Origin of the sequence: Kitasatospora sp. NPDC096204 (genome assembly GCF_044763205.1) — a bacterium.
GTDB lineage: Bacteria > Actinomycetota > Actinomycetes > Streptomycetales > Streptomycetaceae > Kitasatospora.
The window spans coordinates 1-56,050 of sequence record NZ_JBIWFT010000024.1 but is presented as its reverse complement, the minus strand read 5'-3'; the positions used below and the strand labels follow the sequence as shown (position 1 = coordinate 56,050).

The 56,050-nt window shown below is 73.1% G+C and carries 51 protein-coding genes, 1 rRNA gene and 1 pseudogene; 33 read left to right on the top strand and 20 right to left on the bottom strand.

From position 1 onward, the window contains the following. Window positions 1-40: 40 nt before the first annotated feature. Together ACIQ87_RS24950 and ACIQ87_RS24945 are read right to left on the bottom strand one after the other, a co-directional pair. A pseudogene (locus tag ACIQ87_RS24950) lies at window positions 41-337 on the bottom strand (ester cyclase); the annotation flags it as partial. Between the two features lie 110 nt (window positions 338-447). Next, a complete protein-coding gene (locus ACIQ87_RS24945; RefSeq protein ID WP_402410234.1) occupies window positions 448-927 on the bottom strand; it encodes a GtrA family protein in 480 nt (159 codons plus the stop codon). Between the two features lie 325 nt (window positions 928-1,252). On the opposite strand from ACIQ87_RS24945, the gene ACIQ87_RS24940 reads away from it, so the two are divergent. From ACIQ87_RS24940 to ACIQ87_RS24925, 4 genes are all read left to right on the top strand, one after another. Continuing rightward, on the top strand, window positions 1,253-2,392 hold the full coding sequence (locus ACIQ87_RS24940; RefSeq protein WP_402410233.1) for a 5-(carboxyamino)imidazole ribonucleotide synthase: 1,140 nt from the start codon (window positions 1,253-1,255) through the stop codon (window positions 2,390-2,392). Beyond that, window positions 2,389-2,913: a 5-(carboxyamino)imidazole ribonucleotide mutase gene (gene purE / locus ACIQ87_RS24935; protein WP_402410232.1), complete on the top strand. Its 525-nt coding sequence runs from the start codon at window positions 2,389-2,391 to the stop codon at window positions 2,911-2,913. The genes ACIQ87_RS24940 and purE overlap by 4 nt, the downstream gene beginning before the upstream one ends. 33 nt (window positions 2,914-2,946) lie before the next feature. After that, a complete protein-coding gene (locus ACIQ87_RS24930) occupies window positions 2,947-4,164 on the top strand; it encodes a dipeptidase (RefSeq protein ID WP_402410230.1) in 1,218 nt (405 codons plus the stop codon). A 158-nt stretch (window positions 4,165-4,322) separates the two neighbouring features. Then, the gene (locus ACIQ87_RS24925) at window positions 4,323-4,748 is read left to right on the top strand and encodes a CoA-binding protein (RefSeq protein ID WP_402410228.1); all 426 of its coding nucleotides are present in this window, start codon (window positions 4,323-4,325) and stop codon (window positions 4,746-4,748) included. Window positions 4,749-4,810: 62 nt separating this feature from the next. On the opposite strand, the gene ACIQ87_RS24920 is transcribed toward ACIQ87_RS24925, so the two are convergent. From ACIQ87_RS24920 to ACIQ87_RS24910, 3 genes are read right to left on the bottom strand one after another with little or no spacing between them, the layout of a single operon-like run. Continuing rightward, entirely contained in the window at window positions 4,811-4,993 is a 183-nt protein-coding gene (locus tag ACIQ87_RS24920; RefSeq protein ID WP_402410343.1) for a hypothetical protein, read from the bottom strand. Window positions 4,994-5,039: 46 nt separating this feature from the next. Beyond that, window positions 5,040-5,363 (bottom strand): creatininase family protein, encoded by a 324-nt coding sequence (locus ACIQ87_RS24915; RefSeq protein WP_402410226.1) that lies wholly within the window; start codon window positions 5,361-5,363, stop codon window positions 5,040-5,042. Window positions 5,364-5,388: 25 nt separating this feature from the next. Beyond that, window positions 5,389-6,204, bottom strand: a complete 816-nt coding sequence (locus tag ACIQ87_RS24910) for a hypothetical protein (RefSeq protein WP_402410224.1) — start codon at window positions 6,202-6,204, stop codon at window positions 5,389-5,391. Window positions 6,205-6,378: 174 nt separating this feature from the next. Here ACIQ87_RS24910 and ACIQ87_RS24905 point away from each other — a divergent pair, with 174 nt between their 5' ends. The 4 genes from ACIQ87_RS24905 to ACIQ87_RS24890 all read left to right on the top strand — a co-directional run bounded on the left by ACIQ87_RS24905 (window position 6,379) and on the right by ACIQ87_RS24890 (window position 9,340). Then, window positions 6,379-6,957 carry a hypothetical protein gene (locus tag ACIQ87_RS24905; RefSeq protein ID WP_402410223.1) on the top strand — a complete coding sequence of 193 codons (579 nt, stop codon included), beginning with the start codon at window positions 6,379-6,381 and terminating at the stop codon, window positions 6,955-6,957. 16 nt (window positions 6,958-6,973) lie between these two features. Beyond that, complete coding sequence (locus ACIQ87_RS24900; RefSeq protein ID WP_402410222.1) at window positions 6,974-7,198, top strand: hypothetical protein; 225 nt, start codon at window positions 6,974-6,976, stop codon at window positions 7,196-7,198. Window positions 7,199-7,361: 163 nt separating this feature from the next. Next, on the top strand, window positions 7,362-8,843 hold the full coding sequence (locus tag ACIQ87_RS24895; protein WP_402410220.1) for a recombinase family protein: 1,482 nt from the start codon (window positions 7,362-7,364) through the stop codon (window positions 8,841-8,843). Then, window positions 8,840-9,340 (top strand): transposase, encoded by a 501-nt coding sequence (locus ACIQ87_RS24890; RefSeq protein WP_402410218.1) that lies wholly within the window; start codon window positions 8,840-8,842, stop codon window positions 9,338-9,340. Before ACIQ87_RS24895 ends, ACIQ87_RS24890 begins: the two co-directional genes overlap by 4 nt. 82 nt (window positions 9,341-9,422) lie before the next feature. Here ACIQ87_RS24890 and ACIQ87_RS24885 read toward each other — a convergent pair whose 3' ends face one another. Further along, window positions 9,423-9,860 carry a hypothetical protein gene (locus tag ACIQ87_RS24885; protein ID WP_402410216.1) on the bottom strand — a complete coding sequence of 146 codons (438 nt, stop codon included), beginning with the start codon at window positions 9,858-9,860 and terminating at the stop codon, window positions 9,423-9,425. A gap of 154 nt (window positions 9,861-10,014) precedes the next feature. Beyond that, window positions 10,015-11,352 (bottom strand): UDP-glucose dehydrogenase family protein, encoded by a 1,338-nt coding sequence (locus ACIQ87_RS24880; RefSeq protein ID WP_402410214.1) that lies wholly within the window; start codon window positions 11,350-11,352, stop codon window positions 10,015-10,017. 218 nt (window positions 11,353-11,570) lie between these two features. Between ACIQ87_RS24880 and ACIQ87_RS24875 the strand changes: the two genes are divergently transcribed. The 4 genes from ACIQ87_RS24875 to ACIQ87_RS24860 all read left to right on the top strand — a co-directional run bounded on the left by ACIQ87_RS24875 (window position 11,571) and on the right by ACIQ87_RS24860 (window position 15,176). After that, window positions 11,571-12,737, top strand: a complete 1,167-nt coding sequence (locus ACIQ87_RS24875; protein ID WP_402410212.1) for an acyl-CoA dehydrogenase family protein — start codon at window positions 11,571-11,573, stop codon at window positions 12,735-12,737. A 159-nt stretch (window positions 12,738-12,896) separates the two neighbouring features. Further along, window positions 12,897-13,763, top strand: coding sequence for an oxidoreductase (locus ACIQ87_RS24870; RefSeq protein WP_402410211.1), 867 nt, complete (start codon window positions 12,897-12,899; stop codon window positions 13,761-13,763). Window positions 13,764-13,829: 66 nt separating this feature from the next. Continuing rightward, window positions 13,830-14,318 carry a GNAT family N-acetyltransferase gene (locus ACIQ87_RS24865; protein WP_402410209.1) on the top strand — a complete coding sequence of 163 codons (489 nt, stop codon included), beginning with the start codon at window positions 13,830-13,832 and terminating at the stop codon, window positions 14,316-14,318. A gap of 204 nt (window positions 14,319-14,522) precedes the next feature. Then, window positions 14,523-15,176 (top strand): class I SAM-dependent DNA methyltransferase, encoded by a 654-nt coding sequence (locus ACIQ87_RS24860; protein ID WP_402410207.1) that lies wholly within the window; start codon window positions 14,523-14,525, stop codon window positions 15,174-15,176. Between the two features lie 4 nt (window positions 15,177-15,180). Here ACIQ87_RS24860 and ACIQ87_RS24855 read toward each other — a convergent pair whose 3' ends face one another. After that, window positions 15,181-15,585, bottom strand: a complete 405-nt coding sequence (locus tag ACIQ87_RS24855) for a MerR family transcriptional regulator (protein ID WP_402410341.1) — start codon at window positions 15,583-15,585, stop codon at window positions 15,181-15,183. 190 nt (window positions 15,586-15,775) lie between these two features. Here ACIQ87_RS24855 and ACIQ87_RS24850 point away from each other — a divergent pair, with 190 nt between their 5' ends. Beyond that, the gene (locus tag ACIQ87_RS24850) at window positions 15,776-16,279 is read left to right on the top strand and encodes a peptidylprolyl isomerase (RefSeq protein WP_402410206.1); all 504 of its coding nucleotides are present in this window, start codon (window positions 15,776-15,778) and stop codon (window positions 16,277-16,279) included. 295 nt (window positions 16,280-16,574) lie between these two features. Next, window positions 16,575-17,150 (top strand): hypothetical protein, encoded by a 576-nt coding sequence (locus ACIQ87_RS24845; RefSeq protein ID WP_402410204.1) that lies wholly within the window; start codon window positions 16,575-16,577, stop codon window positions 17,148-17,150. Between the two features lie 49 nt (window positions 17,151-17,199). On the opposite strand, the gene ACIQ87_RS24840 is transcribed toward ACIQ87_RS24845, so the two are convergent. Next, entirely contained in the window at window positions 17,200-17,685 is a 486-nt protein-coding gene (locus ACIQ87_RS24840; RefSeq protein ID WP_402410202.1) for a hypothetical protein, read from the bottom strand. A gap of 38 nt (window positions 17,686-17,723) precedes the next feature. Then, window positions 17,724-18,692: an LCP family protein gene (locus tag ACIQ87_RS24835; RefSeq protein WP_402410201.1), complete on the bottom strand. Its 969-nt coding sequence runs from the start codon at window positions 18,690-18,692 to the stop codon at window positions 17,724-17,726. Between the two features lie 864 nt (window positions 18,693-19,556). Between ACIQ87_RS24835 and ssuE the strand changes: the two genes are divergently transcribed. The 5 genes from ssuE (at window position 19,557) to ACIQ87_RS24810 (ending at window position 27,286) form a co-directional block, all read left to right on the top strand. Beyond that, on the top strand, window positions 19,557-20,111 hold the full coding sequence (ssuE, locus tag ACIQ87_RS24830; protein ID WP_402410199.1) for an NADPH-dependent FMN reductase: 555 nt from the start codon (window positions 19,557-19,559) through the stop codon (window positions 20,109-20,111). A gap of 322 nt (window positions 20,112-20,433) precedes the next feature. Continuing rightward, complete coding sequence (locus tag ACIQ87_RS24825) at window positions 20,434-21,222, top strand: ABC transporter ATP-binding protein (RefSeq protein WP_402410197.1); 789 nt, start codon at window positions 20,434-20,436, stop codon at window positions 21,220-21,222. Between the two features lie 19 nt (window positions 21,223-21,241). Further along, window positions 21,242-23,812, top strand: a complete 2,571-nt coding sequence (locus tag ACIQ87_RS24820) for an ABC transporter permease (protein WP_402410195.1) — start codon at window positions 21,242-21,244, stop codon at window positions 23,810-23,812. Window positions 23,813-24,092: 280 nt separating this feature from the next. Next, on the top strand, window positions 24,093-26,084 hold the full coding sequence (locus tag ACIQ87_RS24815; RefSeq protein ID WP_402410193.1) for a hypothetical protein: 1,992 nt from the start codon (window positions 24,093-24,095) through the stop codon (window positions 26,082-26,084). 161 nt (window positions 26,085-26,245) lie between these two features. Beyond that, window positions 26,246-27,286: a glycosyltransferase family 2 protein gene (locus ACIQ87_RS24810; RefSeq protein WP_402410191.1), complete on the top strand. Its 1,041-nt coding sequence runs from the start codon at window positions 26,246-26,248 to the stop codon at window positions 27,284-27,286. 291 nt (window positions 27,287-27,577) lie between these two features. Here the strand turns inward: ACIQ87_RS24810 and ACIQ87_RS24805 are convergent, their stop codons facing one another. From ACIQ87_RS24805 to ACIQ87_RS24795, 3 genes are all read right to left on the bottom strand, one after another. After that, window positions 27,578-29,215, bottom strand: coding sequence for an LCP family protein (locus ACIQ87_RS24805; protein ID WP_402410189.1), 1,638 nt, complete (start codon window positions 29,213-29,215; stop codon window positions 27,578-27,580). Between the two features lie 203 nt (window positions 29,216-29,418). Next, on the bottom strand, window positions 29,419-30,717 hold the full coding sequence (locus ACIQ87_RS24800) for an LCP family protein (protein ID WP_402410187.1): 1,299 nt from the start codon (window positions 30,715-30,717) through the stop codon (window positions 29,419-29,421). 36 nt (window positions 30,718-30,753) lie between these two features. Continuing rightward, window positions 30,754-31,545 carry a TIGR03089 family protein gene (locus ACIQ87_RS24795; RefSeq protein ID WP_402410185.1) on the bottom strand — a complete coding sequence of 264 codons (792 nt, stop codon included), beginning with the start codon at window positions 31,543-31,545 and terminating at the stop codon, window positions 30,754-30,756. 104 nt (window positions 31,546-31,649) lie between these two features. On the opposite strand from ACIQ87_RS24795, the gene ACIQ87_RS24790 reads away from it, so the two are divergent. Both ACIQ87_RS24790 and ACIQ87_RS24785 read left to right on the top strand, forming a co-directional pair. Next, entirely contained in the window at window positions 31,650-32,822 is a 1,173-nt protein-coding gene (locus ACIQ87_RS24790; RefSeq protein ID WP_402410183.1) for a peptidoglycan recognition protein, read from the top strand. Window positions 32,823-32,970: 148 nt separating this feature from the next. Then, window positions 32,971-33,882: a DNA-3-methyladenine glycosylase family protein gene (locus tag ACIQ87_RS24785; RefSeq protein ID WP_402410181.1), complete on the top strand. Its 912-nt coding sequence runs from the start codon at window positions 32,971-32,973 to the stop codon at window positions 33,880-33,882. Window positions 33,883-33,942: 60 nt separating this feature from the next. Here ACIQ87_RS24785 and ACIQ87_RS24780 read toward each other — a convergent pair whose 3' ends face one another. The 3 genes from ACIQ87_RS24780 to ACIQ87_RS24770 are packed head-to-tail and all read right to left on the bottom strand — an operon-like array spanning window position 33,943 to window position 36,874. Continuing rightward, window positions 33,943-35,235 carry a coenzyme F420-0:L-glutamate ligase gene (locus tag ACIQ87_RS24780; RefSeq protein ID WP_402410179.1) on the bottom strand — a complete coding sequence of 431 codons (1,293 nt, stop codon included), beginning with the start codon at window positions 35,233-35,235 and terminating at the stop codon, window positions 33,943-33,945. Further along, window positions 35,232-36,191, bottom strand: coding sequence for a 2-phospho-L-lactate transferase (cofD, locus tag ACIQ87_RS24775; protein ID WP_392884452.1), 960 nt, complete (start codon window positions 36,189-36,191; stop codon window positions 35,232-35,234). Before cofD ends, ACIQ87_RS24780 begins: the two co-directional genes overlap by 4 nt. A gap of 41 nt (window positions 36,192-36,232) precedes the next feature. Then, complete coding sequence (locus ACIQ87_RS24770; RefSeq protein WP_402410177.1) at window positions 36,233-36,874, bottom strand: cysteine dioxygenase; 642 nt, start codon at window positions 36,872-36,874, stop codon at window positions 36,233-36,235. Window positions 36,875-37,498: 624 nt separating this feature from the next. On the opposite strand from ACIQ87_RS24770, the gene ACIQ87_RS24765 reads away from it, so the two are divergent. From ACIQ87_RS24765 to ACIQ87_RS24755, 3 genes are all read left to right on the top strand, one after another. Next, a complete protein-coding gene (locus ACIQ87_RS24765) occupies window positions 37,499-37,771 on the top strand; it encodes a WhiB family transcriptional regulator (RefSeq protein ID WP_030062195.1) in 273 nt (90 codons plus the stop codon). Between the two features lie 224 nt (window positions 37,772-37,995). After that, on the top strand, window positions 37,996-41,838 hold the full coding sequence (locus tag ACIQ87_RS24760) for a glycosyltransferase family 2 protein (protein WP_402410175.1): 3,843 nt from the start codon (window positions 37,996-37,998) through the stop codon (window positions 41,836-41,838). Window positions 41,839-41,844: 6 nt separating this feature from the next. Continuing rightward, window positions 41,845-43,581: a DUF5719 family protein gene (locus ACIQ87_RS24755; RefSeq protein WP_402410173.1), complete on the top strand. Its 1,737-nt coding sequence runs from the start codon at window positions 41,845-41,847 to the stop codon at window positions 43,579-43,581. 60 nt (window positions 43,582-43,641) lie between these two features. On the opposite strand, the gene ACIQ87_RS24750 is transcribed toward ACIQ87_RS24755, so the two are convergent. Then, the gene (locus tag ACIQ87_RS24750) at window positions 43,642-44,094 is read right to left on the bottom strand and encodes a metallopeptidase family protein (protein ID WP_392884459.1); all 453 of its coding nucleotides are present in this window, start codon (window positions 44,092-44,094) and stop codon (window positions 43,642-43,644) included. A gap of 164 nt (window positions 44,095-44,258) precedes the next feature. Between ACIQ87_RS24750 and ACIQ87_RS24745 the strand changes: the two genes are divergently transcribed. The 6 genes from ACIQ87_RS24745 to ahcY all read left to right on the top strand — a co-directional run bounded on the left by ACIQ87_RS24745 (window position 44,259) and on the right by ahcY (window position 50,635). Beyond that, on the top strand, window positions 44,259-44,624 hold the full coding sequence (locus tag ACIQ87_RS24745) for a DUF3499 domain-containing protein (RefSeq protein ID WP_402410171.1): 366 nt from the start codon (window positions 44,259-44,261) through the stop codon (window positions 44,622-44,624). Window positions 44,625-44,753: 129 nt separating this feature from the next. Further along, window positions 44,754-46,139 (top strand): phosphomannomutase/phosphoglucomutase, encoded by a 1,386-nt coding sequence (locus ACIQ87_RS24740; RefSeq protein ID WP_402410169.1) that lies wholly within the window; start codon window positions 44,754-44,756, stop codon window positions 46,137-46,139. 123 nt (window positions 46,140-46,262) lie between these two features. Then, window positions 46,263-46,445 carry a Trm112 family protein gene (locus tag ACIQ87_RS24735; RefSeq protein ID WP_375895850.1) on the top strand — a complete coding sequence of 61 codons (183 nt, stop codon included), beginning with the start codon at window positions 46,263-46,265 and terminating at the stop codon, window positions 46,443-46,445. An 81-nt stretch (window positions 46,446-46,526) separates the two neighbouring features. Further along, window positions 46,527-47,777, top strand: a complete 1,251-nt coding sequence (locus ACIQ87_RS24730) for an SIS domain-containing protein (protein ID WP_402410167.1) — start codon at window positions 46,527-46,529, stop codon at window positions 47,775-47,777. 78 nt (window positions 47,778-47,855) lie between these two features. Further along, a complete protein-coding gene (locus ACIQ87_RS24725; protein ID WP_402410165.1) occupies window positions 47,856-48,833 on the top strand; it encodes a cation diffusion facilitator family transporter in 978 nt (325 codons plus the stop codon). A gap of 353 nt (window positions 48,834-49,186) precedes the next feature. Continuing rightward, window positions 49,187-50,635 carry an adenosylhomocysteinase gene (gene ahcY / locus ACIQ87_RS24720; protein ID WP_380459922.1) on the top strand — a complete coding sequence of 483 codons (1,449 nt, stop codon included), beginning with the start codon at window positions 49,187-49,189 and terminating at the stop codon, window positions 50,633-50,635. 68 nt (window positions 50,636-50,703) lie between these two features. Here the strand turns inward: ahcY and ACIQ87_RS24715 are convergent, their stop codons facing one another. Beyond that, the gene (locus ACIQ87_RS24715; RefSeq protein WP_402410164.1) at window positions 50,704-51,729 is read right to left on the bottom strand and encodes a hypothetical protein; all 1,026 of its coding nucleotides are present in this window, start codon (window positions 51,727-51,729) and stop codon (window positions 50,704-50,706) included. Beyond that, on the bottom strand, window positions 51,726-52,238 hold the full coding sequence (locus tag ACIQ87_RS24710; RefSeq protein WP_402410162.1) for a SigE family RNA polymerase sigma factor: 513 nt from the start codon (window positions 52,236-52,238) through the stop codon (window positions 51,726-51,728). Before ACIQ87_RS24710 ends, ACIQ87_RS24715 begins: the two co-directional genes overlap by 4 nt. A gap of 117 nt (window positions 52,239-52,355) precedes the next feature. Here ACIQ87_RS24710 and ACIQ87_RS24705 point away from each other — a divergent pair, with 117 nt between their 5' ends. Next, a complete protein-coding gene (locus tag ACIQ87_RS24705; RefSeq protein WP_392924524.1) occupies window positions 52,356-52,994 on the top strand; it encodes a hypothetical protein in 639 nt (212 codons plus the stop codon). 44 nt (window positions 52,995-53,038) lie between these two features. Here ACIQ87_RS24705 and ACIQ87_RS24700 read toward each other — a convergent pair whose 3' ends face one another. Next, window positions 53,039-54,046 (bottom strand): RDD family protein, encoded by a 1,008-nt coding sequence (locus tag ACIQ87_RS24700; RefSeq protein WP_402410160.1) that lies wholly within the window; start codon window positions 54,044-54,046, stop codon window positions 53,039-53,041. Window positions 54,047-54,383: 337 nt separating this feature from the next. Between ACIQ87_RS24700 and ACIQ87_RS24695 the strand changes: the two genes are divergently transcribed. After that, entirely contained in the window at window positions 54,384-55,388 is a 1,005-nt protein-coding gene (locus tag ACIQ87_RS24695; protein ID WP_402410159.1) for a stage II sporulation protein M, read from the top strand. Between the two features lie 569 nt (window positions 55,389-55,957). Then, a 16S ribosomal RNA gene (locus ACIQ87_RS24690) occupies window positions 55,958-56,050 on the top strand; the annotation flags it as partial.

Here is a 56,050-nt window from a genome sequence, read left to right as displayed (position 1 = left end):
GGCGAAACGGGCCGGTCACGGGGCTCGGCTACCGCGCCCCGTCGAGCCGGAGGTCACGGACCACGTCGAGGTCGGTGAAGGCGGGCGGCGTCTCGCACAGCGCCACCATCTCGCGGAAGATCCGGTCCGTCTCGGGGAGCCGGGAGTTGCGCATGGCCTCCTCGTAGGAGGGGAACTCCACGATCTCCACCACGTGCCTGCCGTCGGAGCGGTCGGTGCCGACCAGGGCGTGGGAGGCGGTCCGCTTCCCGCGGGTCTGCGCGACCCAGTCGTCCATGAGCCGGTTGAGCTCGTCGAGCCTGTCGGTCCTGAAGTCGATGATCTGGACGAACGCCATGGCGAGCCTCCTGGGACCCCCTCGGCCTCGATCGTCCGCGGGCCGTGCTCGCCCTCGGTCACCACTGTCCTCTCGCGGGGGCGGGCCCGGCAAGGGGAGGGGAGGGGCGGCTACTCGGCCTGGGCGTAGCGGATCCGCTCGGTGGCCAGCATCAGCTCGGCCTGGGCGGCCAGATCCCGGCCGTCGGCGGTGACCTCCTGCTCGGTCTCCGGCAGCGCCTTGAAGACCCACGTCCGGTAGGAGAAGAACCGGAAGGTGGTGCCGGCGATCAGACCGATCACGTTCTTGGCGATCAGCTGGCTGGTGGGCGAGTGGTAGCCGAGCACGTGCACGGAGAAGGCGTTGATGCCGTTCTCGATCAGCATGCCGATGCCGCTGAAGATCAGGAAGAGGGTGATCTCGCGCTTGCGCGAGGCCGCGTCCCGGTCACGGTAGAGCCAGTAGCGGTAGCCGAGGTAGTTGGTGCCGATCGCCACGCTGGTGGCGATGTAGCCCGAGAAGGAGTTGATCGGACCGGTCGTCTTGAGGCAGACCCAGAAGACCCCGGCGTTGACGATCACGCCGGTCACGCCGACTATGGCGAACTTCACCACCTCACCCCTGAGCCCACGCAGTTTCTGCATGAGCGAGGGGTTCGAAGCTGCGGTCGTCGCCATACCGGGTGGCCTCCATGTACCTGCGGGGAAAAGCGGTGTCCCACTGGGCCGGGGACACCCCTTGAGCCCTGCGTGCACGCACATGATCCGACCGCGCGGACGAGGACCTGGCCGTTCAGGCTACCCGCTTCCATCGAACGGCTCAGCCGTCCGGGGTGGGGGTTGACATCTACGCGCGTCCACTCCGGAGGTCCCACCGGCGGCTCCACCGCCCCCGACCGGCCCGGATATCCTGGGCCGCGTGACTTCCCCGGGCAATGTGAATTTTCCAGTGGTGGGCATGATCGGTGGCGGGCAGCTGGCCCGCATGGCACACCAGGCGGGCATCCCGCTCGGGGTCAGGTTCAAACTCCTCGCCGACACGCCCCAGGACTCCGCCGCGCAGGTGGTCTCCGACGTCGTCCTCGGTGACTACCGCGACCTCGACACCCTGCGCGCCTTCGCCGCCGGCTGCGACGTGATCACCTTCGACCACGAGCACGTCCCCACCGAGCACCTGCGGGCCCTGGAGGCCGACGGCATCGCCGTCCGCCCCGGCCCGGACGCGCTGGTCAACGCCCAGGACAAGGGCGTGATGCGGGCCAAGCTGGACTCCATCGACGTGCCCTGCCCCCGCCACCGGATCGTCGCCGACCCGGCCGACGTCACCGCGTTCGCGAACGAGGGCTCGGGCTACCCCGTCGTCCTGAAGACCGTCCGCGGCGGCTACGACGGCAAGGGCGTCTGGGTCGTCGACGACGAGGAGCAGGCGCACGCCCCGTTCCTGGCCGGCGTCACGGTGCTGGCCGAGGAGAAGGTCGACTTCGTCCGCGAGCTGGCCGCCAACGTGGTCCGCTCGCCCAGTGGCCAGGCCGTCGCCTACCCGGTGGTGGAGAGCGTCCAGGAGAACGGCGTCTGCGCCGAGGTCACCGCCCCCGCGCCGGACCTCGACCCGGCCCTGTCCGACGAGGCCCAGCAGCTCGCCCTGCGGATCGCCGGCGACCTCGGCATCGTCGGCCACCTCGCCGTCGAGCTGTTCCAGACCCGGGACGGCCGCATCCTGGTCAACGAGCTGGCCATGCGCCCGCACAACTCCGGGCACTGGACCCAGGACGGCGCCGTCACCTCGCAGTTCGAGAACCACCTGCGGGCCGTCCTCGACCTCCCGCTCGGCGACCCCCGCCCGCGCGCCAGGTGGACCGTCATGGTCAACGTCCTCGGCGGCGACTACCCCGACATGTACCACCCCTTCCTGCACTGCATGGCCCGCGACCCCGGGCTGCGGATCCACATGTACGGGAAGGACGTGAAGCCCGGCCGCAAGGTCGGCCACGTCAACGTCTTCGGGGACGACCTCGAAGACGTCCGCGAGCGCGCCCGCCACGCGGCCGCCTACCTGCGAGGAACGATCACCGAATGACCTCTCCGCTCATTGGCATCGTGATGGGCTCGGACTCCGACTGGCCGGTCATGGAGGCCGCCGCCCAGGCGCTCGACGAGTTCGAGGTCCCCTACGAGGTGGACGTCGTCTCCGCCCACCGGATGCCCCGCGAGATGGTCGCGTACGGCGAGCGGGCCCACGAGCGCGGACTGAAGGCGATCATCGCCGGCGCCGGCGGCGCGGCCCACCTGCCGGGCATGCTCGCCTCCGTCACCCCGCTGCCGGTCATCGGCGTGCCGGTGCCGCTGCGCTACCTGGACGGCATGGACAGCCTGCTGTCGATCGTCCAGATGCCGGCCGGCGTCCCGGTGGCGACCGTCTCGGTGGCCGGCGCGCGCAACGCCGGCCTGCTCGCGGTGCGGATGCTCGCCGCCTTCGACCCCGAGCTCACCGAGAAGATGACCGACTTCCAGGCCGAGCTGAACAACCAGGCCACCGAGAAGGGCGCCAAGCTCCGCGCCAAGGTGGCCGGTTCCTCCTCCTTCGGTTTCGGCAAGTAATCCCGCTGGTGGGGGTGGGGTAGAACAGCCCGTATGACTTCTCGGACGGACTCCTCCCCCACCCCGCTGGACCGCGCCCGCGCCCTGCTGCGCACCGCCCCCGTGGTGGACGGCCACAACGACCTCCCCTGGGCGATGCGCGAGCAGGCCGGGTACGACCTCGGCGCGCTCGACCTCGCCGCCGACCAGAGCGACCGCCTGCACACCGACCTCGCCCGCCTCGCGGAGGGCGGGGTCGGCGCGCAGTTCTGGTCCGTCTACGTCCCCTCCTCGCTGGCCGGCGACCACGCGGTGAGCGCCACCCTGGAGCAGGTCGACTTCGTCCACGCCCTGGTCGAGCGCTACCCGGACCGGCTGCGCCTGGCCCGTACCGCCGCCGACATGGAGGCCGCCCGCGCCGAGGGCCGGATCGCCTCCCTGATGGGCGCCGAGGGCGGCCACTCCATCGACTGCTCGCTGGCCACCCTGCGCGCCCTGTACGAACTGGGCGTGCGGTACCTGACGCTCACCCACAACGACAACGTGCCGTGGGCGGACTCCGCGACCGACAAGCCGGTGGCCGGCGGGCTGACCCGGTTCGGCGAGGAGGTCGTTCGGGAGATGAACCGGCTCGGCATGCTGGTCGACCTCTCGCACGTCTCCGCCGACACCATGCGCGACGCCCTGCGGGTCACCGAGGCGCCCGTCGTCTTCTCGCACTCCTCCTCGCGCGCGGTCTGCGACCACCCGCGCAACATCCCGGACGACGTGCTCGCCCAGCTGCCCGCCAACGGCGGCGTGGCGATGGCGACCTTCGTGCCGAAGTTCATCCTGCCCGCCGCCATCGAGTGGACCCGGGAGGCCGACGAGAACATGCGCGCCCACGGCTTCCACCCGCTGGACACCACCCCGCCGGCCATGGAGCGCCAGCGCGCCTTCGAGGCCGCCAACCCGCGCCCGATCGCCACCCCCGCCACCGTCGCCGACCACCTCGACCACATGCGCGAGGTGGCCGGCATCGACCACATCGGCATCGGCGGCGACTTCGACGGCACCGCCTTCCTGCCCGACGGCCTGGACTCGGTGGCCGGCTACCCCAACCTGGTCGCCGAGCTCCTCGACCGCCGCTGGTCGGAGGCCGACCTGGCGAAGCTCACCTGGCACAACGCCGTCCGGGTCCTGCGCGACGCCGAGTCGGTGGCCGCCGGGCTGCGCGCCGAGCGGCGCCCGTCCATCGCCACCATCGCGCGGCTGGACGGCTCGGACTCCTGAGGCCGCGCTAGCCGAGCCGCGGGATCTCGATGGCCGGGCACCGCCTGGTCGGCCACCTCGCCGGCCAGTGCGCTGTTCATCCCGGTCGGGAATGGCCAGGATCGCGGTGGCGCTGGGGTGAGGTGGGTTCTCGGCTCTCGGCTGCGAGGAGGCAGGGCATGTACGGCGACCCGGAGACGGTTCGGAAGATCCTTACCGAGGCAGGGGACACCTGGGCCGTCGTGGGCCTCTCGTCCAACCAGCGACGAGCGGCCTATGGCGTCGCCGAGGTGCTTCAGCGCTTCGGTAAGCGGATCGTGCCCGTGCACCCGAAAGCTGAGACGGTGCATGGCGAGAAGGGGTACGCGTCCATCGCGGACATCCCCTTCGAAGTTGATGTGGTGGACGTCTTCGTCCGGTCCGACCTCGCTGGTGAGGTCGCGGACCAGGCGGCCGCAATCGGCGCCAAAGCCGTCTGGTTCCAGCTCGGTGTGATCGACGAAGCCGCCTACGAACGGACCCAGGCCGCGGGGCTCTCGATGGTGATGGACAAGTGCCCCGCCATCGAGATCCCGCGCCTCGGCCTGGCCGGTCGCTCCAGTTAGATTCCGGAGTCTTTGAGGGCCGCCAGTTGGGTTCCAACTGGTGGCCCTAGGCGTGCCAAGGCTCAGCTGTCGTCCAGCAGAGCGAGGTGTGCGGCGGCAGATTTCGAGAGGCTGTCGAGGATCGCTGATCCCTTGGGGGCGCTGCCGAGGGAGGGCTGGCCGATGATCCCATTGCCGGTGTAGCCGGCCATGCCCAGGGTTAGGAGGTGGGGGCGCTCGGGAGCGGAGTGGTTGTCCTGATCGATGCCGTCACGGACGAGGTGTGGGGCACCGTGGAGGAGTACGGAGACCTCAAGCTCGCCGCAGGCCGGGGACGCCGGAGGCCTGGAGGGACTTCCAGATGTCGTTGATCACGGCGTAGAGCGTGGCGGCGCTGATGCTGACGGTGCCCGGCATGTGAGCGTGCTCGTGCGAGCAGGACAGCGTGAAGGGCGGCAGCAGGAACAGGTCGTAGTCGGTGGCGATCCGCTGGGCGATCAGGCTGCCGACGACGGTGTCGGTGGTCAGGGGCAGGTGATCGCCGTGTTGCTCGAAGCTGCCGACCGGCAGCACGGCGATCTTGGCGCCGCGCCGGCGTTCGTCTGCGGAGGTGGCGGCCGTGATCAGTGCGTCCATGGGCCCAGCCTCTCCCATCGGGTCCTCAGCGGTCGAGAGGGCTTCCGCTGCTCATCAGTGCCAAGCGGTGGGTGAACGTGGCCACTTGGGGTACGGCACTCCACCGCTGGAGGGCCTTGCCCGCGGCGGACAGTTCGGACATTGCGCGCGCCGACTCGGTGTCGACGGCGATGGACAAGGCGCGGTCCGCTGCGGCGGCCGCCTGCTCGGGTTCACCGGACACCGCGTAAGCCCGCGCCAGCCGGGAGAGGTAAACGCCCTGGTCGTTGCGGTAGACCGGCGGCAGTACCCGAAGCTCCGCCTCCAACATGCCCACGGCCGTGTGCGGGTCGCCGAGTTCGATCAGACAGTTCGCGCGCTGCATCTCGATATAGGTCGGTGTGCAGTACGCGAGATCAAGAGCGTCGTCGGCGTGCGAATCGTCCGGCGCGGCCGCGATCTCGTGAGCCTCGTCGAACTTCGCCTGCGCGAAGCGAGAGTTGCCCATCATCGCGTGGCCCTGCGCCTCCTGCTGCGCCGCCAGTGCCCGGATCCGGTGAGTGGCCCCGACCGATCGTTGGGCCGCGCGAGCAAGGCTGACGGCTTTCGGGGCGTTCCGCTGGGCGGTGGCCTGGTTGCTCTTCCGGAAGAGCACGTAGGCGGCCATCACGTCGTCGCCGGCCTCCTGCGCCCACTCCATGGCGCGGTCCGACCAGAACAGGGCCCGGTCGAAGTCCCCGAGATCCTGGTTCAGCCAGCCCAGGAACTCCGCGGTGCGCGCGCCGATCGTGAGCAGTTCGTCGCGGGCGCGGCCCTCGGCGTCCTGTTGGAGGCGGTCGAGAAGTCGAAAGTGCCGTGTCACGGCGTCGAGCGCGTGGCGGGAGCGGATCGCCGCTTCTTGATCAGGGGAGTTGAAGAACAGTTGGACGGGGACGACGACTTCGGTGCGGAGTTGGCGGCGAGCCTCGACCCGGACTTCTTATGCGGCTGGTCAAATCCTATTCGCATGGCTCAATATTTCTGCCAAGGTTCCGCCATGCGGAACTTCTTCAAGGGTGTCGGCGTCCTCGTGCTGTTCGCTGCGCTACTCGTGGGTGTGGTTGAAGTGGTTGGACTTGCCGCACGCCAGCTTGGACGTCAGATCTTTCAGGGGGTTGATTCAACGGTTGCGGCGGCATCTGTCGCGGCCATGTCCACTGTTGTCGTTGCAGTGGCAACGCTAGTCATCGGCCGGTACATCGAGAAGCGGAAGGCTATCGAGGCCGAGATCCGCACCAGTAAGATCCCTGTCTACTCAAGGCTCGTGTCAGGTCTCTTTGCCCTGCTGCAGGCGGAGCCCGGGCCGCAGCAGACGGCTGCTGCCGAGAGATTGTTCAAGGACCTTACGCCTGACCTCATAACTTGGTCGTCAGATGAGGTTTTGATTGCATGGTCGCGCTTCAAGAGGAGCGTTTCGACCCTCTCCCCAGGGGAAGCCGTGTTTGCCCTTGAGGAGATGCTGATGGCTGTCCGGCGGGACTACGGCCACAAGGGTGCGAAAGTGAAGGAAGGGGACCTCTTGGGGTTGTTTATAAATGACATCGATGCCTACGTTGCGAATCGGCGCCGCATCTAAGAGTGATTATCTGGCAGTGCTTCAGCTGGGCAATGGGGCGATTTTGGTCGGTGTCCTACCTGGTCTCGGTTCGAGGCGCGTGAGCTGGATGCCCAACTTGGGTCGGGCGCAAGACTGCATGTCCGGCGACGCGGATACGTCGTCGCTTGAAGCCAGTGGTGTGCTGGAATCTGAGAAGAAGGATCGATTGCTCGGACTCCTGTTCGATCCAGCTGAATTCCTCAAAGTCCTGACGGCTTGACGGAGGCGCCGATAGGCTGCCGACAGCAAAGTGCCCCGGCGGCGGCTGCAACCGTCCCGGGGCCGGCCGACTGGTTGGAGTCGACATGGGCAATAAAAGCACACTGACACACAGTGCGGCTGGCGTAGCCGCGGACAAGACTTCGGCCCGCACTCTGCGGGCGGTGGAATACCTGCGCGTGAGTACGGAAGAGCAGCGCAAGGGCTACGGGATTGCCAGCCAGGGCAAGAAGACCTCCGGCCTGATCGCCCGTAAGACCTGGGACCATGTGGGCACCTACAAGGACGAGGGCATCAGCGGCAGCCTGGAAGCGTCGGAGCGGCCGGACCTCAAGCGTCTCATGGTGGATGCGGCCGCGACACCCCGTCCCTTCGACGTTGTGGTGGTGCCCGAAGGACGGGCCATCGGGCGAACCGGCCGGGCGTTCTGGCGCTGGGTCTGGGCCCTGGAGGACATCGGGATCTTCGTCGCCATCGTGGATAGCGACATCGACAACACCACGGACGCCGGCCGCAGGGAGATGCGCCGCCAGGCGGACTACGCGGAGGCCGAGTACGAGCGGATTCGTTCGCGCACCCAGGGCGGAATTCAAGAAAAGGCCGAGGATGGTGGCTTGACCGGCGGCCGCCCGAGGTGCGGGTATCGGATCGAGAACAAGGGCCAGAAAGGAATTTCCCGGATCGTCATCGATAAGTGCGATGATGGCGACGGATGTGTGAAGGTCCACGAATTCGCCGTGCTGCGCAGGGCGTGGGAGCTGGTGGTACTCGACCGTTGCAACGCCCGGCAAGCGGCGCTCCGGCTCAACGCGGAAGGGTTGCTGACCCGACAAGGTCTGCCGTGGTTCAACCGGAATCTGTGGCAGCGGCTGATGGACGCTGTCGGGGAGCCGGAGATGGTGTTCCGTCACCCCGGGCGGGCCAAGCTGGGCCCTGACGGGAACCCGATCTTCGGGAGCACGGTGGTCATCTCACTCGAACCGATCTTCACCTCGGACGAGCGGGAGCAACTGCGCCGCGCCATGGCTCGGAACCGAAGGGGCAGCGGTACGAAATCGGCTGCCGCTCACTACCCCCTGTCGACCCGGATCCTCGGACTGTGCGGTCGCCACTACAGCGGCCTCAACCGCAAGGAACGGGGCGGCCGGGTGTACCACTGCTCGGGTAAGAAGGAGAAGTACGCGGGCGCCTCGGTGTGCGGTTGCCCGACCATCAACGCGGACGTCCTGGAGAGCATCGTCTGGGCGGAGACCTGCAAGCTCCTGGGCGAGCCCGAGCGGCTTCAGGCGATGTCCGAGGACTGGCTCAGTACCGCAATCGGGAACCAGGTCAACTACGACGAGCGGATCGCAGACCTCGACCGGCAGATCGATGAACAGGATTCGGTGCTGTCGGTCACGACCGTCGTGGCGGCCAAGCAGGCCGCCCGACGCGGCCTGTCAGGTGAAGCGGCAGAGAGGGCTGTCCAGAGGACGGTGAAGCCGATTGCCGACGAGTTGGCTGAACTGGTCGCGCTGCGCGACGAGGTTCTCGCCTGGAAGGCCGAGAACGAGATCGCCGGCAAGCGTGCGGCCGATCTCCGTGAGCTGGCGAAGGTGGCGCGGTCGAACCTGCGGAAGATGACGTCTGTTGAGCAGAAGAGGTGATCGATCTCCTGGACATCCGGGTGAAGATCACCGGCATGCCGCCTCGGGGTCGGCGGGACGACTGCACGCTTGCCAAGGGCTTCGCAGACCGGGGGAGGGGCGTCCCGGTGCTCACTGACGAGGGTTGGCAGAAGATCGAGCCGGTGCTCGCCGCGGTGGGGCGTCGCAGGCGGGCCAATGAGATCCCGGCCCGGCTGGCGGTCGAAGCGTTTCTCTACAAGGCCCGGACCGGCGTCCCGTGGTCGAAGCTGCCGACGGAGTTCGGCACCCCGACCAGCCTGCAGACCCGATACCACCGGTGGTACATCCTCGGCGTCTGGCAGCAGGTGATGGATCTGCTCGCCGACTGCGAGAGCGAGCCACAGCCGACCGAGCTGTACCCGCTGCCTCCGATGGAGGTCACGGGCGTGGTCGACCCCCGCCTGTTCGTAGGAGTTGGCTCGGCACCTCAGGACACCGTCCCGACCGGGAACGGGATCTCGGCGAGCGAGGCGTAGCCCTGCTCGCCGAGGACCGTCTCGTCGCCGTAGCTCGTCATGCCGGTACCAACGACGCCCGGTCGCGGGGGATTCCGGCCGGTCAGACGTCGAAGGCCTGGAGCTTGACCCGGGCCGTGCCGTCGCTGTCGTACTCGGCGTTCAGGTAGACGGTCATGGCCTGCCTGCTCGGCCGGGCCTCGTTCGGCTCCTGGCTGTTGGAGAAGCTCAGGCCGGGGCCGTAGGCGGTGCCCGGCCGGACCCGGGGGAAGGCCTCGGCCAGTCGGGCGGCCAGGTCGGTCCGGGGCATCCGGAACTCGGCGGTGTAGCTGCGGTCCAGCCAGCCGCCGTTGTTCCGGCAGTGGATCTCGCGGGCGTCCGCGGGCATGGACCCGCCGACGAACACCATGACCTTCGAGCAGTCGGCCCCGAGGTTGCCGGTGAAGAACGCGTACACCTCGACACCCGTCCAGACGACAGGCCAGAGCAGGGTGGCGGCCACGCAGGAGCGGATCAGCCACCGGGTGCGCGATGTGCGCATGAAGAACCCCCCAGTTCTCGCACCGGCTCGGAATGCCGGTGAGCGGATCCTCGCACGGGAGTTGAACATGTTCAAATAGCTGTGCTCGGGAACGCGCAAGCGCCCGCCCCCGGGATCCGGGGACGGGCGCTTGCGCGGTGCGCGGGCGGGGCCCTCAGCTCGGGCGGCCCAGGGCGCGGTAGGTCCAGCCGGCGGCGCGCCAGGCGTCGGCGTCCAGGACGTTGCGGCCGTCGAGCAGGCGGCGCTCGGCGACCACGGCGCCGAGCACGGCCGGGTCCAGCTCGCGGAACTCGGACCACTCGGTGAGGTGGAGGACGACGTGGGCGCCCTCGGCGGCCTCCAGGGCGGAGTGGGCGTAGGCGAGGGACGGGAACATCTTGCGGGCGTTGTCCACGGCCTTCGGGTCGTAGACGGTGACCTGGGCGCCCTGGAGCTGGATCTGGGCGGCCACGTTGAGGGCGGGGGAGTCCCGGATGTCGTCCGAGTTGGGCTTGAAGGCGGCGCCGAGGACGGCGACCCGGCGGCCCAGGAAGCCGCCGCCGCACTGCTCGCGGGCCAGCTCGACCATCCGGGAGCGGCGCCGCATGTTGATCGAGTCGACCTCGCGCAGGAAGGTCAGCGCCTGGTCGGCGCCGAGCTCGCCGGCCCGGGCCATGAACGCGCGGATGTCCTTCGGCAGGCAGCCGCCGCCGAAGCCGAGGCCGGAGTTGAGGAACTTGCCGCCGATCCGCTCGTCGTAGGCGAGCGCCTTGCTGAGCTGGGTGACATCCGCGCCGGCCGCCTCGCAGACCTCGGCCATCGCGTTGATGAAGGAGATCTTGGTGGCCAGGAAGGAGTTGGCGGCCGCCTTGACCAGTTCCGCCGTCGCGAAGTCGGTGACCATGAACGGCACCCCGGCCGCGATCGGCTCCGCGTACACCTCGCGCAGCAGCCGCTCGGCCCGCTCGCTCTGGGCGCCGACCACGATCCGGTCCGGCCGCAGGGTGTCCTGCACGGCGAAGCCCTCGCGCAGGAACTCCGGGTTCCAGGCGAGTTCGGCGCCCTCGCCGACCGGCGCCAGCGCGGCCAGCCGCTCGGCCAGCCGGGCCGCCGAGCCGACCGGGACGGTGGACTTGCCGACCACCAGGGCGGGGCGGGTCAGGTGTGGCGCGAGCTCGTCGATCGCGGTGTCGACGTACGACATGTCGGCCGCGAACTCGCCCTTGCGCTGCGGGGTGTTGACGCAGACGAAGTGCACGTCGCCGAACTCGGCGGCCTCCTGGGCGGAGGTGGTGAAGCGCAGCCGCCCGGTCGAACCCTCGTGCCCGGCCACGTGCTTGAGCAGCAGTTCGGACAGCCCGGGCTCGTACATCGGGACACGGCCCGCGGTCAGCATGGCGATCTTGTCCGGGTCGATGTCCAGACCCAGCACCTCGAAGCCGAACTCGGCCATCGCGGCGGCGTGCGTGGCGCCGAGGTAGCCGGTGCCGATCACGGAGATGCGGAGGGTCACGGGTTCTCCTTGGATGCGGACGCGACCAGTACGGATGCCCTGATGCTATCCGTCCGCCGCGAGCACACACGGATCACCTGCACGGCTGGGACGCTAGGCAGCCGCAGGCCCGCGCCCTAGGATCTCTACTGAACGGTAGTTAACCGCGGATTCGACTCGCACCGGGCGTCGATCGGACCTCGCTCGGGCGTCGGTCACTGAACGACGAGGCAGGCATCATGGCGGGCAGCGCAGGGGCGGCTGACTTCGATCTCTTCCGGATCTCCGAGGAGCACGAGATGCTCCGTGAGGCGGTGCGTTCGCTGGCCGAGGCGAAGATCGCTCCGTTCGCGGCGGAGGTGGACGAGCAGGGGCGGTTCCCGCAGGAGGCGTTGGACGCGTTGCAGGGCAATGACCTGCATGCGGTGCACGTGCCGGAGGAGTACGGCGGTGCGGGGGCGGACGCGCTGGCGACGGTGATCGTGATCGAGGAGGTGGCGCGGGTGTGTGCGTCGTCCTCGTTGATCCCGGCGGTGAACAAGCTGGGGTCGCTGCCGGTGCAGTTGTCGGGTTCGGAGGAGCTGAAGGCGAAGTACCTGGGGGCGCTGGCGCGTGGTGAGGGGATGTTCTCGTACTGCCTGTCGGAGCCGGAGGCGGGTTCGGACGCGGCGGGGATGAAGACCCGGGCGGTGCGGGACGGGGACTTCTGGGTGCTGAACGGTGTGAAGCGGTGGATCACCAACGCGGGTGTGTCCGAGTTCTACACGGTGATGGCGGTGACGGACCCGGAGCTGCGGTCGAAGGGGATCTCGGCGTTCGTGGTGGAGAAGGGCGACGAGGGGGTGTCGTTCGGTGCGCCGGAGAAGAAGCTGGGGATCAAGGGTTCGCCGACGCGTGAGGTGTACTTCGACAATGTGCGGATTCCGGCGGATCGGATGATCGGTGCGGAGGGGACGGGGTTCCAGACGGCGATGCGCACGCTGGACCACACCCGGGTGACGATCGCGGCGCAGGCGGTGGGGATCGCGCAGGGGGCGTTGGACTACGCGAAGGGGTATGTGAAGGAGCGCCGGCAGTTCGGGAAGGCGATCGCGGAGTTCCAGGGTGTGCAGTTCATGCTGGCGGACATGGCGATGAAGCTGGAGGCGGCGCGTCAGATGACGTATGTCGCGGCGGCGAAGTCGCAGCGTGGGGATGCGGATCTGACGTTCTTCGGTGCGGCGGCGAAGTGCTACGCGTCGGATGCGGCGATGGAGATCGCGACGGACGCGGTGCAGTTGCTGGGTGGGTACGGGTACACCCGGGACTACCCGGTGGAGCGGATGATGCGGGACGCGAAGATCACGCAGATCTACGAGGGGACCAACCAGGTCCAGCGGATCGTGATGGCCCGCAACCTCCCGTAACCGTCCCTGAGCTGCACCGACGGCCCCCGACCGCCCGTCCGCGGTCGGGGGCCGTATGTCGTCCGGCATCGAACCGTCCTGGACGCGGCGCCCGTTCCGGTGTCATAAATGATCGTCAATTCATGGGCAGCACGCGACGATTGCGAGTGATCGACGATCATGGGCAGCAACCCCGAGCAGGACCCCACCGGCAAGGTCTGGCTGATCACCGGCGCCAACTCCGGCTTCGGCCGGGCGATCGCGAAGGTCGCGCTGGCGGCCGGCGACACCGTCGTGGCGGCCGTCCGGCGCCCCGAGACGCTGGAGGTGGCGGCCACCCGGCACCCCGGCAAGTTGTTCCCGGTCCGGCTGGACGTCACCGACCAGGAACGGATCCCGGTCGTCGTCGAGGAGACCGTCCGGCGGCACGGCCGGATCGACGTCCTGGTGAACAACGCCGGGCGCGGGCTGATCGGCGCCGTCGAGGAGTCCACCGACCGCGAGCTGCGGGACCTGATGGAGCTGCACTTCTTCGGCCCGGCCGCCCTCACCCGGGCCGTGCTGCCGCACCTGCGGGCCCAGGGTTCGGGTGCGGTGGTGCAGATGAGCAGCATGGGCGGCCGCTTCAGCTTCCCCGGTGTGGGCGCCTACTCGGCCACCAAGTTCGCCCTGGAGGGGCTGTCCGAGGCGCTGGCCAAGGAGGTGGCCGGCTTCGGGGTCAAGGTGCTGATCGTCGAGCCCGGCGCGTTCCGTACCGGCTTCGCGGGCGGCGACGCGCTCGCCCACTCCACCCCGATCGAGGCGTACGAGCCGATCGTCGGCCCGGTCCGCAGCGGGCTGCCGGACTCCGACGGCAAGCAGGCCGGGGATCCGGTGAAGGCCGCCGAGGCGATCCTGGCCGCGCTGGCCGCCGAGCGGACCCCGCTGCGGCTCGCGCTCGGCGGCGACGCGGTGGACGGCGTCCTCGGCACCCTCGACGAGGCGCGGCGGGAGACCGAGGCCTGGGCGGAGGTCGGCCGCGGTACCGACTTCCCGGCCGGGCAGTAGCCCGCCCCGCGGGGCGCCCGGAAAACCGCGCGACGGCGGGCGGCCGTGCTCTCTAGGCTGCCCGCCATGTCGATCACGCCGCCCGCGCTCAGCCTGGCTCCCGTCACCCCCGAGAACATCGACGCCGCCCTCGCGCTGCGGGTCCGCCCCGGCCAGGAGGGCCTGGTGGCGCCGGTGGTGAAGTCGCTGGCCGAGGCGTACGCGTACGGGGAGACGGCCTGGCCCCGGCTGATCCTGGACGGCGGGCGGCCGGTCGGCTTCGTGATGGCCTTCTTCGACATCACCTTCTACCCCGACCGCCCCGGCGACCTCCCCCGCTCCGGCCTGTGGCGGCTGCTGGTCGACGCCGAGCGGCAGCGCGGCGGCTACGGCCGCTTCGCCGTCGAGCAGGTCTGCGCGGAGATCCGCCGCCGCGGCGGCACCCGGGCGACGGTCACCTACCACCCCGGTCCGGACGGCCCGGCGGAGTTCTACGCCCGCCTCGGTTTCCGTCCGACCGGGGAGACCAGCGGCGACCAGGCCGTCGCCGAACGGGACCTCCCGCCGCTCGGCTGAGCGGCGCCGCCGCGTGGAGGTCGTGGGCGCGCCCCGCGGCCGTGCCCGCGCCGTTCGTCCACCACGGCCCCGTGCGGCACGTGGTCGGGGCCGCCCGGCCGCGGCTGTGCCGGGTAGGCCCCGGTCCTGCTCGTCCGCCGTCCCCCTCCGGCCGGTCTGCGGGCCGATCCCGCGGGCGGTGGGCGCCCGGTAGGGTCCCGCACCATGACCGAGCCGGACTTCCTGACCGAGACCAGGGCGTTCTACGACGCCGTCGCCACCGAGTACACCGAGCTCTTCCGGGACGCGCTGGACCGCATGCCGATGGACCGGGCGATGCTGGCGCTCTTCGCCGACCTGGTCCGCGCCGAGCGGCCGGACGGCAAGGCGGCCGAACTCGGCTGCGGCCCGGGCCGGATGACCGGCCCGCTGCACCGGCTCGGCGTGGACGTGCACGGGATCGACCTCTCGCCGCGGATGGTCGAGCTGGCCCGCCGGGCGCACCCCGAGGTGCCGTTCAGCGTCGGCTCGATGTTCGACCTCCCCTTCGGGGACGGGGAGTTGACCGGGGTGGTGGCCTGGTACTCGATCATCCACACCCCGGCGGAGCGGCTGCCCGAGGTGTTCGCCGAGTTCGCCCGGGTGCTCGCCCCCGGCGGCCACCTGATGCTCGCCTTCCAGGTCGGCGACCGACCCTCGCGCCAGGAGCGCCCCTTCGGCCACCCGGTGTCGCTGGACTTCCGGCGGCTGCGGCCGGAGCGCGTCGAGGAGCTGGCCCGGGAGGCCGGCCTGCCGGTCACCTCGCGCACGGTCCGCGAGCCGGAGGGGGAGGAGCCGACCCCGCAGGCCTACGTGCTGGCCCGCAAGCCGAAGGGCTGAGGCCCTAGGCGGCCTCGGAGGAGGCCGCCTGCCGCCCGGAGGCGGGCGGTGGCGTTCCGGCGGCGGTCGCGATCACCTCGTCCAGCACCTCGCGGGAGCGCAGCAGGTCGTTGATCGTCCGGTCGATCCGCTCGCGCTGCGCGGTGAGCTCCTCGACCAGCAGTGGGGTGGCGATCTCGTTCGGGCCGCCGTCGGAGTCCCGCATGCAGGGGAGGATCTTGTAGATGGTCCGGCTGTGCAGTCCGGCCGCGAACAGTTCCTGGATGTGCACCACCCGGTCGACGGCGGCCTCCGGGTACTCCCGGTGCCCGCCCTCGGTGCGGCGGGCGGTCAGCAGGCCCTGCTGCTCGTAGTAGCGCAGCGAGCGCTCGCTCACACCCGTCCGCCGGGCCAGTTCGCCGATCCGCATGCCGTCCACCCTGCCGTCCCGGTCGTCGTGCCGTGCCAAGTCCTGGATCCGGCAATGATGTTAGCCTCCGCGGCGCCGGCCGGTGGGGCGCGGGAGCCGGGCCGCGCGACCGGGTGGCCCGGCCGTGCCCGGCCCCGCCCGGTCGGGGGGCGCCGCGCGCCGGGCAGGTGATCGTGCCATCATCGCCTGCATGTCTTCCAACGTTTTCTTCGACATCACGATCAACGACGAGCCGGCCGGTCGGATCGTCTTCAAGCTGTTCGACGAGGTCGTCCCCAAGACCGCCCGGAACTTCCGCGAGCTGGCCACCGGCCAGAACGGCTTCGGCTACGAGGGCTCCGGCTTCCACCGCGTGATCCCGGCCTTCATGCTCCAGGGCGGTGACTTCACCAACCACAACGGCACCGGCGGCAAGAGCATCTACGGCGAGAAGTTCGCGGACGAGAACTTCCAGCTCAAGCACGACCGCCCGGGCCTGCTGTCGATGGCCAACGCCGGCCGCAACACCAACGGCTCGCAGTTCTTCGTCACCACCATCGTCACCGACTGGCTGGACGGCAAGCACGTCGTCTTCGGCGAGGTCGTCGAGGGCATGGACCTGGTCAAGAAGATCGAGGGCCTCGGCTCGCAGAGCGGCCGCACCTCGGCCAAGATCACCATCGCCAAGTCCGGCGTGGTCGGCGACGTCAAGTAACGACCGCCGCCACCTGGCACGCACCGCCCCGGAGCGGGACGTCGGAGAGTTCCGGCGCCCCGCTCCGGGGCGGTTTCGTGTCCGGCCACGTATTCGGCCGCGTGTCCGGTCGCGCACCCGGCCCGATGCCCGCCGCCGCGGCCGGTCGCGGTGCGGCGGGCAGGGTAGCCCGGAGCGCCGCGCTCCGGGCCGGAACCGGGCAATCGGGTGGCCGTCCTCGGCCGGAGCCCTACGCTCGATTCGGACGTGGCCCCATCCGCGTCCGAACTCGACTCAGCGGCAAGGTGGTTGACCGATGATGGAGCAGGGCGCCGACGACGGCGAGGTGACCTACGAACAGGTGACGGTGGTCTCCCTGGTCGGCTGCGAGCCGGTCGGCCCGGCGCGGTTCGCCGTCCGGGTCGTCCGCGAGGGCATGACCGTCAAGCGGGTGGCCGGCTACTGGGTGCGCTGGGACGAGCGGTGGGGCCCGGAGGAGGTCCGCCACCATTCCCGCTGGGTCGCGGACGAGGAGTACGTGCGGCCGGACACCGGCAGCCTGGACGGCACCCTCGCGGTCATGGTCGCCGCGTACTGGACGGACCCGGCGGGCGCCCTCCCGCGCCGCCCGGGCACCGAGACCGTGGTGACCTTCCGGCCGGGCGAGACCGAGCACGAACTGGTGCTGGAGCAGCCGGCCCCGGCCGCCCAGCCGGCCGCCCCGCTCCGCCCGGCCGCGCTGTCGGTGCAGCTGACCCACGCGAGGTGGCTGAGCGGCGACGGGCAGCCGATCCACTACGGCTTCGCGGGCGCCACCGAGGCGGCCGGCGGCGAGGGGGAGTGGCTGGTCCGCTTCCCGGAGTGCGGCACCGGCCTGCTGCCGTTCGTCTGATCCGGCCCGTCCGGGAGGATGCCGTCCGTCCGGGAGGGTGCAGGCCCGCTCAGGAGGGGCTCGGGGCGGGCTGGGCCGGCACCGGCGACGGCCCCCAGTCGCCCGCCCGCGTCCCCACCTTCCGGGCCGGTGCGCCGGCCCAGATCTCCCCGGGCCCGGTCGAGCGGGTGAGCACCGCGTTGGCCCCGACGACGGTGCCCGCGCCGACGGTCAGCACGCCCTCCTTGCACACCACCTTGGCGCCCGCGCACAGCACCGCCCCGTCCTCGACCACCACCCGCCGCATCGCGCTCTCCTCCTGCGGCACCCACGGGTCGGCCCGGCCGATGGTCACGCCGTTGTAGAGCGTCACGCCGGCGCCGAGGGTGGTGTACGGGTGCAGCACGGTGCCGAAGCCGCGGTGGTAGACGAGCAGCCCGGGCCCGATCTCGCAGGCGGCGGGCACCTCCATCCCGTAGAGCGCGAGCGCCTCCTGGACCAGGCGGCCCAGGAGGCGGTGGCGACGGCGGCGGATCAGTGCGGTGACGAGTGACATCCACCCATTGTGGCGGTTCGGTCACACGACGTGGTGGGCTACTTGAACTCCGGCACCGCGGTGTCGTTCCGGAAGGCGTCGAAGAGCTGCTTGGACTTGTTGGCGTCCCACAGCACGGCGGACTCGCCGGTCTTGGTCCGGTAGTCCGGGTTGCCGATCGGCACGGTCACCGACCTGCCGTCGCCGCCGTTGACGTCCTTCATGGCGAGGAAGAGCGAGCCGAGGTCGGTCAGCCCGCAGTCCTCGTCGACGATCAGGGTGCCGAGCGCCGAGTCGACCAGCGGGTAGAAGGTGAACGGGTTCATCAGGTTGCCGGGCGAGGCGGCCTGGTGGGCGAGGGCGCCGAGGAACTTCTGCTGGTTGCGCATCCGGCCGAGGTCCTGGTCGGCCATCTGGTGGCGCTGGCGGACGAAGGCCAGGGCCTGCTTGCCGCTGAGGGTCTGGTCGCCGGCCTTGAGGTCGAGGCCGGAGTCCTTGTCCTTGATGTCCTGGTCGATGTGCATCTCGACGCCGCCGATCGAGTCGACGATGCCGACGAAGCCGCCGAAGCCGATCTCGGCGTAGTGGTCGATCCGCAGGCCGGTGCTCTGCTCGACGGTCTGGACCAGCAGCCGGCCGCCGCCGTTGCCGAAGGCCGAGTTGATCTTCGCGGTGGTGCCCTTGACCGGCTTGCCGTTGCCGCCCGGGTGCTCGGGGATCGGCACCCAGGAGTCGCGCGGGATGCTCATCAGGGTGTTCCCGTTGTCCCCGACGTGCAGGATCATCATCGAGTCGCTGCGCTTGCCCTCGGTGTCGTGGCCGGTGTGCAGGTCGTCCTGCTCGGCGTCGGAGAGGCCCTGGCGGCTGTCGGAGCCGACGATCAGCCAGTTGGTGCCCTTGCCCGCGGCCGGGCGGCCGGGGTAGTCGGCGAGCACGTTCTCGTGGTTGAGCTTGGAGTCCGCCCAGAACCAGGTGGAGACGGCGGTCACCATGACGGCGATCAGCAGGCCGAAGACCGACCACTTCACGATCCGCCGCCGCGGCCAGCGCCGGGCCTGGGTGCCGGACGGGCTACCGCCGCCGGGCCCGCCCGGACCGCCGGGACGACCGGTACCGCCCGGACGACCGGCACCGCCCGGCCCACCGGGACCACCGGGGCGACCCGGACCACCCGGACCACCGGGACCGCCGTGGCCTCCGGGCCCGTCCGGACGGCCACCGGGGGCGCCGGCCCCCTGCGGCGGGACCCCGCCGAGTCGGGACGGCCCGGGCTGCCCCGGCTGTCGCGGCGCGGCCGCCCCGGGCCCGCGCGGGTTCAGCGAGGGCGGCAGCGGCCGTTCGCCGGCGCCGCGTCCGCCGTTGCCGCCGTACGGGTTCCCGCCGCCCCCCGGGCGGCCCTCCTGCCACGTGTTCATGCCGACGAGGATGCCCGACCCCGGTCGGGCTGACTCCCCCCGGGGGTCCCGCCAGGCCTCTTGTAGCAGTTTTGATGCACGTACCGGATCGTTCCGCCGTAACGTCCGGACACCCGGCGTTCCGGCTGCTGAAACGTTTCTTGACCGGCTCGAACACGGCGTGTTTGCATTTCTGGCATGGATCAGCGTTGGGCACTCACGCGTCGGCGGCACGTCGACCTGCGGCGCGGTGTGGCCTGTTCGCTCTGTCGCGGCTGACGCGTCCTCCCGCCGTAACGATCCGCGCGCCCGCGTTCCCCGCGTACCCCGCGCGCCCGCGTTGCCCGCACGTCCGCGTCCCCCGCAGGTCCGCCGACGTAGCGGCCCCGGTGCCGCCCCGGCACCGCTTCTCCCGGTCCCGGCCCCGCCGCAGCGCGGTCCCCACCGCACCACGCCCTGCCGCACCGCGCCGCCCCGCTTCCAGCCAGAGGTGAACCCATGGCCGTCGTCCTGTCCGTTTCCGGCTCCCCGTCCGCCACCTCCCGCACCACCCGCCTGCTGCGCCACGTCGACGCGCGGCTGGCGGAGCGCGGCCACCGGGTCGTCCCCTTCGAGGCCCGCAGCCTGCCCGCGCACGCGCTGCTGTCCGGAGACTTCGACCACCCCGACATCGTCGCCGTCACCGAGCTGTTCGCCCGCGCCGACGGCGTCGTCATCGGCACCCCCGTCTACAAGGCCGCCTACTCGGGCCTGCTGAAGGCCCTGCTGGACGTGCTCCCGCAGTACGCGCTGGCCGGCAAGGCCGTCCTGCCGCTCGCCACCGGCGGCTCGCCCGCGCACGTCCTCGCGGTGGACTACGCGCTGCGCCCGGTGCTCAGCTCGATGGGCGCCGACCACATCACCCAGGGCTGGTTCGTGCTCGACCGCCACATCACCGCCCGGGAGGACGGCACGACCCTGGTGGAGCGCGAGACCGAGGCGCTGCTGGCCCCGGTCGTGGCGGGCTTCGCCGCGGCCCTGGAGCGGCTGGCCGCACCCGCGCTGGCGGGCTGACGCCCCGTCGCCGCGGCCCGTACGGGGCGTCCCCGAGACGGGCCGCGGCGACCCCTAGGGGGATGCGCTCCGGGGCCCGTAGAACCTTGGTTGAGAGGGGTCATTCCGGCGGATGACGAGCCGTCCGCCGCCGGCTCCTAACGTGGTTCTCACATCCCCGCCCGCCAGGAAGCGGCCCGGTCATGCCGGGTCCGGTGGCCAGCTCCACCGGGAGGGTGGTGCCAACTCCCGGTCGAGGACTACCGCCTGCGCCATGTCGCGCGGCGGGCGGGCCCGCGAGGCTGGGGGCCAACGGGTGAGCGCATCTTCTGAGGAGACTCCAGTGACGACGGCACCAGCAGCCGTGTACGACCCCCAGCTTCCCGGCGGAGCGTCCGACGTCGCCGCGTCGGCCCGTCAGGTCACCAAGGCGTACGGCTCGGGCGAGACCAGGGTGACCGCGCTCGACGCGGTCGACGTCGACATCCAGCGCGGCCGGTTCACCGCGATCATGGGCCCCTCGGGCTCCGGCAAGTCCACCCTGATGCACTGCCTGGCGGGCCTGGACACGGTCAGCGCCGGGCGGATCTGGATCGGCGACACCGAGATCACCGGCCTCAAGGACAAGCAGCTCACCAGGCTCCGGCGCGACAAGATCGGCTTCATCTTCCAGGCGTTCAACCTGCTCCCGACCCTGAACGCGCTGGAGAACATCACGCTCCCGATGGACATCGCCGGGCGCAGACCCGACCGGGCCTGGCTGGACCAGGTGGTGGAGACGGTCGGTCTGTCCGGCCGGCTCAAGCACCGCCCGACCCAGCTCTCCGGCGGCCAGCAGCAGCGCGTCGCGGTGGCCCGGGCGCTGGCCGCCCGCCCCGAGATCATCTTCGGCGACGAGCCCACCGGGAACCTGGACTCCCGCTCCGGCGCCGAGGTGCTGACCTTCCTGCGCCGCTCGGTGGACGAGCTGGGCCAGACCATCGTGATGGTCACCCACGACCCGGTCGCCGCCGGCTACGCGGACCGCGTGCTCTTCCTCGCCGACGGCGTGATCGTGGACGAGATGTACGCGCCCACCGCCGACTCCGTCCTCGAGCGCATGCGCCGTTTCGACGGCAAGCGCACCAGCTGAGCGGCGGGGCGACACCAACATGCTGCTCAAGACCTCACTGCGGAGCTTCTTCGCCCACAAGGGCCGGATGGCGCTCTCGCTCATCGCCGTCGTGCTGTCGGTGGCCTTCGTCTCCGGCACCCTGGTCTTCTCCAACACGGCCACCGGCACCTTCGACAAGCTCTTCGCCGCGACCGCCTCCGACCTCTCGGTCCAGCCGCCCAAGCCCTCCGACGACGAGATGCAGCAGGCCGCCGTCAAGCCGCCGACCGTCCCGGTCGCGCTGGAACAGCGGGTCGCCGGGCTGCCAGGGGTGAAGCGCGCGGTCGGCCAGGTCCTGGTCGAGAACGCCGTGCTGATCGACCCGGCCACCAACAAGCTGGTCGGCCCGACCACCGGCGCGCCCACCCTGCTCGGCAACTGGATCGACACCCCGAGCAACCCGGTGAAGATCACCTCGGGCCGCACCCCGAGCGGCCCGACCGAGCTGGTGCTGGACGCGGACACCGCGAAGAAGGCCAAGCTCGGCCTCGGCGCGGCGCTCAGGGTCGAGAACCCGATCGGCCGGCAGGACTTCACCATCGTCGGCATCGCCACCTTCACCACCACCAACCCGGGCGCGGCGCTCGGTTTCCTGGACACCCCCACCGCCCAGCGCACGCTGCTCGGCGAGCAGGCCTTCACCACCGTCGAGGCGTACGGCGACGGCAGCCGCGGCGACGACCGGCTCAAGGCGGACGCGCTGGCCGGGCTCGGCACCGGCTACCAGGTGAAGACGGCGGCCGAGCAGAAGGCCGACCGCAGCGAGCAGGTCGGCAAGGGCCTCGGCTTCATGAAGTACGCGATGCTCGGCTTCGCCTTCGTCTCGGCGATCGTCGGCGCCTTCCTGATCGTCAACACCTTCTCGATGCTGGTCGCCCAGCGCACCCGGGAGATCGGCCTGCTGCGCGCCATCGGCGGCAGCCGGCGGCAGGTCAACCGCTCGGTGCTGGTCGAGGCGCTGATCCTGGGCGTGCTCGGCTCGACCCTCGGGGTCGCGGCCGGCCTGGGCGTGGCGGTCGGCCTGATCAAGCTGATGACCGCGGTCGGCATGGACCTCGAGGCGGCCGACCTGCGGATCGGGCCGGACGTGTTCGTCGCGGGGTACGCGCTGGGCATCGTGGTCACCCTGGCCGCGGCCTGGCTCCCGGCCCGCCGGGCGAGCCGGATCTCGCCGATGGCCGCGCTGCGCGACCACGGCACCCCGGCCGAGTCCCGGGGCAACCTGGTCCGCACCGTCCTCGGCCTGCTGCTGACGGCGGGCGGCGGCGCGGTGCTGGTGCTCGGCGCGGGGGTGGAGAAGGCCGCCACCGGCGGCCGGTACCTGGGCCTCGGCGTGGTGCTCACCCTGGTCGGCTTCGTGGTGCTCGGCCCGCTGCTGGCCTCGGCCGTCGTCCGGGTGCTCGGCGCGCTGCTGCCGGCGCTGTTCGGCCCGTCCGGCAGGCTCGCCCAGCGCAACGCGATGCGCAACCCGCGCCGCACCGGCGCCACCGCCGCCGCGCTGATGATCGGCCTGGCGCTGGTGATCGCCTCCGCGGTGTTCAGCTCCTCGGCCGTCACCTCGACCAGCGCGCAGATCGACAAGTCGGTGGGCGCGGACTACATCGTCTCCGGCGGCCGCACCGCGATCACCCCCGAGATGATGGACGCGGTCAAGCGGACCCAGGGCATCGACCACATCACCATCCAGCGGTCCTTCTTCTCCGCGAAGGTCCGGCTGTCGGACGGGCAGCAGGCGAAGACCCACCTCAGCGCCGTGCCGCCGGCCTTCTTCGGCACCGACTTCCGGCCGACCGTCGACTCCGGCGCGGTGGACTCGCTCCAGCGCGGCTCGCTGGCGATCGGCGCCGCCTTCGCCAAGGACCACGGCCTGAAGGTCGGCGACCAGGTCACCGTCGACTACGGCCAGGGCCGCACCCAGGCGCTGCCGGTCGGCGCGGTCCTCGGCAAGGGCGAACTGTTCGGCGACGGCTCCTTCGTGGCCATGGACACCATGGAGAAGGCCGTCCCGGCCGCCGAGCAGCCGCCGGTGTGGACCTTCTTCGCCAAGGCCTCCTCCGGCGCCGACGTCGAGAGGACGCTCACCGCGCTGGAGGACGGGCTCAAGGAGTACCCGCAGCTGACCATCAAGGACCGGGCCGGCTACAAGGAGCTCGCCCAGTCCCAGATCAACACCCTGCTGTACCTGATCTACGGGCTGGTCGCGCTGTCCATCACGGTCGCGGTGCTCGGCGTGGTCAACACCCTGGCGCTGTCGGTGGTCGAGCGGACCCGCGAGATCGGCCTGCTGCGGGCGATCGGGCTCTCCCGCCGCCAGCTGCGCCGGATGATCCGGCTGGAGTCCGTGGTGATCGCGGTGTTCGGCGCGGTCCTCGGCACCGGGCTGGGCCTGGCCTGGGGCGTCACCGCCCAGCGGGTGCTGCGGGACCAGGGCCTCGGGACGCTCTCCGTCCCGACCGTCACGGTGGCGGTCACGCTGGTCGCCTCGGTGCTGATCGGCCTGTTCGCCGCCCTCGTCCCGGCCTTCCGGGCCGGACGGATGAACGTCCTCGCGGCCATCGCGACGGACTGACCCGGCGCCGGGGCGCCGGGCCCGGAGCACGGGGGAAACGGGGCGGCCCACGGGGGAACGGAGGACGGGGCGGCCCACGGGGGAAACGGGGGCACGGGGGAGCCCACGGGGGAAACGGGGGCACGGGGGAGCCCACGGGGGAAACGGGGGCACGGGGGACCGGGGCCGGGTGCGCGACAGCACCCGGCCCCGGTGCCGTCTCCCGCCCCCGTTCCCCGCCCCCGCGGGGCGGCTCCGCCCGAGCTGCGTCCGCTCTCCGCAGTGCTGAGATGATCGTCCGATGTTCCCCTCGGACGCCCCGCCCCTCCCCAGCGCCGCGCCCCTCACCGGCGCGGCCGCCGCCCGCTGGCGAGCCGCCCGGACCGCCTGGCGGCTGGACGGCCGCTGGCTCGCGCTGGTGCCGCTCGGGTTCGTGATCCTGGCGAGCGTGGTGGAACCGGACGTGGGCCGGTGCAACGCCCAGAACATCTGCCGGGACAGCTGGGGCTCGGGGCTGGCCGCCTGGTCGGCGCTGGCCGAGATCGTCCTGCTGGCCACCAGGGCCAGGATCCGGGCGCTCGTCCCGCCGGTCGTCCTGGCCCTGCTCTGGTACCTCCCGGAGGGCCTGGTCACCCCGCTCGCCCGCTGGTCGGCGGTGCTGGTCCACGTGCTGCTCGCCGCCGTCCTGCTCGGCGCCGAGGCCGGCCGCCGCCGCGCCCGCCAGCAGCTGGACGAGCTGATGGCCCCGCCCGTCCCCTACCCCTGGACGGCCGCGGGCGCGCCCTCGCCCGTCCACCCGGACGGCCCGCCCGTGCTGCGCCGCGCCCTCGGCGTCCTGCTGCTGGTGGTCGCCGCGGCCTTCCCGGTGTACGGCCTCTGGGCGCAGGCCCGGGAGACCGCCGCCGCCGACCTGGCCACCCGGGTGACCGGCACCGTGGACGGCGGCGACCGGGACGGCGTGCTCACCGTCCGCTTCCAGCCGCCCGGCGGCGGCCCCGAGCGCACCGCCGACCTGGACGTCTGGTGGCAGCACCGCCCCCGCTCCGGCGATCCCGTCCCGCTGCTGGTGAACGACGAGTCGGTGCGCGCCCTCGGCGACGACTACGAGGTCTCCGGCCAGCTCGCCGCCGGCGGCCTGATCGCCCTGCCCGGCCTGGTGCTGCTCGGCTCGGCCGCCGCGGCGGGCGCCCGCCGGAGCAGGCCCGCCTTCGTCGGCGCCGCCCCCGCGCTCGCCGTACGGGTGCGCGCCGACGCCCGCGGCGACCTGCTGGTGCTGCCGCTGGACGGCCCGCCGGACGGCCCCGGGCTCTGGCGCCTGGTCGAACGCGACCGCTACCGCTGGGCCCGCCACGCCGCCCCGGACGGCGAGTCCCCGGCCTGGGTGCCCGAACACCGGACGACCGAGGACGAGGAGGCCGACCACCCCGACCCGGTGCTCGACCACGACGAGGACGAGGAGGAGTGCGAGGAGCTGTTCGACCGGGCGACCCCGGCCGAGGCCGCCGAGTGGCTGGCCCGGGCCGGCCGCAGCGTGCCCGCCGTGCTCTACGTCGGCCCGGACGGCCCCGACCACCAGCTCCTCGTCCGCCCCGGCCTGCTGGACGGCGACCCGCACTGGGTGGCGGCCGTGGTCGCCCCCGCCGCCCGGGCCCCGCGCCTCGGCCGGCGCTCCGGGCGCTACCGCGAGCGCGAGCTCGCCGTCGCCGCGCTGACCGCCGAGACGGTCGCCGCCGCCCCCGAGCCCGGTCCGGACACCGAGCCACTCGCCGCCCGCCGCTGGGAGATGCCGCTGCCGCTGCGGGCGGCGGCCGGGCCGCTGGCGGCGCTGCTGGTCGCCGCCGCCGTCGTGCTGCTCGACGACGACGGCTGGTGGGAGGGGCTGCTGCGCCCGCTGTGGATCGGCTCGCTGGTGATCCTCTCCTGCGCCCAGGCGCTCTCCTGGCAGCTGGTGGCCGACCGCGACGGTCTGCGGGTGGCCACCGCGCTGCGCACCCGCGGCTACCGGTGGGCGGAGATCACCGCGGCGGCGGTGCACCGGGACCTGCTCACCATCCGGGTGCGCGGCGGCCGGGAGTTCTCCTTCTTCAACCGCCCGACGGTCCGGCTGGCCGCGCTCTTCGGCGGCCGGTACGACCCGGCGGCGCTGGCCAGGACCGTCGCCACCGCCGCCCACCGCCCCGACCTGCGCCCGGCGCAGGCCCTGCCGGACCGCCTCGGCGGCCCTCAGCACCTGGTCAACCGGCTCGCGCTGACCGGTTACGCGGTGTTCACCGTCGCCCACTACGCACTCTGAACCCGCCCCGGACCGACACCGGATCCACACCGCTTCCGGCCCGCCTCCGAGGGGGAGTACGGTGTTCTTGATCACAGCGCCGGTGTCGTGCCGCGAGGTGTCCCGGAAGGCCCTGACCGGGACAAGACGGGGACGTGTCCGCACCGGTACGGTTGGCCCCGATGAACACCAAGGCTGCTGAGGAGCTGCCGGCTGTTTCCGTGATCATGCCGGTGCTCAACGAGGAACGTCACCTGCGCACGGCGGTCCGCCGCATCCTGGACCAGGAGTACCCCGGGCCGATGGAGGTGGTGATCGCCCTGGGGCCCTCCACCGACCGCACCGCGGAGATCGCGGCCGAGCTGGCGGCGGAGGACCCGCGGGTGCGGACGGTGGCGAACCCCACCGGCCGGACGCCGGCCGGGCTGAACGCCGCGATCCGGGGCTCCCGGCACCCGATAGTCGTGCGCGTGGACGGTCACGGTCTGCTCACGCCGGGCTACATCACCACGGCGGTCCGGCTGCTCGGCGAGATGGACGCGGCCAACGTCGGCGGCATCATGCACGCCGAGGGCGAGACCGAGTGGGAGCACGCGGTCGCCGCCGCGATGACCTCCAAGATCGGTGTCGGGAACGCGGCCTTCCACACCGGCGGCCTGGCCGGCCCGGCGGACACCGTCTACCTCGGGGTGTTCCGGCGCGAGGTGCTGGAGAAGCTCGGCGGCTACAACGAGGAGTTCATCCGCGCCCAGGACTGGGAGCTGAACTACCGGATCCGCCAGGACGGCGGACTGGTCTGGTTCACCCCGCAGCTCAAGGTGACGTACCGGCCCCGCCCCTCCGTGCGGGCGCTGGCCAAGCAGTACAAGGACTACGGCCGCTGGCGCCGGGTGGTCACCCGCTACCACCGCGGCTCGGTCAACATGCGCTACCTCGCCCCGCCGGCCGCGCTGGCCGCGGTCGTCCTCGGGCTGGTGCTCGGCGCCGCCGTCCACCCGGCCTTCCTCGCGGTGCCCGGCGCGTACCTGCTGGGCATCCTCGGCGGTTCCGCGGTCGAGGGCCGCGGCCTGTCGTTCAAGGCCAAGGCGCTGCTGCCGGTGGCCCTCGCGACCATGCACCTCAGCTGGGGCTTCGGCTTCCTGACCTCGCCGCGCTCGCTGGCCCGGAGAGTGATCGCCAGCGTCGGCCCGTCCGCCAAGGACGTGCTCTCGAAGGCCGGCTGACCCGCACACCGCCGCCCCGCACACCGCCGCCCCGCACACCGCCGCCCCGCACATCGCCGCCCCGCACACCCGCTGATTCGTTTCGCCACCGCTCGTGACCGTCGTCGGCCCCGCTGCCGCCGGTGCGCGGGCCGGCGGTCGAGGGCGGGTCGGCCGGGCCCGGGATCGAGCCGGGCGCGGACCTCGACGGGCGGGCCCTCGCGGCCGGCGGTGCGCCGGACCGCGGAGCGGCAGTTCCCCCAGGCCGCCGGGCGGCACCGGGAGCAACACGGAACCCCCGTACCCCGGTGGCTACTTGGCGCAGGCGTCGGTGTCGTCCGCCTGCACCCGCTGGAGGTCCTCGGGCGCCTCGGTGGGCACCGCCGCCGGGCCGGTCGGGGCGGCCAGCACGTCCTTGCCGAGCACCAGCAGCAGCCCGCCCTTCGGGTCCGACTTCTCGGCCGGCCGGACGGCGTCGCCGGGCAGGCCGAGGGCCGCGGCGAGGGCCTGGGCCTCGGCCTCCCGGCCGGACGGGTAGGACACCGTCGTGGTGTCGGCGGGCGGTGCGTCGCTGCCCACCGCGGCCTTGTCGTAGCCCTTCGCCCGGAGCTTCTCCACGGTCGGCCCGGACTGCCCGCGCGTGCCGCTGCCGTTGCGCACCGTCAGCTGGACGAGCTTGGCGGGGAGGGCCGGGGCGGCGGCCTGCGTGGTGGCCGGCGCGGTGGCGGCCGGGGCCTGCGCCGCGGGTGACGCGGCGTCGGTGGCCGGGGCCTCGGGGGCGGGCGGCGCGGCGGTCTCGGTCAGCGAGCGGTCGCCCGCGATCATCGCGAACAGCTGCCCGGCGTCCGGCTGCTTGAGGATCACCCGGTCGCTGTCCTTGGGGTCGTCCAGGACGGGCGCGGTGGTGAAGGTGATGTTCTTGGTGTCGACCTTGCTGATGTCCAGCGCGAGGTCCTTGAGCTTGTCCACGCTGCCGATGCCGGAGTCCACGGTGAGCGCCTTGGTGGCGGCGTCCGCGAGCTTGTAGAGCTTGCTCGGGCTGGTCAGGGTGTCGTCGCTCTTGATCTTGCGGATCATCGAGCTGATGAACTGCTGCTGGAGCGGGATCCGGGTGAGGTCGCCGCCCTGGCCGACCGCGTGCCGGGTGCGGACGAAGGCCAGCGCCTCGTCGCCCTGGACCACGTGCCGGCCCTTGGTCATCCTGAGGTGGGAGCCGGAGTCGTTGATGTCCTTGGCCGCGCAGACCTCGACCCCGCCGACGGCGGTGGAGAGGGTCTTCACCGCCTCGAAGTTGACCTGCACGAAGTGGTCGACCCGGACGCCGGTGATCTTCTCGACGGTCTTCCAGGTGCAGCCCGCGTCGCGCCCCTCCTGGCCGAGGCTGTTGTTGAACTCGCTCCGGGTCGAGCCCGGGATCCTCTTCCCCTGGGCGTTCTGGCACTCCGGGAGCGGCACCATCAGGTCGCGCGGGAGGCTGACCACCGTCGCGTTGGAGCGGTCCTTGGCGATGTGGAACAGCAGCGTGGTGTCGGCGTGCCCGGTGCTGCCCTCGTCACCGTACTCCCGGCCGAGGCCCTCCCGGCTGTCCGTGCCGATCACCAGGACGTTCAGCGCGTCCCCGGCGGCCGCCGGGCGCTCGGACTCGTCGCCCAGCTGGACCTTGACCGAGGTCAGGTTGTCGTTGAAGTGCCGGTACAGGTAGTACGCCCCGCCGCAGCCCGCGACCATCACCAGGGCGCCCGCCCCGGCCGTCCACTTGAGTGCCCGTCGGCGCCGGCTGCGCTTGGCGAGCGCGGCCGCCCGCCGCCGGCTGTCCCGGCGGCCCTCCGCGGCCGGTGCGGTCGGTGGGGCCGGTGCGGTCGGTGCCTCGGTGGCCCGGCGGCGCTGCCGGGGGACGCCGGGGGGCGGCTCCACCCGGTACCGTCCGGCTTCCGGTTGCTCCTCGTGCAAGGGGTTCCCTACGTTCGACCGGTCACGGTTACGGACCGCCCGCGCGGACGGGCCGATCCGGACACACTAGACGAGCCGAACGGGGGAGTCGTTCCCGGTGTGATCTCCGCCACCTTCCGGCAGTGCGGAGCCAAATACCGCTCGCGGCCGAGCAATTGCGGAAGCGTCCGGGTCGACGGGCGGGCCGGTCCCGGGCGCCGGGCTCAGTGCGGGGCGCAGGCGTCCACGTCGGCGGTGCGTCCCTCGAAGGTGGGTGTGGCGCTCGCGGAGGGTGACGTGTCGGCCAGCGCCGCCGCGTCGGCCGTCGGGTTCGTCCCGGCTCCCGTCCCCTGGCCCGGCGCCCGGGTGGGGCCCGTCCCGGCGACCGGGCCCGGCGAGGACGCGGAGGCGGGCGGCCGCACGGCGACCTGCCGGTCGTCCCGCAGCGCCGCGAACAGCTGGCCGGTCTGCGGCTGCACGAACTCGTCCCGGTCCGAGTCGTAGCGGTACGGGCGGCGCGGCGCGGTCAGGAAGACCACGTCCGCCGAGGGGATGCCGCGCAGGTCCTGGGTGAGGTCGTACAGCGCGCCGAGCGAGGACAGCCCGCCGTCCGCCCGGATGGAGGAGGTGGCGGCGTTCAGCACCGGCCACAGCTTCGCCGGGTTCAGCAGTACGCCCTGCGACTGCGCCTTGCGGATCAGCGAGGCCAGGAACTGCTGCTGGCGGCCCATGCGTTGGGTGTCGCTGCCGTCGCCCAGGCTCTCCCGGACCCGGACGTAGCCGAGCGCCTGCTCGCCGTGCAGGACCTGCCGGCCGGCGGGCAGGTCGAGCCTGGCGTCCTTGTCGTGGATCGGCTGCGGCACGCACACCTCGACCCCGCCGATCGAGTCCACCATCGTCTTGAAGCCGCTGAAGTCGAGGATCACGTAGTGGTCGATCCGGATGCCGCTCAGCTGCTCGACTGTCCGGATCGAACAGGCCGGACCGCCCGTCTCGAAGGCCTGGTTGAACTGCATCAGCGCCGGCTTGCTGCGGGTGCCGTCCGGCATCTCGCAGGCGGGTACGCCGACCATGACGTCGCGCGGGACGGAGACCGCCGTCGCGTGCTTCCGGTCGGCGGCCAGGTGCAGCAGGATCGTGGTGTCCGAGCGCTGGCTGCCGGTCTCGCCGCCGTACGAGCCGTTCGCGCCGGAGCGGTCGTCGCTGCCGATCAGCAGGATGTTCTCGGCGCCCGGCGCCCCGGCGGTGCGGCTCGGCCGTTCGGCCTCCAGCTTGGCGAGCAGCCGGTCGGTGGCCGAGTCGGTGCGGATGTTGCCGTCCAGCTTGCGGTAGGCGATCCAGAGCAGCGCCCCGGTGGCGACCAGCAGGAACGCGACGGCGCCGGCGGTGATCATCAGCCACCGCCGGCGCTTGCGCGGGCGTTTCGTTCCGTCCGGAGGGGTGTCCGTCGACTGGCCGTCCTGCGCGGGGCCGTTCGTCGGGGGAGCAGCGGTCGGGGGGTGCTCGGTGTCGTCCTCGGCCATGGCAGCGATCCCTACCCGCCAGGCCCGGCCCGGGGGTTAGCCGAGGCGCAGTGTCACCCGTTCGGATTCCGTCCGCTTCTCCCACTGTCCGGCGTCCAGCCCCTGCGAGTTGCGGCACAGCACCACCGAGGCGCCGGCCGCCAGCGGCGCCAGCAGGCCGGCCTCCAGACCGGCCCAGTCGTCGAAGGACAGGGTGGACAGGACCCGGTCGCCGGGCTTCAGGCCGAGCCGGACCGCGCCCTCCCGGGCCAGTGCCACGGTCTGCTCGCCCGTCAGCTTCAGCGGCAGCCCGTCCACCGCGGTCTCCAGGGCCGGCCCTTCCGGGGCGACGGGGGAGTACGGCGCGAAGCGGTCGCCCTGGCCCGGCACCTCGGCGGCGTAGTCGAGGAAGCCGTCCGGACGCTGCGGGAAGCGGCCGCCGAGCGGGCGCAGCGCGAGCGCGACCCGCTCGCCCTCGCAGGCGTGGGCGGCTTCCAGCCCGTCCGGGCCGCTGACCACCAGATCGGCGGCGGCGGGGTCGCCGCCCGGAACCGCCGTCACCCCGACGGACCAGCAGGCCAGCAGCCACACGGCGCTCTGCCAGTGGGCGGGCAGCAGCAGCGCCGCCCGGTCGCCGGGACCGGCGTTCAGCTCGTCCTGGAGCAGGTTGGCGGTCTTGGCGACCCAGTTGTCGAAGGTGCGGGCGGACAGCTCCACCCGCTCGCCGGTGGCGTCGTCGTAGAAGGTGACCAGCGGGGCCGCGGGATCGACCGAAGGGGTGCCGCCGCGCAGGAATGCGTGCAGCAGCTCGACGGGGGTGCGGGCATCGGCAGCGAAAGGCGCAGTCATGGTGCGCCCCAGCCTACGGCCTTCGGGTGGGAGGCCGGGAGGGGCGGCCGAACGGGCGCGGAGCGGCGTGGCGGGCGGTCCGTTTTGCGGCGACGATCCGTTTCATGCGCCTTTCACTCCCGGCCGCCGTGCTCGCCGGCTGCACCGCCGCCCTGCTCCTCCAACCCGCCGCCACGGCGGCCCCCTCGCCCTCCTCGCCCGCCCCGCAACGCCACGACTTCGCCGGCGGCGGCTCGACCACCACGCTCCCGCTGCCCGCCGGGGCCGGACTCGCCCCGCGCGGCACCCGGCCGTTCGAACTCCTCGGCCTCGGCTGGGACGGCCCGGCGGACGCGTTCGCCGGCGCGGTGGCCCGGGTCCGCACCCGGGACGCGGCCACCGGCCGCTGGAGCGACTGGCACCGGCTGGACGCCGACGCCGGGGACGGCCCCGACCACGCGTCGCACGGCGCCACCGCCCCGCTCTGGACCGGCCACAGCGACGGCGTCGCGGTCGAGATCCGGCCCGGGCCCGCCGGAGTGCCGCCCGGGCTGCGGGTCGACCTGGTCGACCCGGGGCCCGGCGCCGCCTCCGCCGCCGTACGGACCCTGCCGGCGGAGCCGCCCGCGGAACTGCCCGCGGAGCCGCCCGTGGGATCCTCCGTCGGGCCGCCCGGCGTGCTCCTCACGGGCCAGGCCCCGCGCCCGGCGATCGTCACCCGGGCAGGCTGGGGCGCCGACGAGTCACTGCGCGGGAAGGACTTCGACTACACCGGCCCGGTCCGCGCGGTCTTCATCCACCACACCGACACCGCAACCGCCTACGACTGCTCCGACGCACCCCGGGTGATCCGGGCGATCTACCAGTACCACGTGAAGACCAACGGCTGGCGGGACATCGGCTACAACTTCCTGGTCGACCGCTGCGGCACCGTCTACGAGGGCCGGGCCGGCGGCGTCGAGCAGCCCGTCCACGGCGCCCACACCCTCGGCTTCAACACCGACACCTCCGGCGTCGCCGCGATCGGCACCTACGTCGACGACCAGCCGCCGCAGCCCCTCCTCGACGGCCTCGCCGCCATCTCCGCCTGGAAGCTCGGCCTCACCGGCCGCGCCACCGACGGCCGCACCAAGCTCACCTCCGGCTCCAGCGCCAGCCGCTACCCCCTGGGCACCGTCGTCGAGTTCGACGCCATCTCCGGCCACCGCGACGGCGTCGCCACCGCGTGCCCCGGCGACGCCCTCTACGCCCGCCTGCCCGACCTGCGCGCGGCCGGGGCCCGGTTCCAGGCCCGCTGACCTACCGCTCTCCCCGTCCCCCCTCCTCCCGCGTCCCGCCCGGGGCGCGGGACCTTCGTGCCGCGCGGCGCCCGGCCGGCGCCCCTCCGGGTCCGTCCGCCCCCGCGCGTATCGTTCATATCCGGAGGCGACACGGGAGGCGACGGCAGTGGAGGCAGTACGGCGCTGGCGCCCCGACTTCCCGCTGGACGTCGCCCGCACCCTGCTCCCGCTGCGCCGAGGCCCCGCCGACCCCGCGTACCGCAGCACCGGCGACGGCGCCGTCTGGCGCGCCTCCCGCACCCCGGCCGGCGTCGGCACCCTGCGGGTCCTGCCGCGTCCGGCCACCGGCGAGGTCGAGGCGAGCGCGTGGGGGCCGGGCGCGGACTGGCTCCTCGACCGCGTCCCCGCCCTGCTCGGCGCCGAGGACGCCCCGGAGTCGCTGGTCCTGCCGCCCGGTCCGCTGCGGGACGCCCAGCGCCGTACCGCCGGGGTCCGGCTGACCAGGACGGGGCTGGTGCTGGAGTCGCTGATACCGGCGATCCTGGAGCAGAAGGTCACCACCGACGAGGCCTACCGCGCCTGGCGCACCCTGCTGCGGGACTTCGGCACCCCGGCGCCGGGCCCGGCCGAGGGCATGCGGGTGGCGCCGTCGGCCCGCGAGTGGGCGCTGGTGCCGAGCTGGGAGTGGCACCGGGCGGGCGTGGACGCGAAGCGATCCGCGACGGTCATCCGCGCGGTCCGGCTGGCGCCCCGGCTGGAGGAGGCCTCGGCGATGGGCCACGAGGAGGCCCTCGCCCGTCTCACCGCCGTCCCCGGCATCGGGGTCTGGACGGCCGCCGAGACGCTGCAGCGCAGCAACGGCGACCCGGACGCGGTCTCGGTCGGGGACTACCACCTGCCCAACCTGGTCGGCTGGGCCCTGGCCGGCCGCCCCCGCAGCGACGACGCCCAGATGCTCGCGCTGCTGGAGCCCTACCGCCCCCAGCGCCACCGGCTCTGCCGCCTCCTGCTGGCCGCCGGTGCCCGGGCCCCCCGCTACGGTCCGCGGCTGGCCCCCAACGACCACCGCCGCCGCTGAGCCGGTCCGCTTCCGCTTCCGCTTTCGCCGGGGAGGGCCCGGTCTTCCGTACCGGCCGTACTACCGCACCTCGATGAAGGCGTCGGCGCCGCGCTCCGGGCGGGGCTTCGGGGGTTCGGCGGGGCGGCCGACGGCGACGGCGCCCATCGGGTCCCAGCCGTCCGGGAGGTCCAGGGCCGCTCGTACGGTGTCGCGGCAGAACATCGTGGACGAGACCCAGGCGGAGCCGTAGCCCTCGCCGGTGAGCGCGACGAGCAGGTTCTGCACGGCGGCGCCGGCCGAGACGGTGAACATCTCCCGTTCGGCGGCGGCCCGGCGCCGGTCGGGGTAGTCGTGCGAGCCGTCCGTCACCAGGCAGGGCACCACCAGGTACGGGGCGTCGCGCAGGACGTCGCCGCGGGCGGTGCGCCGGGCGATCCGCTCCTCGTCCCAGCCGTCGAGCTCGCGCAGGTCGCGCTGCCAGGCGGCGAGCATCGCGTCGAGCAGCCGCACCCGGGTGTCCGCCGACTCCAGCAGCACGAACCGCCACGGCGTGGTGTGGTGCGGGGCGGGCGCGGTGACGGCGGCGGCGACGGCCCGCCGGACGGCGCCCGGGTCGACCGGCTCCGCCGTGAAGGAGCGGACGGTGCGCCGCAGGGTGACGGCCTGGCGCAGCGCCTCGGAGGTGCCGAGCCGGAACATGTCGTCCGCGGAGGGCCGCACCAGCGGCCGGACGCCCTCGCCGTCCTCGGTGGTGACGAGGTGTCCGAGCCCGCGCACGACCGCCACCGGGACGCCGGTCGTCTTGCCCTTCACCAGGTCGGCGGCGGCGGCGAGTTCGTCGGCCGTCGCGACGACGGTCGACTCCAGCGTGTTGCCGTGGCCGTCGACGCGCCCCCGGTGGTCGTCCAGGACGCCGAGCCCGGCGGCGCCGATCGCGACGTCGGTCAGCCCGTCGCGCCAGGGCCGTCCGAAGGTGTCGGTGACGAGGACGGCGAGCCGGCGGCCGGTGAGCTGCTGGAGCCGGGCCCGCAGCGCCCTCGCGGAGGCGTCCGGGTCCTCGGGCAGCAGCAGTACGGTGCCGGGGGCGGTGTTGGAGGCGTCGACGCCGGCGGCGGCCATGACGAAGCCGTTGCGGTTCTCCACGATCCGGATCGGCCCGCGCCGGGCGACCAGCCGGACGCTCTCGGCGTCGATCGCGGCCTCGCGGTCGGCGGCGTGCAGCAGTCGGCCCTCGGCCTTGCTGACGATCTTCGAGGTGACCAGCAGGATGTCGCCGTCCTGGTACGTCCCCGCCTTGGCGATGAGCTCGCCCAGGTCCGCTCCGGCCGTGACCTCCGGGATGCCGTCGACTCCGAGGATCTCCAGCGTCACTTGCGCACCTGCTCCGCCAGGGCCAGCGCGGCGCGCGCCATCTCGGCGGTGGCCTCGACGTCGGTCATCAGCAGCGGGACGGCCCGGCAGGCGATCCCGCCGGCCTCGACGGCGGCCACCGAGGCCTGGTCCACGGTGTCCACCAGCCACCCGTCGATCAGGGCGGAGCCGTAGTTCAGCGCCACGGCCTCGGCGGTGGCCTCGACGCCGACGGCCGCGAGCACCTTGTCGGCCATGCCGCGCACCGGCGCCCCGCCGACGATCGGGGAGAGTCCGACCACCGGGGCGGGCGCGGCGGCGACGGCCTCCCGGATGCCGGGGACCGCGAGGATGGTGCCGATCGAGACCACCGGGTTGGACGGCGGGAAGAGGATGACGTCGGCCTCGGCGATCGCCTCCAGGACACCGGGCGCCGGCTTGGCGGTGTCCGCGCCGACCGCGACGATCGCCTCGGCGTCCACCGCGGCGTGCAGCTTGACCCAGTACTCCTGGAAGTGGATCGCCCGGGTGCCCTGCTCGTCGGTGATCCGCACGTGGGTCTCGACCCGGTCGTCGCTCATCGGCAGCAGCCGCACGCCCGGCTTCCAGCGCACGCACAGCGCCTCGGTGACCTGGCTGAGGCTGTACCCGGCGGTGAGCATCTGGCTGCGCACGAGGTGGGTGGCGAAGTCCCGGTCGCCGAGCCCGAACCACTCGGGGCCGACGCCGTACTCCTTCATCTCGGCCTTGATGGACCAGGTCTCGTCGGTCCGGCCCCAGCCCTGCTCCTCGTTGATGCCGCCGCCGAGGGTGTACATCACGGTGTCGAGGTCGGGGCAGACCTTGAGGCCGTAGAGGTGGATGTCGTCGCCGGTGTTGCCGATGACGGTGATCTCGTCCTGCGGTCCGACTGCCGCGCGGAGCCCGCGCAGGAAGCGCGCTCCGCCGATTCCGCCTGCCAGTGCCACGATGCGCATGGGGCTCATCCTGCCACGGTCGGACTTTCCGTCAGCCGGGATCAGTGCGATCCGGCCTGCGCCTGCCGCTCCGGGTGCTGCTCGGGGACGGCGGTGGCGCCGTACTGGTTCATCTCGGTCAGGCCCGGGGCGTAGAGGTGGATGGAGACGGCGGGTTCGAGCGCGCCGTTGACGACCTCGTGCAGGTACCCGGCGGAGAACACCCGCTGCCCGCCCGGTCGCAGCTCCCGGGTCTTCTCACCCGTCGGGGTGAGGGAGCGCTCGACCAGCTCGCCCCGGACGACGCTCATCACGCCGGAGGACTCGCCGTGGTCGTGGAAGCCGCTGGACTGGCCGGGCAGCCAGCTGAGCAGCCAGACCTCGTAGCCGGGGCCGGTCTCCAGCCGGGCGTACCAGCGGGTCAGCGCGTCGTAGCGGACCAGCGGCTCCCAGCGGGCGCGGTCGGCGGCGATCTCGCGCACCAGCCGGGCGTACTCGGCGACGCTGGTGGGGTGGGCCGGCAGGTCGGTGCGGGCCAGGTGCGGGAAGGCGAGCGGGTCGCCCGCGATGGAGACGTCGCTGAGGCCGTCGGCCCACTGGCGGGTCCGGGCGTCGGCGGGGGTGCCGGTGCGGACGGTGGCGGGGCTGCGGCGGGCGAGCTTGTTGCGGTCGCGGTTCCGCCTGCGGATGCGGATCATGCGCACGGGAGTCGTCCTCGGAGGGGTCGGCCGGTGTGTCGGGATCAGCCGGATCCGGGATGTCCTGGGACGGGAATCGCGGGCGGCCTCTGTGCTTCCTGGGGGCGGCGCGCGGTGGGACGCGGGCGCCTAGATACAGCAGGAGCAGAGGCGACAACAGAAGTTCACGGCACGGCGGAGGGTGGAACCGCTCCGGGGGCTGGCGAACTCTGACATAGGAGCAAGGACACCGCATCCGCGGGGCCGGTGTCAAACGCGATGATGCGGCATTCGAGTGGGTTAGGTCCGGATCTTTCCCTGATGGGGTGATTCATCACTCTCTATGTTTCGATGGGAAGATCGCCGGGAAGGCAGGCCGATGACCGGCCTTGTGGCGGTGATCGTGCGTCACCCGGCGAGTGGTTGCGGATGGTTCGGCACCGTTGAGGACCTTGAGACGGAAGGTCCGATGTGTCCGGATATGTACACTATTCGTAACGGCTTGGTGCCAGGGAGTGAATCCCGGCCCCAATACCAGAGCTCGGCTTGACTGGGCCAGAGTGACGCAACTGTAATTTCACTCGTGTCGTCAGCCGCAGGAGGCAACGGCAACCACGGGGACGCCAAGTAGGGGCAGAGGAGGCGCGCCACATGAGCGAGCTCTTTGAGCTGTTGATCGGGGACGGCATCGCGGAGGACGAGGAGGAACTCGGCTGGCAGGAGCGTGCGTTGTGCGCGCAGACCGACCCCGAGTCCTTCTTCCCCGAGAAGGGCGGCTCGACCCGCGAGGCGAAGAAGGTCTGCCTCGCCTGCGAGGTCCGCTCGGAGTGCCTGGAGTACGCCCTCGCCAATGACGAGCGCTTCGGCATCTGGGGCGGTCTCTCCGAGCGCGAGCGCCGCCGGCTCAAGAAGAGCGCGGTCTGACCGGACGGCCCCGGCCCCGCTGACCCTTCGACAACGACGGACAACCGCACAGCTGTACGGGCGCCTCACCGCGGTGGTGGGGCGCTTTCGCGTTCCCGGGGCCCCTTTCACCGTCCCCGCACGCACACCCCGGACGAAGCGGTCATCAGGAGCCGTTAGTGTGGTGCGCCATCCGGTTGCCGTTCACCGGCTGTGTCCACCGAGAACTGGGGCCCGCGCACTCGATGACCGTCTACAGCCACCAGAGCGGCTTCACCGCTTCCCGGCCGCCCGCCTACCCGCGCCACCTGGTCACCGCCGTGGTCGTCTCGCACGACGGCGCCCGCTGGCTCCCGCAGGCCCTGGCCGGCCTGCTCGGTCAGGACCGCCAGGTCCAGCGGATCCTCGCGGTCGACACCGGATCCACCGACAACTCTCCGCAACTGCTCGCGGACACCCTCGCCGACTGGCTGCCCGAGAGCGGCCCGCTGGTCCTCGGCCGCCGGGCCGGCTTCGGCACCGCCGTCGCCGAGGCCGTGGCCGGCAGCGCGCCCCTGCGCCCGGAGGACCTGCCGTACCGGCTCGACCCCTCCGGCTACGACCCGGTCACCGGCGGCTGGGACGACTTCGGCGACCCGCTCGCCCAGGAGGACGACCTCGGCCGCGGCGGCCCGCGCGAGACCCGGCCGGTCGAGTGGCTCTGGCTGCTGCACGACGACTGCGAGCCGCAGACCGACGCGCTGCGCCGACTGCTCCAGGTCGCCGACTCCACCCCCAGCGCCGCCGTGGTCGGCCCCAAGCTGCGCAGCTGGTACGACCGCCGCCAGCTCCTGGAGGTCGGCGTCACCATCGCCCGCTCCGGCCGCCGCTGGACCGGCCTCGACCGCCGCGAGCAGGACCAGGGCCAGCACGACCAGGTCCGCCCGGTGCTCGCCGTCTCCAGCGCCGGCATGCTGGTGCGGCGGGACGTCTTCGAGGAACTCGGCGGCTTCGACCGGGCCCTCCCGCTGATGCGGGACGACACCGACTTCTGCTGGCGGGTCAACGCCGCCGGCCACCGGGTGGTGGTCGCCCCCGACGCCGTGCTGCGGCACGCCGAGGCGGCCGCCCGCGAGCGCCGGGCGATCGACTGCGGCCCCTCCCACCCCCACCGGGTGGACAAGGCCGGCGCCGTCTACACCCTGCTCGCCAACAGCAAGGGCGCGCTCTTCCCCTACGTCCTGCTGCGGCTGGTGCTCGGCACCCTGGTGCGGGCCGTCACCAACCTGCTCGGCAAGGACCCGCGCCAGGCGTTCGACGAACTCGCCGGCCTTGGCCACGAACTCGTCCGCCTCCCACGGCTGTTGGCCGCGCGCAAGCACCGCGCCAAGTCCCGGTCGGCGGACGCCCTGGACGACCGCACGCTCTTCCCGGCCCCCGGCGCCACCACCCGGCTGGCGGTCGAGGGCGTCATCGGCTCGCTCGGGATCGGGGGCGGCGACGACACCGGCGGCCGGCACGGCTCGGCCGAGGCCGGCGGCGACGAGGACGCCGAGGACCTGGTCGTCGAGCAGTTCACGCTGCTCAAGAAGCTCGCCCGGCGCCCGGCGCCGGTGCTGTTCGCGGCCCTGCTGGTGTTCGCCCTGATCGCCTGCCGCGACCTGCTCGCCGGCGGGGAGCTGTTCGGCGGCGCCCTGCTGCCCGCGGCCGACGGGGCCGGCGGCCTCTGGTCGATGTACGCGGACTCCTGGCACCCGGTCGGCACCGGCTCCACCGCCGCCGCACCGCCGTACCTCGGTGTGCTCGCGGTGCTCTCCTGGCTGCTGTTCGACCACGCCGACCTCGCGCTCACCCTGCTCGTGGTGCTCGCCGTCCCGCTGTCCGCGGTCAGCGCCTACCTGGTGTCCCGGCCGTTGCTGGACTCCAAGCTGGTCCGTGCCTGGGCCAGCGCCACCTACGCGCTGCTGCCCGCCGCGACCGGCGCGCTCGCCCAGGGTCGGATCGGCACCGCCGTGCTCGCCGTGCTGCTGCCGCCGCTGGCCCGCGCCGCGGCCATCGCGGCCGGCCTCGGCATCCGTGACGAGAGCGCCGCCAAGGGCGCCCGCCCGGGCTGGCGCCCGGTCTGGATGACCGTCCTGCTGCTCACCCTGGCCACCGCGTTCGTCCCGATAACGTGGGCGCTCGCGGTGCCGCTCTGCCTGGCGATGCTGGTCGTCGCGGTGGTGCGCGGCGGCGCCTTCGGCTCCGGCGGCTCGGCGCTGCGGCTGCTCGGCCTGCGCGTCCTGGTGATCCTGGCGGTGCCCGTCGCGGTGCTGGCCCCGTGGTCGCTCAAGGTGCTGTCGCACCCGCAGTGGCTGCTGCTGGAGGCCGGTCTGCCCGGCCTGCACGGCACCGGCGCGAGCGCGGCCGGTCTGCTGCTGGTCAACCCGGGCGGCGCCGGAGTGCCGCCGATCTGGCTCTCGGCGGGTGTCGTGCTGGCCGCGCTGGCCGCGCTGCTGCGCGCCGACCGCCGCCGCGCGGTGCTCGTGACCTGGGGCGCGGCCGGCGCCGGCCTGGTCTTCGCGGTCGCGGTGGCGGGCACCTCCGTCACCCCGGCCTCCGGTGGCCCGGCGGTGCCCGCCTGGGCCGGACCGGCCACCCTGATCGCCGGGATCGCCCTGCTGGCCGCCGCCGCGATCGGCGCCGACGGCGCCAACACCCGCGTCGCCGGGATCGCCTTCGGCTGGCGCCAGCCGGTGGCCGCCCTGGTGGTGGCCGCGGCCGTCCTGGCCCCGCTCGGCACCGGCCTGTGGTGGGCGCTGACCGGCGCCGGCGGTCCGCTGCACCGCGGCCAGGCCGACCAGGTCCCCGCCTTCATCGCCGAGGAGGCCGGCACCACCGACCGGGCCCGCACCCTCGTCGTCACCGGCGACAAGAACGGCGGCGCGGTCCGCTACACCGTGCTGCGCGGCGCCGGTCTGACGCTCGGCCAGGCCGAGTCCACCGTCGACCCGGCGACCGGCACCCAGGACGGCCTGAACCGGATGGTCGGCAGCCTGCTGGCCGGCTCCGGCGCCGACCAGGCGAGCGCCCTGGCCGGTTACGGCATCGCCTACGTGCTGGTCCAGCAGCCGGTGATCGACGTCTACAAGGACGTCCTCGACACCACCCCCGGCCTGGTCAAGGCCAACCAGGACGGCGCCGCCGCGCTCTGGCAGGTCAACGGCACCCCCGCGGTCCGCGCGGTGATCACCGCCCCGGGCGCCACCCCGGTGGTCGTCCCGTCCGGCGCCCGCGACCTGTCCACCACCGTTCCGGCCGGCCCGGACGGCCGGGTGCTGCGGCTCGCCGAGTCCGCCGCCCCGGAGTGGAAGGCCACCGTGGACGGCACCGCGCTGGAGCCCACCACGGTCGACGGCTGGGCGCAGGGCTTCAAGCTCCCGGCCGCCGGCGGCAAGCTGACCGTCACCCGGGAGGGCGGCGCCGCCCACACCGGCTGGATCTGGGCCCAGGTGCTGCTCGGCCTCACCATCCTGGTGCTGGCCCTGCCCGGCCGCCGCAGCCACAAGGACGACGACCTGCCCGAGGAGGTGGTCGCCGCCGCCGCGCTGGCCGCCGCCCAGACGCAGGCCCCCGTGCCCGGCAGCCGCCGGGCCCGCCGGATGGCCGAGCGCGGCGAGGCCGGCGAGGGCACCGAGGGCGGTGCCGAGGAGTCCGGGGTCTACGACAGGCCGGGCGCGATCCCGGCCCAGCCGGCCGCCGAGCCGCTGACCGGAGCCGTCCAGGCGGCCGCCGCCGTCCAGGACGCCGAGCAGTACAGCGACCCGTACCAGGCGTACCAGCAGGCCGACCCGTACAGCTACGACCAGTACGCGGCCCAGCAGCCGGTCGCCGCACCGTACGGCGGGCAGACGTACGACGGCTACCAGCAACAGCAGCAGGGCTACGAGCAGCCGTACCAGCCCGAGCAGCAGCCGTACGGCTACGACGCCCACGGGTACCAGGGGCACCAGCCGCAGCCGGACGGGCAGCCCTGGGTGCCCGGCCAGCAGCAGCCCGAGCCCTACTACGACCCGAACGACCCCAACGGCCCCGGCCGGTACCCGCACCAGCACGGATCGGGGAGCTGACCCGCGATGAAGAAGCCCGCGATGAAGAAGCCCGCGTTCAGGAAGAAGTCCGGCGCCGACGCGGCCGCCGAGCCGGCCGGGCCCGCCTTCGCGGCGGAGCCGTCCGGCCCGGCCCCGGCGGCCCGGCCCGGCCGCAGCCGGTTCGCCGCAGGGGCCGGCGGCGCGGCCAGGACCACCCCGTCCCTGCTGGCCGCGGCCGTGGTGCTCGCGGCGGTGTTCGGGATCGCCGAGGTGCGCCCGCCGGCCGCTCCGGCCAAGGCGGCCGCCGGCGTGACGCCGACCACCGCGCAGGTGGAGCGGACGTCCGCGGTCTGCCCGCAGCCGCTCCAGGGCCTGACCGGCTCGACCACGCTCACCGCCTACACCCCGCCCGGGACGGGCTCCGCCACCGGCGGGGCCGGCTGGCTCTCCGACGCGGCCGCGCCCGCCGCGCCCGCCAGCCCGGCGCCGACCACCGCGCCGGCGGCGCCCGCCACCCCGGCGCCGACCGGCTCGGGCGCCCCCGCCGCCCCGGTCCAGGACAAGAACGCGGCGCCCGCCGACGCCCGGCTGACCGTGCCCAAGCCCGGCACCCCGGCCACCGGCCCGGCCGCCAACGGCGACGCCGCGCCCGGCACCGGGGCCGTCGCCACCGGCGTCCTCGCCCCCGGCTTCACCGTCACCCAGACCACGGTGGTCACCGAGCCGCGCGGCCTCGGCCTGTCCGGCCTCACCTGCACCCCCGCCGGGACCGGCTTCTGGTTCGCCGGGGCCAGCACCGCCGCCGACCGAGTCGACTACGTCAGCCTGGTCAACACCGAGTCCTCCGCCGCGGTGGTGGACATCAAGCTGTACGGCGACAAGGGCCTGATCGACAACGACGCCGCCAACGGGATAACCGTCCCGCCCGGCAGCTCCCAGGCCATCCTGCTGTCGACCATCAGCAAGGGCGCGGTCGCCGACCTCGCGGTGCACGTGGTGGCACGCTCCGGGCGGGTCGGTGCCGCGCTGCACGCCGCCGACAGCGGCAAGGGCGCCGACTGGGTCCCGGCCTCGGCCGACCCGGCCCCCGTCCAGGTGCTGCCCGGCCTGCCCGCCGACACCGCCTCGGCCCGCCTGGTGGTCTGGGCGCCGCCGGAGGACGACGCCGACCTGAAGATCCAGCTGTCCGGCAAGAACGGCTGGTTCAGCCCGGCCGGCAACGAGTCGATCCACGTCAAGGCCGGCATGGTGGCCGCCGTCGACCTCGGCAAGGTCACCCGGGACGAGGTCGCCGGGCTGCGGCTGTCGCCCAGCGACGACAAGCACCGCACCCCGATCGTGGCCGGGCTGCGGGTCGACCGGGCGGCGGCCAACGGCAAGACCGACGCGGCCTGGCTGGCCGGCAGCAACCCGGTCGGCGCCCGCGCCACCGTCGCCGACAACCGGGCCGGCGCCTCCACGCTCTACCTGACCTCCAGCGGCGACGCCGCCACCGTCCGGGTCACCGCCTCGGCCGGCAGCGGCGGCGGCACCCCGGCCACCAAGGAGGTCCAGGTCCCGGCCGGCGGCACGGTCGCCCTTCCGGCACCCGAGCCCGCCGGGCTGAACGGGACCTTCGCGCTCACCGTGGAGACCGTCTCCGGCGGCCCCGTGGTGGCTGCCCGGATGCTGTCCCAGCCGACCAAGGACGTGCCGATGTTCACCGTCCAGGCGCTGCGCGACGACCGCAGCACCGTCAAGGTCCCGCAGGCCGGCCAGGACCCGGGCGTCGTCCTGCGCTGAGCCGTCCGGCTCCGAGCAGCCGACGGGGGCGGCACCGCCTGGTGCCGCCCCCGTCGGGGTTCAGTCCTCGTCGTAGCGCGGGTCGATGGCGTCCGGCGACAGCCCCAGCAGCTCGGCGACCTGCTCGATCAGGATCTCGTGCACCAGCGCCGCGCGGTCCTCCCGGGTCTTCGCCCGGATCTCCACCGGCCGCCGGTACACCACGATCTGGCTCTTGCGCCCCTGCCCGCCCGGCGACACCCGCCCGAGCGGCACGCCGTCCTCGGGGTCGGCGCCGTCCGGCTCGTGCAGCGGCACCTCCTGCACGGCGAACTCCACCTCGATCAACTGCGGCCAACGCCGCTCGAGGCGCTCCACCGACTCGCGCACGTAGTCGTCGAACAGTTCGGAGCGGGTGAGCGAGATCGGCACCTGGGGCGGCGCCAGTGGGCCGCGCAGGCCCCGCCCGTGCCGGTCGCGGTGCCGGGGGCGGCGCGCCGGGCCTGTCGATGACTGCGGTGCGGAGCTGTCCATATCACTGCCGAGGGTAGTCCTTGGACGGTCGGAAGTGGACCACTCCGACGGGGAATCACACGGGGCGCCGGATCCGCGGCCCCGGCGCCCGGAGGACGACACGGCACCCCCTCCGGGCAGGCGGTCTTCGCTCCCCGGCGGGGAGTGCGGTACCGTCCACCCTCGTGAGCTCTGTACGTCGTTGTTCGCGGACCGCGTGCGGCCGGCCGGCCGTCGCGACGCTGACGTACGTCTACGCGGACTCCACCGCCGTCCTCGGCCCGCTCGCCACCTACGCCGAGCCGCACTGCTACGACCTGTGCGCCGAGCACGCCGAGCGCCTCACCGCCCCGCGCGGCTGGGAGGTCGTCCGGCTCGCCGCGGAGGCCGGGCCGCTGCGCCGCAGCAGCGACGACCTGGAGGCGCTGGCCAACGCCGTGCGCGAGGCCGCCCGCCCGCAGACCCCCCGTCAGGGCCGCTTCCCCGAGGGCGAGTCCACCGAGGGCGGCCGCCGCGGCCACCTCCGGGTCCTGCGCTCGCCCGACAACTGAGGCCTCACCCGGCACGGGGCGTTCGTCCGGCCCGGGTACGCTGCCCGTCTACCGTCACCGCGCCTGTCGACCGGACGCGCGGTGGCCCAGACGTATCGTGATCAGTCCTAAGACCAGGGTGGAGCCGCAGTGCGCGACCTCAAGCAGCTCGTGAAGGCGTACGACGTCCGAGGCGTCGTCCCGGACCAGTGGGACGAGAGCCTGTCCCGGGCCTTCGGTGCCGCGTTCGTGCAGGTCACCGGCGCGTCCGCGATCGTGGTCGGGCACGACATGCGGCCCTCCTCGCCGTCGCTGAGCCTGGCCTTCGCCGAGGGCGCGGCGGCCTACGGCGCCGACGTGGTGCAGATCGGGCTGTGCTCCACCGACCAGCTGTACTACGCCAGCGGCAAGCTCGACCTGCCCGGCGCGATGTTCACCGCCAGCCACAACCCGGCCCAGTACAACGGCATCAAGCTGTGCCGGGCCGGCGCCGCCCCGGTCGGCCAGGACACCGGCCTGGCCGAGATCCGCGAGCTGGTCGAGTCCTGGACCGCCGAGGACGACACCGTCACCGTCCCGGTCAGGGACGTGAAGCCGGGCGCGCTGTCCGCCCAGGACACCCTGCGCGGCTACGCCGACCACCTGCTGGGCCTGGTCGACCTCACCGCGATCCGCCCGCTCAAGGTCGCGGTGGACGCCGGCAACGGCATGGGCGGCCACACCGTGCCGACCGTCTTCGACGGCCTGCCGATCGAGCTCGTCCCGATGTACTTCGAGCTGGACGGCACCTTCCCGAACCACGAGGCCAACCCGCTCGACCCGAAGAACCTGGTCGACCTCCAGGCCAAGGTCCGCGAGGTCGGCGCCGACGTGGGCCTGGCCTTCGACGGCGACGCCGACCGCTGCTTCGTCGTGGACGAGCGCGGCGAGCCGGTCTCCCCGTCGGCGATCACCGCCCTGGTGGCCGTCCGCGAGGTCGCCCGCGCCAAGGCCGCCGGCGAGGCCGAGCCGACGATCATCCACAACCTGATCACCTCCTGGACCGTCCCCGAGGTGGTCCGCGAGCTCGGCGCCAAGCCGGTGCGCACCAGGGTCGGCCACTCCTTCATCAAGCAGGAGATGGCCGAGACCGACGCCGTCTTCGGTGGTGAGCACTCCGCCCACTACTACTTCCGCGACTTCTGGCGCGCCGACACCGGCATGCTCGCCGCGCTGCACGTGCTGGCCGCGCTCGGCGGGCAGCCGGGCACGCTGTCCGCGCTCACCGCCGAGTACGACCGCTACGCCGCCTCCGGCGAGATCAACAGCACCGTGGCCGACCAGGCCGCCAGCACCGCCGCCGTCCGCGCCGCCTACGCCGGTGGCGAGGGCACCACGGTGGACGAGCTGGACGGCCTGACCGTGGCCGGCCCGGACTGGTGGTTCAACCTGCGCGCCTCCAACACCGAGCCGCTGCTGCGTCTGAACGTCGAGGCCAAGGACCCGGCGAAGATGGCCGAGCTGCGCGACGGCGTGCTCGCCGTCGTCCGCGGCTGAGCCCCGAGGCCCGAGGGCCACGGTCCGAGCCCCGCGCCTGACCACGGGCCCCGGTGCCCCGGCCGGTAGGGTTTCCTATCGGCCGGGGCACCTCCGTGCCACCCCCGAACTTTGGAGAGCCCCATGAAGCTCGAATCCTTCCTGCTGGAGATCCTGGTCTGCCCGCAGTGCCGGGCCGCGCTCGCCGAGGGCGGCACCGAGGAGCAGCCCGAGCTGCTCTGCACCGGTGCGGACTGCGGCCTCGCGTACCCGGTCCGCGAGGGCATTCCGGTCCTCCTGGTGGACGAGGCCCGCCGCCCGGCGTGATCCTGGGGGCGAAGCCCCACCCCGACCGCCCGGCGCGCAGCGGAGCGCGCGCCCAGAGGACCGCAGCCGGAGGTTCGCCGCATGCTCGACGACACCCTGCTCGACGACCCGGTCGCGCTCCAGCGCGCCGACCACGACCGCGCCCTGCTGGCTCTGGCCGGCGCCGGTGCGCGGGTCCGCACCGCGCTGCGGCAGGCCGAGGCGGCCGGCCTCGACCGGCTGCGTCCGGACGGCCGTCCGCGCGCCGTCCTGGTCGCCGGGCACGGCAGCGCGCTGACCGCCGCCGAGATGCTGTCCGCGCTGGCCGGCACGGGCTCCCTGGTCACCGCGCTCCCGCCGACCGAGGCGGCCGCCCCGCGCGCCGACCGGGCCGGTGCCCGGCCCGCCTTCACCGCCGGGCTCGGCTGGCAGCTGCCCGGCTGGGCCGGCCCGCTGGACCTGCTGGTGATCAGCTCCGCCGACGGCGGCGAGCAGGGCCTGGTCAGCCTCGCCGAACAGGCGTACGCGCGCGGCTGCGCGATCGTCGTCACCGCCCCGGCCGGCAGCGCGCTGGCCGAGGCCGCACTGCAGGTGCGCGCGCTGCCGCTGCCGTTCACGACCTCGGTGCTGTCCGAGGACCTCGCGCCCGTGGCGGCCGCCGAGCCGGACCTGCCGGCCGAGGACCCGGCGGCGCTCTGGTCCCACCTCGCCCCGATGCTGGCGCTGGCCCAGAAGATCGGCCTCACCCAGCTCCCGTACGACGCGCTGCCGGCCGTCGCCGACCTGCTGGACGCCGCCGCGGTGCGCTGCCGCCCGGACGCCGCCGCGTACACCAACCCGGCGAAGGGCCTGGCCGCCCGGCTGGCCGGGACGGTCCCGCTGCTGTGGGCCGAGGGCCCGATCGCCGGGGCGGCCGCCGCCCGGTTCGCCGCCCAGCTGGCCGACCGGGCCGGGCGCCCGGCGCTGGCCGGGCCGCTGCCGCAGGTGCTCACCGCCCACCGCGGCATGTTCACCGGGCAGTTGGGCGCGGGCGCCGACCCGGACGACTTCTTCCGCGACCGGGTCGAGGAGCCGGACCCGCTGCACCTGCAGGTCCTGCTGCTGCGGCACGTCCCGGGCGCGGCCGGCCCGGTGGCGGAGCAGGGGCAGGACGGCCCGGTCGAGGTGCCGGAGGAGGATGCCGGGCCGCGCAGCTTCGGCGTCACCCGGGCACACCGGCTGGCCGCCGCCCACGACGTCCGGCTGACCGAGTACGCCAGCACCCGGCCGGACGCGCTGCACGCGCTGGCCGACCTGGTCGCGCTGACCGACTTCGCCGCCGTCTACCTGGGGCTCGCGGCCGCGCAGTCCTGAGGCAGCCGGCCGGACGGGGCCTCCCGGCCGGTACGGTAAGCGCTCGACGACGCTGGCCGACCGTGAGGAAGAAGAGGCATGAGTACCGAAGGCGGCACCAAGGCACTGATCGCGGCACTGTCCGCGAACCTGGCGATCGCGGCTGCCAAGTTCACCGCCTTCGGCTTCACCGGCTCCTCCTCGATGCTCGCCGAGGGCGTGCACTCGGTGGCCGACTCCGGCAACCAGGTGCTGCTGCTGATCGGCGGCAAGCGGGCGCGCCGGGAGGCCGACGAGGAACACCCCTTCGGGTACGGCCGCGAGCGCTACATCTACGGCTTCCTGGTGGCCATCGTGCTGTTCAGCGTCGGTGGCCTGTTCGCGATCTACGAGGGCTGGCACAAGATCAGCCACCCGGAGACCCTGGACGCCTGGGGCTGGGCGATCGGCGTGCTGGTCTTCGCGATCGGCATGGAGGGCTGGTCCTTCCTGACGGCGATGCGGGAGTCGGAGAAGGCCAAGGGCAAGCAGAGCTGGATCCAGTTCATCCGCACCGCCAAGGCTCCGGAGCTGCCGGTGGTGCTGCTGGAGGACACCGGCGCGCTGATCGGCCTGGTGCTGGCGCTGTTCGGCGTCGGGCTCACCGTGATCACCGGCAACGGCGTCTGGGACGGCATCGGCACCCTGTGCATCGGCGTCCTGCTGGTGGTGATCGCCGTGGTGCTCGCCCTGGAGACCAAGTCGCTGTTGCTCGGCGAGTCGGCGAACAAGGAGTCGGTGCGCCGGATCCGGGAGGCGCTGGTGGACGGCGAGACCGTCACCGGGGTGATCCACATGCGCACCCTGCACCTCGGCCCCGAGGAGCTGCTGGTCGCCGCCAAGATCGCCGTCAACGCCGAGGACAGCGCCGCCCGGGTCGCGGAGGCGATCGACGCGGCCGAGGAGCGGGTGCGCTCGGTCGTCCCGATCGCCCGGGCGATCTACCTGGAGCCCGACGTCTACAGCGCCGAGAAGGCCGCGGCGGGCGAGGACCCGGCCGCCACGCCTGGCGGCCCGGGCCCCGGCGGCGAGCACTGAGCCGTCCCCCGGCCACGGCCGGGGGACGGCTCACGGGCCCGGCTCGGGCCGGCCTCGGGCCCGGTCGGACCGCAGGCCGAAATCGGTCATCGGCGGACGGCCGACGGGGCCGTCAGTGTAGATTCGTCACCAGAGCCAGAACGTCGCTGCTGATGGCGGTCGATCGGCGGTCCGCACCCGTAGGGTGTGCGCCGGTCGAGGGAGAGAGGTCCTCCGACGGTTTGTGCTGCGCAACGGGAGGCCGGTCCAGCGCGGATCCGGCGGTCCCGGCGTGGCCGTGCACCCGTACGGCCTGACGCGCGCGAAGCACGCCCGGACCTTTGGCCCCACCCCCATCAGCGAGGAGCAGACGCATGTCGACCGACATCACCGGTGACTTCAAGGTCGCCGACCTTTCCCTGGCGCCGTTCGGCCGCAAGGAGATCCAGCTGGCCGAGCACGAGATGCCCGGCCTGATGGCGATCCGCGCCGAGTACGCCGAGTCGCAGCCGCTGGCCGGCGCCCGCATCACCGGCTCGCTGCACATGACCGTGCAGACCGCCGTCCTGATCGAGACCCTGACGGCGCTCGGTGCCGAGGTCCGCTGGTGCTCCTGCAACATCTTCTCCACCCAGGACCACGCGGCCGCGGCCATCGCCGTCGGCCCGGAGGGCACCCCGGAGAACCCGCAGGGCGTGCCGGTCTTCGCCTGGAAGGGCGAGACCCTGGACGAGTACTGGTGGTGCACCGAGCAGGCCCTGACCTGGCCCGACGGCAAGACCCCGAACATGATCCTGGACGACGGCGGCGACGCCACCCTGCTGATCCACAAGGGCGTCGAGTTCGAGAAGGCCGGTGCCGCGCCGGACCCGTCCACCGCGGACAACGACGAGTTCCGGATCATCCTGGAGCTGCTCAACCGCACCCTCAAGGACACCCCGAACAAGTGGACCGAGGTCGCCGCCACGATCAAGGGCGTGACCGAGGAGACCACCACCGGTGTCCACCGCCTGTACGAGATGCACCGTGACGGCAAGCTGCTGTTCCCGGCCATCAACGTCAACGACGCCGTCACCAAGTCGAAGTTCGACAACAAGTACGGCTGCCGCCACTCGCTGATCGACGGCATCAACCGCGCCACCGACGTCCTGATCGGCGGCAAGGTCGCGGTCGTCTGCGGCTACGGCGACGTCGGCAAGGGCTGCGCCGAGTCGCTGCGCGGCCAGGGCGCCCGCGTCATCATCACCGAGATCGACCCGATCTGCGCGCTCCAGGCCGCGATGGACGGCTACCAGGTCACCACCCTGGAGGACGTCGTCTCGATCGCCGACATCTTCATCACCACCACGGGCAACAAGGACATCATCCTCGCCTCGCACATGGAGCAGATGAAGCACCAGGCGATCGTCGGCAACATCGGTCACTTCGACAACGAGATCGACATCGCGGGCCTGGCGAAGCTGCCCGGCATCGTGAAGACCGAGGTCAAGCCGCAGGTCCACGAGTGGCGCTTCGCCGACGGCCACACCATCATCATGCTGTCCGAGGGCCGCCTGCTGAACCTGGGCAACGCGACCGGCCACCCGTCCTTCGTGATGTCCAACTCCTTCGCCAACCAGACGATCGCCCAGATCGAGCTGTTCACGAAGACCGAGCAGTACCCGATCGGCGTCTACGTGCTGCCGAAGCACCTGGACGAGAAGGTCGCCCGCCTGCACCTCGACGCGCTGGGCGTGAAGCTGACCACCCTGACCCAGGAGCAGGCCGACTACATCGGCGTTCCGGTCGAGGGCCCGTACAAGGCCGAGCAGTACCGCTACTGACCGGTTGACGATCCGACGGCCGGCGCCTCCTCTCCGGGGGCGCCGGCCGTCGGCGTGTGCGGGGCGCGTCAGCGGGCCCAGGACGCCTCGTCCGCGCCGAGCACGTCGAACCGCTCCAGCAGGCCGGCGAGCCCGCCGGCCGCCTGGACCGAAGGGGCCCGCGCCGCGGTGCCGTTGGCGCAGAGCCGGACGCCCTTCTCGACCCGGCACACCGGGGTGCCGCCGTCCGTCCGGCCGTCCGCGAACGTCCCGAAGCCGTCCGGCTGGATCGTGACGCTCAGCCACTTGTCGTCGACGGTGTACGACAGGATGGCGCTCCACTTGGGCTCGGAGTCCTTGGTGGGCCGGTGGACCTCGGCGGTCCGCAGCCTGAGACCGGCGGGCACGCCGGTCGGCCGCACCGGGAACGGGACGTCCGAGCCGCCGAACCGGACGTCGGCCGCGACCCGGAGCAGGTCGTCCTGGATCTTCGACCCCAGCCACACCGTGGCGCGCAGTTCGGCCCAGCGGCCGGAGCCGGTCATCCAGTGCAGGCCGATCGTGGTTCCCGACCCGTCGGTGACCAGCCAGCGGGCCTCCCGGCCGGCGACCGAGGGCGCGGTGGCGGTGTGCGTACCGGGGGCGGGGGACTCGTCGGTGTCGCGCAGCAGCTGGAGCTTCAGGTCGGGGACCGCGTTGAGGACGGCGACCGTGGTGGCCGCGGTCGCGACGGACCGGCCGTCGCTGTTCGCGTAGCCGACGGCCGGGTGGGCCAGCCACTGCGGCAGCCAGCCGAAGCGGACCTCCGTGCTCAGCGGGCCGGTGGCGGCCGCCGGGGTCGGCGCGACGGTCGGGGACGGCGTGACCGAGGACGGGGCGGTGGGCGCGGGGACGGCCGGTGCGGGCGGGCCCCCGGCCGGGCGCAACAGCAGTACCCCGGCCAGGACGGCGGCGGTCGACCCGGCCACCACACCGATCAGGGCCTGCCGGCGGCGGCGCAGCCGGACCCGCCCGCGGGCGATCACGGCCGAGGCGTCGAGTGCGGGCGGCGGCGCCGGGGCCTCGGCGAGGGCGCTCAGCCGGGCGGTCAGATCACGCTGCTCGTGCGTCCTCATGGCGTCCTCTCGGCGGTGGTGGGACGAGGGGTGAGAGTCGTCCGGAGGGTGGCGAGAGCGCGTGAGGTCTGGCTCTTCACATTGCCCGAGGAGCAGCTCATCGCATCAGCGGTCTGATCGATTGTGAGATCGCAGTAGTACCGGAGCACCACGGTGGCCCGCTGCCGGGGCGGCAGCGCGGCCAGCGCCTCGCGCAGGTCGAGGTGGGCGTCGAGGTCGGCCGCCACCGACGCGACGTCGACCGGCGCCGCGGTCCGCGAGGTCCGCCGCCACCAGGAGGTGCGCTGCTCGGCGAGGAAGGTGTTGACCAGCACCCGGCGGGCGTAGCCGTCCAGGTTTTCCACCCGGCCGGCCCGTGACCAGTTCACGTACAGCTTGGTCGCGCACTCCTGCACCAGGTCGTCGGCCCGGTGCCAGTCCCCGCACAGCAGATAGGCGACCTTGCGCAGCCAGCCGCTCCTGGAGGCCACGTACTCCGTGAACTCCACGTCGCGCGTCTGCTTCGCCATCCGCACCCCCTCTCGTCGTGGTGGCGACGCGCCGCCGCGCCGTCCGCCGCTCTGATGCGGGCACCGGCCGGAAGGTTGCACGCGGAGCGCGCACGCGGCGCACGTAGGCTTTCCGGCATGCCCAACGGCCGGTACTCGCTCCATGACCCTCATGACCACGTCCTGCTCGGGGAGGAGCGCTTCAGCTGCGCCCCCGGGGCGGCCGGCTGGCGGTACGTCTCCAAGACCTACGCGCCGGACGGCCGGGTGCTCGGCAGCACCGACCTCACGCTGGACTCGCGCGCCAGGCCGCTGCGGATGGAACTGCGGGCCGGCGGCTGGCAGGTGCGCGGCGGGGCGGTGGACGGGGTGGCCTGGGTCCGTACCGACGCGGCCGACCCCGGCGGCGAGCACGCGGTGGAGGGCCACGACCGGGCGCACGCCTTCACCGGCCGCTCGCCGGGCTTCCTCGTCGCCACCGCCCGGCTGCTGCGGCTGCGGGAGGGGGCGAGCGCGCGGGTGCGGCTGGTGGCCTTCACCGAACCGGTGCTGGCGCCGCGCACCCTCGACCAGGGGTGGCTGCTGGAGGGCGTCGACACCCACGAGACGGATTCGGGGCCGCTGCTGGTCGAGCGGTACCAGGTGGCGGACCTGGAGACGGGCGAGCAGCAGGTCGTGCACCTGGCGGGGGACGTGGTGCTGGCGGCGGAGGGGATCGAGCTGGAGGAGCTGGAGTCGCCGCCGAACGCCTGGCGGGTGGGGGCGGAGGAGGAGTAGCGGGCCCGTACGGCCGTGGTGGCCGGGGCTCAGGCGGGCGGGGCTCAGGCGGGCGGGGCGAAGCCGGTGTCGGCGGCGGGCTTGTCGGGGGACGGGGCGGTCGGTGCGGTGGCCGGGGCCGCGGGTACGGCCGGGGGCATGGGAGCGGGCTGTTGCTGCGGCGGCAGGCCGAGGACCCGGGTGGGCCGACCGGCCGGGTCCGTCGGAGCCGGCACGGGAGCCGGCGCCTGGGCGGGGACCGGCTGAGCGGGTACCGCCCCGGCGGGTATCGGGCCGGCCGCCCACTGCTGCTCCCGGGCCCGCATCCACTCGCGCCGCTGGCGCTCGGTGAGCACCGCGCCCAGGTACGCCGCCGGGTGCAGCCCCGGCGCGACCGGGTGGCCGATCTTGGCGGACAGGTCCCCGGCCAGCCGGGTGGACATCTGGTTCATCACCGCCGGGTCCAACTGGCCAATCCGGCCGAGCAGTTGGCGGATGGCCAGCCAGAGCGGCTCCGGCACGGCGGACAGGTCCATCGCGACCAGCTCGTGGCCCATCGCCTGCAGCAGCTGCGGGTGCACGGGCGGTAGCGGGGCGGCGGAACCGCCCGCACCCGGGGTGCGCTCGCGGACGACCACCGTCCCGGCGAAGATGTCGCCGAGCCGCTTGCCGTCCGAGTGCACCGCCGAGGTGATCACGGCCGGGGCGCCGGTCAGCACGATCATCTCGAAGAAGCCGACCAGCCCGCGCACCAGCGAGTGCCGGAACCGCACCGGCCCGCCGTCGGTGCGCACCACCCGCAGACCGAGCGCGGCCTTGCCGAGCGAGCGGCCGCGGGTGAGGGTCTCGATCATCACCGGCACGGCCACCAGGAAGAACACCGTCAGGCCGATCATCGTGGCGGCCAGCGCGGCGTTGTCGAGGCCGATCAGGGCGACGCTCAGCACCAGCGTGAACACCAGCAGGGCGGCGAACTCCACCAACAGGTCGATCACGATCGCCAGGGCCCTGCTGGGAAGCTTCGCCGTCTGGAGGCCGAGAACGACCGCCTCACCCGTCACCAGGTCGCTCAAGACACCTGTCCGTTCACGTTCTTGGAGCCCGTACGGCTCGCCCATGGAGATCCACCCCTGGGACAGCGGCTGCACCCGGGGGAGGCAGTCACCCCGGACCGGCGCCCCCGTGACCCGCTCTCCGCAGTCTGATCCGCAGCCGCCAACATACGGGGCCCGGCGGGCGCACGGGAAGTGAGATCCCGACGGCCAGGGCGGCGGTCCCTGCTGGCATGCTGGGCCGCACGCGTCCGCCCGGACCCGCCGGCCCGGACAGCCAGCCTGGACCCGCCCGCCCGCGTACGCACCCACCCGCGCACGCACGTCCGCGCCCGCCGCCGATCATGGAGCCGCCGAAATGGACCTGGACGTCTTCGTCGCCACCCACCAGGGGGAGTGGGCCCGGCTGGACGCCCTCGCCCGGCGGCGCCGGCTCAACGGGGAGGAGGCCGACGAGCTGGTCACGCTCTACCAGCGCGCCACCGGACACCTCGCCAAGGTCCAGGCCGCCGCGCCCGATCCGGCCCTGGTGAGCCGGCTGACCGGCCTGGTCTCCCGCGCCCGCAGCGCGGTCACCGGAGCCAGGACCAACGGCTGGCAGGACGTCGCCCGCTACTACACGGTGAGCTTCCCGGCCGCGCTGTACCGCGCGCGCCGCTGGTGGGTGCCGGTGGCGATCGTCTCGATGGTCGCCGCCGTCCTGCTCGCGTGGTGGGTGGCCACCCACCCGGAGGTCCGCAACAGCCTGGTCGCACCCGAGCACCTCCAGGAGCTGACCCGCCCCGGCGGCCAGTACGAGACGTACTACTCGGACCGGCCGGCCAGCTCCTTCGCGGCGCAGGTCTGGACGAACAACGCCTGGATCGCCGTGCAGTGCCTGCTGTTCGGGATCGCGCTGGGCATTCCGGTGCTCTACGTGATGTGGACCAACGCGGTGAACCTCGGCGTCGGCGTCGGGCTGATGGCCTCGGCCGGTCGCCTCGACGTCTTCCTCGGCCTGCTCATCCCGCACGGCCTGCTGGAGCTGACCGCGGTCTTCGTGGCCGGCGGGCTCGGCCTGCGCCTCGGCTGGACCGTCATCGACCCCGGCCCGCGGACCCGCGCGGTGGCGCTGGCGGAACAGGGCCGCGCGATCATCGGCATGTCGATCGGCCTGGCGACGGTGCTGGCGGTCTCCGGCGTCCTCGAAGCCTTCGTGACCCCGTCCGGCCTGCCGACCTGGGCCCGCATCTCCATCGGCGTGCTCGCCGAGGCGGCCTTCCTCGTCTACGCCCTGGTGCTGGGCCGAAAGGCCGCCGAGGACGGCGAGTCCGGTGATCTGGACGCGGCCGACCGGGCGGACCTCCAGCCCGTCGCGGCCTGAGCCGATGTGATCGACAGGCCTCTGACCTGCTACTCTTCTTCTCACCCCGGCCAAACCATTGACGTGGTGTGGGTGGGCTAGTAGGTTTGAACGGTTGGGACCGACTGGACAACAGTCGGGCCCGGGCGTTAGTGTCTACGACACCGCCGAATCGAGGCGAGCGCGTTTCACGAAATGCGCGCCCTCCGACGAAGCAAATCCCACGGACTGAGCACTCCGAAAGCCTTGATAGGCTTCGGGACGAAGTTCGCAGGAAATCCCGCCAGCGGGAATCGGATGAATGAAGCGCCGGTAAACGGAGCGGAAAGCGTCTGGTAAGCTGGAAACACGAAAGAACGAAGCCCGGAGGGTCCGCTGGAAGGCGGTCCGAAGGAAGCGTCCGTTCCTTGAGAACTCAACAGCGTGCCAAAAGTCAACGCCAGATATGTTGACATCCCCGGCCTCAGGTTTCCTGGGGTTGGAGATTCCTTTTGAAACAAACACTAGCGAGGACGCAGTGCGCGGGGCCGCCCTATTCCGGTGGTTGCCGTGCCGCTCAACGCGGGTGTGGACCCGATTACGGGTAAACATTCACGGAGAGTTTGATCCTGGCTCAGGACGAACGCTGGCGGCGTGCTTAACACATGCAAGTCGAACGGTGAAGCCCTTCGGGGTGGATCAGT

Coding starts and splice junctions, on each gene's coding strand:
- ACIQ87_RS24930 (WP_402410230.1), top strand. CDS start 2,947: ATGACTTCTCGGACGGACTCCTCCCCCACCCCGCTGGACCGCGCCCGC.
- ACIQ87_RS24815 (WP_402410193.1), top strand. CDS start 24,093: ATGTTCCCCTCGGACGCCCCGCCCCTCCCCAGCGCCGCGCCCCTCACC.
- ACIQ87_RS24800 (WP_402410187.1), bottom strand. CDS start 30,717: ATGGCCGAGGACGACACCGAGCACCCCCCGACCGCTGCTCCCCCGACG.
- ACIQ87_RS24710 (WP_402410162.1), bottom strand. CDS start 52,238: ATGGCGAAGCAGACGCGCGACGTGGAGTTCACGGAGTACGTGGCCTCC.
- ACIQ87_RS24845 (WP_402410204.1), top strand. CDS start 16,575: ATGATGGAGCAGGGCGCCGACGACGGCGAGGTGACCTACGAACAGGTG.
- ACIQ87_RS24925 (WP_402410228.1), top strand. CDS start 4,323: ATGTACGGCGACCCGGAGACGGTTCGGAAGATCCTTACCGAGGCAGGG.
- ACIQ87_RS24850 (WP_402410206.1), top strand. CDS start 15,776: ATGTCTTCCAACGTTTTCTTCGACATCACGATCAACGACGAGCCGGCC.
- ACIQ87_RS24790 (WP_402410183.1), top strand. CDS start 31,650: ATGCGCCTTTCACTCCCGGCCGCCGTGCTCGCCGGCTGCACCGCCGCC.
- ACIQ87_RS24705 (WP_392924524.1), top strand. CDS start 52,356: ATGCCCAACGGCCGGTACTCGCTCCATGACCCTCATGACCACGTCCTG.
- ACIQ87_RS24725 (WP_402410165.1), top strand. CDS start 47,856: ATGAGTACCGAAGGCGGCACCAAGGCACTGATCGCGGCACTGTCCGCG.
- ACIQ87_RS24765 (WP_030062195.1), top strand. CDS start 37,499: ATGAGCGAGCTCTTTGAGCTGTTGATCGGGGACGGCATCGCGGAGGAC.
- purE (WP_402410232.1), top strand. CDS start 2,389: ATGACCTCTCCGCTCATTGGCATCGTGATGGGCTCGGACTCCGACTGG.
- ACIQ87_RS24915 (WP_402410226.1), bottom strand. CDS start 5,363: ATGGACGCACTGATCACGGCCGCCACCTCCGCAGACGAACGCCGGCGC.
- ACIQ87_RS24795 (WP_402410185.1), bottom strand. CDS start 31,545: ATGACTGCGCCTTTCGCTGCCGATGCCCGCACCCCCGTCGAGCTGCTG.
- ACIQ87_RS24820 (WP_402410195.1), top strand. CDS start 21,242: ATGCTGCTCAAGACCTCACTGCGGAGCTTCTTCGCCCACAAGGGCCGG.
- ACIQ87_RS24860 (WP_402410207.1), top strand. CDS start 14,523: ATGACCGAGCCGGACTTCCTGACCGAGACCAGGGCGTTCTACGACGCC.
- ACIQ87_RS24840 (WP_402410202.1), bottom strand. CDS start 17,685: ATGTCACTCGTCACCGCACTGATCCGCCGCCGTCGCCACCGCCTCCTG.
- ACIQ87_RS24695 (WP_402410159.1), top strand. CDS start 54,384: ATGGACCTGGACGTCTTCGTCGCCACCCACCAGGGGGAGTGGGCCCGG.
- ACIQ87_RS24865 (WP_402410209.1), top strand. CDS start 13,830: ATGTCGATCACGCCGCCCGCGCTCAGCCTGGCTCCCGTCACCCCCGAG.
- ACIQ87_RS24730 (WP_402410167.1), top strand. CDS start 46,527: ATGCTCGACGACACCCTGCTCGACGACCCGGTCGCGCTCCAGCGCGCC.
- ACIQ87_RS24870 (WP_402410211.1), top strand. CDS start 12,897: ATGGGCAGCAACCCCGAGCAGGACCCCACCGGCAAGGTCTGGCTGATC.
- ACIQ87_RS24810 (WP_402410191.1), top strand. CDS start 26,246: ATGAACACCAAGGCTGCTGAGGAGCTGCCGGCTGTTTCCGTGATCATG.
- ACIQ87_RS24715 (WP_402410164.1), bottom strand. CDS start 51,729: ATGAGGACGCACGAGCAGCGTGATCTGACCGCCCGGCTGAGCGCCCTC.
- ACIQ87_RS24855 (WP_402410341.1), bottom strand. CDS start 15,585: ATGCGGATCGGCGAACTGGCCCGGCGGACGGGTGTGAGCGAGCGCTCG.
- ACIQ87_RS24755 (WP_402410173.1), top strand. CDS start 41,845: ATGAAGAAGCCCGCGATGAAGAAGCCCGCGTTCAGGAAGAAGTCCGGC.
- ACIQ87_RS24885 (WP_402410216.1), bottom strand. CDS start 9,860: ATGCGCACATCGCGCACCCGGTGGCTGATCCGCTCCTGCGTGGCCGCC.
- ACIQ87_RS24760 (WP_402410175.1), top strand. CDS start 37,996: ATGACCGTCTACAGCCACCAGAGCGGCTTCACCGCTTCCCGGCCGCCC.
- ACIQ87_RS24750 (WP_392884459.1), bottom strand. CDS start 44,094: ATGGACAGCTCCGCACCGCAGTCATCGACAGGCCCGGCGCGCCGCCCC.
- ACIQ87_RS24735 (WP_375895850.1), top strand. CDS start 46,263: ATGAAGCTCGAATCCTTCCTGCTGGAGATCCTGGTCTGCCCGCAGTGC.
- ACIQ87_RS24905 (WP_402410223.1), top strand. CDS start 6,379: ATGCGGAACTTCTTCAAGGGTGTCGGCGTCCTCGTGCTGTTCGCTGCG.
- ssuE (WP_402410199.1), top strand. CDS start 19,557: ATGGCCGTCGTCCTGTCCGTTTCCGGCTCCCCGTCCGCCACCTCCCGC.
- ACIQ87_RS24875 (WP_402410212.1), top strand. CDS start 11,571: ATGGCGGGCAGCGCAGGGGCGGCTGACTTCGATCTCTTCCGGATCTCC.
- cofD (WP_392884452.1), bottom strand. CDS start 36,191: ATGCGCATCGTGGCACTGGCAGGCGGAATCGGCGGAGCGCGCTTCCTG.
- ahcY (WP_380459922.1), top strand. CDS start 49,187: ATGTCGACCGACATCACCGGTGACTTCAAGGTCGCCGACCTTTCCCTG.